This is a genomic window from Actinoplanes sp. NPDC023936 (genome assembly GCF_040639325.1).
GTDB lineage: Bacteria > Actinomycetota > Actinomycetes > Mycobacteriales > Micromonosporaceae > Actinoplanes.
Genome location: NZ_JBEZZR010000014.1, coordinates 121254 through 172902, shown reverse-complemented (window position 1 = coordinate 172902; position 51649 = coordinate 121254). Strand labels below are relative to the sequence as shown.

The following is a 51649-nucleotide window of genomic DNA, read 5'->3' as shown; positions in this document are numbered from 1 at the left end:
GTGGAGTTCGCTGGAGTGTGTGGACTTCGGGCGCGGTCCGCACCGCAGTTCCACACGCGGGGTGGAGTTCGCTGGAGTGTGTGGACTTCGGGCGCGGTCCGCACCGCAGTTCCACACGCGGGGTGGAGTTCGCTGGAGTGTGTGGACTTCGGGCGCGGTTCGCACCTCAAGTTCACACGCACGTTAGCGGCCGGCGAAGGTCGGCGTCTGTTTCTCTCGGAACGCGGCTACCGCGGTCTGGAAGTCCGCGCTGGTGAGCAGCGCCGACTGGCCGTCCAGTTCGCGCCGCATGCTGTCCTCGAGGCCGCCGAGCGTGGCCGCGTTGACCGCCCGCTTTGTCGCGGCCAGGGCGAGGGGCGCGGCGCGGGACAGGCGGGTGGCGAGATCGTCGACGTCCGCCACGAGCGCGGCCGGGTCGGCCACGCGATGGATCAGTCCCCACTCGGCCGCAGTTGTCGCGGGGAGCCGGTCGCCGAGCAGGGACAGGTACATGGCGCGGGCACGTCCGATGCCGGCCGGGACCAGCAGGGTCGCGCCGCCGTCCGGCATCAGGCCGACCTTGACGAAAGCCAGCTGGAAGAAGGCGTCCGACGAGGCCAGGACCAGGTCGCAGGCGAGCGCGATCGAGCAGCCCACCCCGGCGGCCGGGCCCTGCACGGCGGCGACCACCGGCTGCGGCACCGCGGTGATGCTGCGGATCACCCGGTTCGCGGCGTGGATCGTCCCGGCCGGTGACGAGATCTCGGTGACCGTGGTGAGGTCCGCGCCGGAGCTGAACGCGCGGCCCGCGCCGGCGAGGACGATCACCCGCACGTCCGGATCCTCGCCGGCCTCGGTGATCAGGTCGGCCAGGTCGCGCAGGACGGTCTCGGTGACCGCGTTCAACACGTGCGGCCGGTTGAGGGTGATCCGCAGAACCGGCCCGTCCCGGTGACAGCCGATCTCCGGCGTCGCGCCGGTCCCGGGGCCGCCGGGGCTCGGGTCCGCCGCGGTCACAGGGGCACCGCCGTCGCCCGGCGCAGGCGGTTGTCGATGAGCTCGACGGCCTCCGTGACGATGCGCTCGATCAGCTCGCCGCAGGTGGGCACGTCGTGGATCAGGCCCTGCACCATGCCGACGGTCCAGATGCCCGCGTCCAGGTCGCCGTCGTCGAAGACCTTGCGGCCCCGGGATCCGGCCACCAGTGACGCGATGTCCGGGAACGTGCCGCCGCCCTGGAGGATCTCCACGACCTCGCGGCTGACCGCGTTGCCGGCCACCCGGGCGGTGTTGCGCAGCTGCCGGAAGATCAGCTGGGTGCCGCGCTCGTCGCCGTCGACGATGGCCTGCTTGACCTTGTCGTGGATCGGGGACTCGGCGGTGCACATGAACCGGCTGCCCATGTTGATGCCGTCGGCGCCGAGCGCCAGCGCCGCGACCAGGCCGCGCGCGTCGGCGAAACCGCCGGAGGCGAGGACCGGGACGGTGAGCCGCTCGGTGGCCGCCGGAATCAGCACCAGGCCGGGAATGTCGTCCTCGCCGGGATGCCCCGCGCACTCGAAACCGTCGATGCTGACCGCGTCCACGCCGACCGCCTCGGCCTTAAGAGCGTGGCGGACACTCGTACACTTGTGAATGATCTTGATGTTGTGGGCCCGGAACATCTCCATGTGCGGCTCCGGGTTCGACCCGGCGGTCTCCACGATGGTGACTCCGGAGTCCACGATCACCCGGCGGTACTCGTCGTAGGGCGGCGGTGTGATCGCCGGCAGGATCGTGAGATTCACGCCGAACGGCTGGTCGGTGAGCCGCCGGGCACGCTCGATCTCGGCCGCGAGATCCGCCGGGGTGGGCTGGGTCAGCGCGGTGATCATGCCGAGGCCACCGGCCTCGGAGACCGCGGCGGCGAGCTCGGCGCGGCCCACCCACTGCATGCCGCCCTGCACGATGGGGTGGCGGATCCCGAACGTCTCGGTGAACCGGGTGCTCAGCGCCGCGCTCATCGCGGTGCCATCCGGATCGCGCCGTCCAGCCGGATCGTCTCGCCGTTCAGCATCGGGTTGCGCACGATGCTCGACACCAGGTCGGCGTACTCGTCGGGTCTGCCGAGCCGGGCCGGGTGCGGCACCTGCGCGCCGAGCGAGGCGCGGGCCTCCTCCGGCAGGCCGGCCAGCATCGGCGTCTCGAACAGGCCCGGCGCGATGGTGACCACGCGGATCAGCGACTGGGCCAGCTCCCGGGCGATCGGGACGGTCATGGCGGCGACGCCGCCCTTGGACGCGGAGTACGCGGCCTGGCCGATCTGCCCCTCGAACGCGGCGACGGAGGCGGTGTTGACGATGACGCCGCGCTCGCCGCCGACCGGCTCGGCGTGCGCGATGCGCTCGGTGGCCAGCCGGATCACGTTGAAGGTGCCGATCAGGTTCACCTCGACGGTCCGGCGGAACAGGTCCAGCGGGAACGGCCCGTTCTTGCCGACCACGCGGGACGCCGTGCCGATGCCCGCGCAGTTCACCACCACCCGCAGCTGTCCCAGCCCGGCCGCCACGTCGAGCGCGGCGGACACCGACTCCTCGCTCGTCACGTCGGCGGGGCTGAACCGGACCGCGTCACCGAGGTGCTCGGCGACGTCCTTGCCGTCGGAGGAGGGCAGGTCGACGATCACCACCTTCGCGCCCTCGGCGGCGAGGGCCCGCACGGTGGCGAGGCCGAGGCCGGAGGCGCCGCCGGTGACGAGCGCGACGTCGTGTTCGGTCAGTCTCACTTCAGATCCCCTTCGCAGTCCAGCCGGACCGCCGGCAGCGGGGTCCGCGCCTGCCGAGTCTTCACCGTGAGACCAGAAACAGTCAAGGCTGTCTGTTAAAGCGGCCACCTGGCGGCACTGTGGCCGCTCAGGGCGGTCGGTCCTGACCGTTGCCCGCTAGACGATGCGGCCGTTCAGCGCCTCGGTGAGCCGCTTCACCGCGTCGTCCGGCAGCTTGCCGTCGTCGTTCAGCGTCTGCGTCACGATGTCCTGGAAGGTGCTGCTGAACAGCGCGTAGTGCGTGGTCTCCGGCCGGGCCCTCGCGTTCTCCACGGCCTGCTTCAGCGTCGAGGCGTACGGCTGGAATTTCAGCACCGCCGGGTCGTTGTAGGCGGCCGTGCGGGTGGCCGCCAGCCCTCCGTCGCGGAACAGCCGGCGCTCGCTCTCCTCGCTGGTGAGGAACTGGATCAGCTTCTGCGCCGCCCGGGGGTTGTCGGTGCTGCTCGCCACCGCCAGGTTCTGCCCGCCCAGCACACTCGGGCCGGGCAGCGACCGGACGTCGAAGTCGGTCAGCGGCTTGTCGCCGGAGCGCAGCTGCCCGTACGCCACCGGCCAGTTCCGCATCAGCGGGACCTTGCCCTCGCGGAACGCCTCCCGGCTGGTGTCCTCCCGGAACGTCATCGACTTCTCGTGCACGGCCGGCGGCAGGTCGTCGACCCGGTGCATCGCCTCGGACAGCTTCCGCAGGCCGGCCCGCGCCTCCTTGCTGTCGATCACGACCAGGTCCTTCTCCCGGTCGTACACCTCGCCGCCCTCCGCCCAGATCGCCTCCAGGGCGCTGACGGTGAGCCCCTCGTACGCGTCGAGCGGGGTGACGAAACCGGCCTCCATGTCCGGCATGGCGTTCCGCAGCGCCCGCACGTCGTTCAGCCCCGGCGGCAGCGCTTCCGGCAGCGCGCTGCCCGGCACACCCTTGCGGTAGTAGAGGAGGCCGGCGTCGGTGTTGAACGGCAGCGCCCACAGCTTGCCCTCGAACCTGCAGGTCGCCAGCGGCGGACCGAGGAAGCCACTGGTGTCGATCGTGTCGTCCAGCGGCAGGATGTAACCGGCCGAGGCGAACGCGGCGGTCCAGGTGGTGTCCAGGTTGTAGATGTCGGCGTCCGAGACGTCCGACTGCGCGGTCGCCCGCATCTCGCTGTGCTGGGCGTCCGCGCTCCGCGGCAGGCTCACCAGCCGGGCCGGTGTGTCCCGGTTCTGCGCGTTCCACTCCTCGATCAGCTTCTGCCGCTGGCCGCCGGTGCTCTCGTCCGCCCCCGAGTAGATCACCAGCTCGGCGCGCCCCGGCTGCTGTTGCTGCCGCGGCTCGTCCGGTTCCCTGAACACGTTGCGGGCGGCCACCGCGGTGACCATCACCAGCATCCCCAGCAGGAATCCGACGAACCAGGTGAACGGCCCGGACAGCAACTTTGTCACTTTCCACTCCACAACGTCTCGAAGAGCCGTGTCATCGTCTCCGGCAGCTCCTGCGCGCCGGCCGGAAGACAGGCGCCGCGGCCGGCGCGGGCCAGCTGGTACAGCGGATCCGGACCGGTCGTGCCGCCGCCGTCCTCGCAGCTGGCCTCGCCGGTCGCGATCACGTACAGCCGGACGTCCGCGCCGGCCGCCCGCTTGACCTCGGCGATCGTCCGCTCCAGGCTGAGGTTGCCGCTGGTGTTCTCACCGTCGGTCAGCACCACCATCGCCCGGATCCGATCGCCGCCGCCCGGCTCGGCGAGCTCGCGCATCCCGGCCGCGACAGTGGTGTAGAGCGGCGTCGCGCCGGCCGGCTTCACGGTGCGCAGCGTGTCGACCACCGTGGTGCGGTGCTGCGGGGTGCCCGGTCCCACGCTCACCAGCTCGGGGGAGCGGCGGCCCTTGGCGATCGGGAACGACCAGAGGCCGAACTCGTCCCGCGTGCCGATCTGCCCGAGCGCCTCACCCACGCCCCGCGCCGCGACCTGGAAACGGGTCGTCTTCCCCGGGCCGGCGGGATCCGCCATCGAACCCGAGGTGTCCACGGCCAGCAGGACTCGCCCGGGACGCTTGGCACGCTCGTACAGGGAAAGGGTCTTCTTGGGGTCGCGGGGGAGGCAGGCGTTCAGGGCGAGATCGGCGCACGCGGAATGCGGCTCGCCGAGGCCGGCCTCACGCAGGTACGGATCGGCGTCCTCACCCAGCAGCCAGCCGCGGAACCGCTCGACCTCCTCGCGGTGCCGGGTGCTGGTCCAGGTGAACTGCACGAACGGAAGGTCGAGAGCGGGCGCGGAGGCGAGCACCACCGGTTCCGGCAGATTCAGCGGGGGAGTGCGCGCGGTCGTGCAGCCGGGCGTGCCCAGCGTCTTGCCCTTGATGTAACGCTTCCACGTCCGCAGGCTGGTCAGCGCCGTCTCGGGCAGCTTGCCCTCCCGCAGGTACGCACAGAGCAGGTCGGCCTCGCTGCCCGCCGAGGCCGCCGAGTCCACCACGATCTGCGCGCGGCGGCGGGCCACGTCCGGGCCCACCATCTCGCCCTCGGCGTCGCGCAGATAGACGTCCGCCGCGAGCAGGCCCGCCGTCGAGGACTGCGGATCCGCCGCGGCCAGCGTCGGCGCGAACCCGGGCCGGTCCAGGACGGCCGACACCATCTTGGGCAACGTGTTGTCGGTGGACTCCGGCACACCCGTCACGCTCGTGCCGGCGAGCACGATCGGCGACGACCCGATCGACGTGACACCGGCCAGCGGCGACGGCAGGGTGCCCTTGACCACGATGTCCTCGACCTGGCGCACGTCCAGCATGGAGTCGGGCAGCCAGATGTCCGGGCGCGGCCCGAGGTGTTCCAGCGGGCGCTCCTGCTTCGCGCCGGTCCACATCCGGGCGAGCGCGCCGCTCGCCGCGGACGTGCCGGCGGCGTAGACGTAGGGATAGACGACCGGGCAACCGCCGTTGTCGCGGGCGGTGGCCCGGGTGTACTCCTGCGCGAGCTCGCGGGTGGCCTGCGCGCCGTCCGGCGAGGCGAGGATCCGCAACTCCAGCGCCTGCGGGCAGATGTCGGGCCGGGTGGCCTCGAAGACGACACCGCTCACCGTGACGATGGCGAGCACCGTGCCGCCGATCAGGATGAGCTTGACCCGGCGCGACAGCTTCTGCGGCAGCGAGAAACCCGCCTCGACCGCTTTGGAGAGGCCCGCGACAATGGCGAACGTCCAGAGCGTGACCCCCGCCAGCACGGTGGCGGAGACCGCGAGCACATAGATGTTGTTCGCCCGCTCCAGGGCGACAAGCGCAACGCCCACAATCATCACGGCGAGCAGACCGCCCACGATGCTGTGCAGACGGTGAGCCTTTTCGGACTCGCCTGTTTCGTCAGGCACTCGGAATGCGCCTCCACCGAGAATGCGGATGTTTCCGGGGCCACAGTGCCTCGGCCGCAGGGTTCATTCTAGGGAGCCGCGCAAGTTGATCTATTTGTCGCGGTGGGAATCGTTTTCACATTAGATGGTCGTCAATGCGCTATCGGGGCGGGGCACACGGAGGGACGGGGCACACGGAGGCGGCGTTGGCAGCGGCGAGGGCGCACGGAAGCGCGCGTCAGCGACGGTGGAGGCGCACGGAGCGCGTTCCGGTGGGCGATGAGGGCGCACGGAAGCGGTGCGGGCGCTTTCATCGCTGCCCTGGCACCGGTGCAGGAACACGATGACGTTGGGTGTGCCCTCATCGCTGCTGAACCAGCGGCGTTGCCAGCCGCCCGACCCGCGCCAGCGGCAGGCGTTGCCAGCCGCCCGACCCGCGCCAGCGGCAGGCGTTGCCAGCCGCCCGACCGGCGCCAGCGGCAACCGTGCCCCGCACGCCGCGTGCCCGCATCCGGGGTCAAACTCACGCTTTGCGGAAATGTGCGGACGTCCCGAACTCCACAGAACTCCGCACACCCGGTACCACTCCCCGCAACCGGTCATCGAGCGTGACATCCCGGCGCCTCGACCGGCGTGACCGGCCCCGGCACCCCTTGTGGCGATGGCGTTACCGGCTGCGGCGATGATGGTGCGATGACGCTCGGACCACGTGGGATTTGAGCAAGTGACAACGTGATCGAGATCGGCGGCCACCGGCCGCAGACCGCACCTACCTCCTGGATCGCCCCCGGCGCGGTCCTCGCCGGCCGCGTCGATCTGGGTCCGGACGCCAGCGTCTGGTACCAGGCGGTGCTCCGCGCCGACCTGGACACCATCACGATCGGCGCGGGCACGAACCTGCAGGACGGCGTGGTCGTGCACGCCGATCCGGGCTTCCCGGTCCGGGTCGGCGCGCACGTGAGCGTCGGCCACCGCGCGGTCCTGCACGGCTGCACCGTGGCGGACGAGGTGCTGATCGGCATGGGCGCGATCGTCATGAACGGCGCGCACATCGGCTCCGGCTCGATCGTCGGCGCGGGCGCGGTGATCCCGGAGGGCACGGTCGTGCCCGCCGGTTCGCTGGTGCTCGGCATGCCGGGCCGGGTGCGCCGGGAGACGACCGACGACGAGCGCAAGTCGATCGTGGGGAATGCGACGGCCTACATCGAGCTGGCGAGACAGCACCGTTGACGTACCCCGGTATCTTGATCGTCTCGTCCATCGAGGGAGAGCCATGTCATCGAGCATGTCGCGCCGTTCCGCGCTGGGTCTCGGCGCGGCGGCCGCGGTCGCCGGGGTGAGCAGCCCCGCCCAGGCCGCAGGCCCCACCGGAACGAGGTCGATCAGGAGGGTCTATCAGCGAGAGAAGACCAGGGCGGGCGGCGTCTGGCGCACCCACATCGCCGCCGTGGACGCCACCGGCGCGCTGAAGCCGATCGTCGAGGACGACGCCGACCACGTCACCCACGGCTACAGCGTGCAGAAACTCGCCGTCGCCACCGCCGTGATGGACAAGATCGACCGTGGTGCGCTGACCCTGGGCACCAAGCTCGACCTGCCGGCCGGCATCATCCTCGGCGGCTCGGGCATCTACCACCTGCACCGCGTCTGGGGTGACGAGATCACGGTCGGGAACTTCCTGACCGCGATGCTCCTGGTCTCTGACAACACCGCCGTACGCATGTGTGGTCGTGTCGTCCCGGCGCTGGAGATCAACGAGATCCTGGCCGCCAAGGGGTTCGTGCACACGAGGGTGGAGCCGGTGGCGAACCCGAACCGCTTCTTCCTCGGCACGACGACCCCGCGCGAGACGCACGACCTGCTGTGGCGGCTGGCCACCAAGACGCTGCTGAAACCGGAGTCCTGCGACTTCCTGCTGAGCGTCACCCGCTGGCTGAACGGGTACCACGACGGTGTCCGCCGGGTGATGTCGTCGAAGGAGCGGGAGCGGGTCGCCACCAAGTACGGCGCCGACTTCAACGATCTCGGCGAGTCCCGCCACGAGGCCGGCATCATGTTCAGCGCGGACGGCGTGCCGCTGCTGACCTACGCGATGTTCGCCGAGGGTCTCGGCGACCCGGAGAACTACGGCGCGACCCACCCCGCGGTGGAGGCGCATTCCAAGATCGGTCGCACGATGATGGACAGCCTGCCCGACACCAGGACCGCCAAGAGCACCGCGCCCCGCTCCCTGCCCCACCCGTTCCACCCGGTGGACGGCGGCTGACAATAGGCGCATGCGCGCCGTGGTCATCGACACTGCCAAAACCCTTCCCCGGGTACGGGTGACGCCCGACCCGGTCGCCCCGGACGGCGGCGTCGTGGTGCGCGTCGCGTCGACCGGGATGTGCCGCAGCGACTGGCACGGCTGGGCGGGTCACGACGACGACATCGTGTTCCCGCACGTGCCGGGGCACGAGCTGGCCGGCGTGGTCGTCGAGACCGGCGCGGGCGTCCGGCGCTGGACGGCCGGCGACCGGGTGACAGTGCCGTTCGTCTGCGGCTGCGGCCGCTGCCAGTGGTGCCGCTCCGGGCAGGCGCAGGTCTGCCCGGATCAGCAGCAGCCCGGCTTCACGCACTGGGGTTCGTTCGCGGAGTTCGTCGCCCTGCACGCCGCCGACACCAACCTGATCGCGATTCCCGAGCGGGTGGGCTTCGCCGCGGCGGCGGGCCTCGGCTGCCGGTTCGCCACCGCGTACCGGGCTCTGGTGGGTCGTGCGCGGCTCGCCGAGGGGGAGTGGGTGACAGTGATCGGCGCCGGGGGCGTCGGCCTGAGCGCCGTGATGATCGCGCGAGCGCTGGGGGGCCGGGTGATCGCCGTGGACCGCCACCCGGAGGCGCTGGCCGCCGCCTCCGCACTGGGTGCCTCGCATGTCTTGATAAACGACGGAGAATCGGATGTATCGCAGGAGGTCGCCGAGCTGACCGACGGAGGCAGCCACATCTCCATCGACGCCGTCGGCAGCGAGCAGACCTGCGCCGACGCCATCCTGAGCCTGCGCCGCCGGGGCCGCCACGTGCAGGTCGGGCTGCTCCCCCCGATCGGCGGCCACCCCCGGGTACCGATGTCCCGGGTGATCGGCTGGGAGCTGGACGTCCTGGGCAGCCACGGCATGGCCGCCGCCGACTACCCGGCCATGCTGGAGCTGATCGAGCGGGGCGTCCTTACGCCCGAACGCCTGATCGAGCGCACGGTCGGCCTCGAGGAGGCGGCCGCCCTGCTTCCCGGCTTCGACCGCGCCACCCTAGCCGGAATGACCATGATCGACCCGACACGCTGAGGGAGATCAGGAGATCAGCGTCAGCGCCGCGTCCACGATCGCCGACGTGTCGATGCCGTGCAGCCGATACGCGTCAGCAAGGCTCGACGACTGACCGAACTCGGTCACACCCAGGCACCGGATCCGATCACCCCGGGCCGCCGCCAGGAACGCCAGCGTATGCGGATGCCCGTCCTGAACCGTCACCAGCGGCGTCGCCCGGCCCGCCGGCAGCAGCTCCGCGAGGATGTCCCCGCCCACCCCGGCATCCCGGCTGCCCCGCTGCTGCAACGACCGGAACACCAGGTCAGGACTGGTCAGGCAGATGACACCGGCGTCGACGCCGTGCCCCGCGAGGGCGTCCGCCGCCGCGATCACCTCCGGCATGATCGCCCCGACGCCGACGAGCGTCACCTGGTCCGAGCCGGAACCCGAGATCCGGTACCCACCGGCGACCGCCTGCCGCCGGCGGCGCTCCCGCAGCGCCGGATCGCCGGGCACCCGTGCCAGCGCCGGATCGAGGGGCCGGGTGGAGAGCCGGAAGTACGCGGACGTGCCCCCGTCCACGCCGACCCGGCTCATCGCGTGCAGGAAGCACCACTCCAGATCCTGCGCGAATGCCGGCTCCCACGCCACGCATCCGGGCTGCTCGAGGCCGATCGACGGGGTGGTGATCGACTGATGGGCGCCGCCCTCCGGCGCGAGGGTCACCCCGGACGGCGTGCCGACCAGGATCGACTGCCCGCCGGCGTAGATCCCGTACGACCACGGTTCGAGCGCCCGGGAGACGAACGGGTCGTAGAGCGTGGCGATCGGGATGAGCCGCTCACCCCAGCGTGACCAGGTCGCCCCGAGCTCGCCGAGCAGCGAGACCAGGTTGACTTCGGCGATGCCGAGCTCGATGTGCTGGCCGGTGCTGTTCTCCTGCCAGCGCAGCACCCGTTCGGCGTCGTCGGCGAACCAGTCCCGCCGGTCCTCGGCCGACCACACACCCGTCTTGTTGATCCAGCCGCCGAGGTTGGTGGAGGACGCGACGTCGGGGGAGCAGGTGACGACCCGGGCGGCGGCCTCGGGCGCGTCCCGCGGCAGGTCGGCCAGGAGACGGCCGAGCGCGGCCTGGGTGCTGATCGGCTTGCGGTAGGGGTGACCGAGCTGGGCCGGCACCGCCACCGGCGCGGTCGGCGTCACGGGTTCGCGGCGCAGCGCCTCCCGCCGCCGCGCGCACAGCTGCCCGGCCGGGCCGGCCGGGTCGAAGGGCTGCCACGGCGCCGCGCGATCCATTCCGGACGCCGCGGCGAGGGCGTCCATCTGCGCGGCGGTGAGCAGCGCGGAGTGGTTGTTGGGGTGTCCCTCGGTCGGCAGGCCCCGGCCCTTGACGGTGTAGGCGAACACCACCGTCGGCCGGTCCGTGTCGACCCCGCGGAACGTGTCGACGAGCAGCTCCAGGTCGTGGCCGCCGAGGTCGCGCACGGCGGCGGCCAGCTCGGCCGGGTCGATGTCGTCCAGCAGCGGCTTGAGGTGCGGCGCGTCGGCGAGGATGCGCTCGACGGTCTGCGCCGGGCCGGCCCGCAGGATCCGCTGGTACTCCTCGTTCGGCATCGCCTCGAGCCGGGCGCGCAGCTCCGCGCCGCCGGGCCGTTCGAACAGCCGGGAGATCATCCGTCCCCACTTGAGGACGACCACCTGCCAGCCGGCGGCCGCGAACATGCCCTGCAGCTTGGCGATCTGGATGTCCGGGACGACCCGGTCCAGGGACTGCCGGTTGAGGTCGACGACCCAGAGGAGTTCGCCCATCCTGGCGACGGCCGGGTCCATCACCGCTTCCCAGATGGCGCCCTCGTCGAGTTCGGCGTCACCGAGAAGGCTGACGAATCGCCCGCCGCCGCGCGTACCGGGGAAGCGGGAGGCCAGGTAGCGGTGGGCCATCGCGGCCCAGAGCGCGGCCGTCGCGCCGATGCCGACCGAGCCGGTGGAGAAGTCGACGGTGTCCGGATCCTTCAGCCGTGACGGGTAGGACTGCAGCCCGCCCCTGTCGCGCAGCCGGGGCAGATAGGACTCGTCCAGGTCACCGAGCAGGTAGTTGATCGCGTGCAGCACGGGCGAGGCGTGCGGCTTCACCGACACCCGATCATCGGCGGTGAGCTCGGCGAACCAGAGCGCCACCATGATGTCGACCATCGAGGCGCTCGATGCCTGATGGCCGCCGACCTTCACCCCGGAGTCGTTGGGCCGCCCGGCGTTGGCGGCGTCCACGATCGACGCCGACAGCCACAGCACCCGCCGGGCGATCTCACGCAGGACACCGATGTCAATGCGATCACTCACCGGCAGAGCGTAACGGCAAACCCCCTTTCGGGTACGGGTGACCGCCGCGCGCTCGAGAGTCCGGCTGGTAACGTCATCCGATCGTCACCAAGTGCCGCAAAATATGGCAAACAATTCAAAGGAGTGCAGCAGTGCGGATCCTGCCCGAGATCTCCCGCACCTTCGGTGAATACCTGCTGGTCCCGAACCTCACCGACGAAACCTGCACCCCGGACAACGTCGACCTCTCCGCGCCCCTGGTCCGTCACCCGGTCGGTCAGGAATCGCCGATACGGATCGCCACCCCGCTGACCAGCGCGATCATGGGCGCCGTGTCGTCACCGCAGCTGGCGATCGCCCTGGCGCAGGTCGGCGGCCTGTCGTTCATCCACCAGAACCAGCCGATCGCCGAGCAGGCCGGCATGGTCTCCGCGGTCAAGAAACACAAGGCCGGCTTCCGGCACAACGACGTCAACATCAAACCGTCGGCGACCCTCGGCGAGGCCGACGAGCTGCTGCGATCCACCGGGCGCGACGCCGCGGTGGTCACCGACGACGGCAGCCCGAGCGGCGCGTTCCTCGGGCTGATCACCACCCAGGACTTCAACTTCCACCGCCACCACGTCGGCGACAGCGTGGAGAGCCGGATGCGGCGCGGCGCCGAACTGGTGACCGGCACGGCAGGGATGTCGCTGTCCACCGCCAACTCGCTGCTGTGGGACTCGCGCCAGGACGTGCTGCCGCTCGTCGGCGACGACGGCCGGGTCACCGCGCTGGTCCAGCGCCGCGACTACGAGCTGCACAAACAGTTCAGCAACGAGAGCGTCGACGCCGACAAACAGTTCCGGGTCGGCGCCGGTGTCAACACCCACGACTATCGTGAGCGGATTCCGGCCCTCGTCGAAGCCGGCGCGGACGTGCTCTGCCTGGACTCCTCGGACGGTTATTCGGCGTGGCAGAAGAACGTGCTGGAATTCGTCCGCACCGAGTACGGCGACGCGGTCCGGATCGGCGCCGGAAACGTCGTCGACGCCCGCGGATTCGAGTATCTCGCGGACGCCGGCGCCGATTTCGTGAAGGTCGGTATCGGCGGTGGATCGATCTGCATCACCCGCGACCAGAAAGGCATCGGCCGGGGCCAGGCGTCCGCGCTCGCCGAGATCGTCACGGCCCGCGACGCCTACGCCCAGCGGACCGGGCAGTACGTCCCGCTCTGCTCCGACGGCGGCGTCCTGCACGACTCGCACATGGCGATCGCCTTCGCGTTCGGCGCCGACTTCCTGATGCTGGGCCGCTACTTCGCCCGGTTCACCGAGAGCCCGGCGCCTCTGGTCAAGGTCCGGGGCCAGGCGCTGAAGGAGTACTGGGGCGAGGGCAGCGCGCGGGCCCGCAACGCGGCCCGGTACGGCCAGGGCACCGAGCTGCACTTCGAGGAGGGCGTCGACGGTTACGTCCCGTTCGCCGGCAGCCTGTACGACAACGTCAAGGTCACCCTCGCCAAGCTCCGCTCCACGATGATCAGCTGCGGCTCGACCACGCTGCGCCGCTTCCACGAGACGGCAACCCTGGTCCAGGTATCCCAGCAGACGTTCGTGCAGAACTCCGAGGACATCGAACGCAACGAACGTCCCACCGTGGGCTGATACTCACGTACCTCCGTGAGTCCTTCAACACAAAGTTACAGAAGGGCCTTATACAAATCGCCGGCCCGGGCGGATAGTGAAGTGGTTCGAGATCGACTGCGCTCGGTTCCCGCCCGAGCGCGGCGCGTTCCACCCCCGGGGAGGTCTGATGCCTACCACCACCCACACCGACAGCACCGCCGTCCGGCTGAAAAGCCTGCTCGAGACGCTGCTGCAGACCCCCATGCCGGTGCGCCTGCGCGCCTGGGACGGCTCCGAGGCCGGTCCCGCCGACGCCCCCGTCGTGGTCATCAAACACCGCCGTGCGCTGCGCCGACTGGTCTGGCAGCCCAACCAGCTCGGCCTGGCGCGCGCGTACGTCTCCGGCGAGATCGACGTCGAGGGCGACCTGTACGACGTGCTCTCCCGCCTTGCCGCGCTGCTCTGGACCACGTCCGACAGCAAGGGTGGCGGCAAGCACGTCCCGCTACGCTCAGTGATGGCCGAGGCGTTGCGGCTCGGTGTCATCGGCAGCCAGCCGAAGCCGCCGCCGGAGGAGATGGCGGTCTCCGGCGCCCGGCACAGCAAGAGCCGCGACCGGCAGGCGATCAGCCACCACTACGACGTCGGCAACGACTTCTACCGGCTGGTGCTCGGCGAGAGCATGGTCTACTCCTGCGCTTACTGGACGTCGGACGAGCCGGGCTACGGGCTGGCCGACGCGCAGCGCGACAAGCTCGACCTGATCTGCCGGAAGCTGGGCCTGCGCCCGGGCATGCGGCTGCTCGACGTCGGCTGCGGCTGGGGCAGCCTGGCGATCCACGCGGCCCGGGAGTACGGCGTGCAGGTCCTCGGCATCACGCTCTCCACCGAGCAGGCCGAGTTCGCCCGCAAGCAGGTCGCCGCGGCCGGGCTCAGCCACCAGGTGGAGATCCGGATCCAGGACTACCGGGACCTCGACGACGGACCGTTCGACGCGATCTCCAGCGTCGGCATGGCCGAGCACGTCGGCACCGGCCCGTACCGGGAGTACGCGGGCATCCTCTTCCGCCACCTGAAGCGCGGCGGCCGCCTGCTCAACCACCAGATCTCCGCCCTGCACCCGGCGCCCGCGTCGCCGGACCAGCAGCGCAGCTTCATCGACGCCTACGTCTTCCCGGACGGGGAGCTGGCGTCGATCGGCACCACCGTCGGCCTCCTCGAGGACGCCGGGTTCGAGGTCCGCGACGTGCACGCGTTGCGCGAGCACTACGGCCGTACCCTGCGCGCCTGGGTGGCGAACCTGGAGTCGGACTGGGCCACCGCCGTCCAGCTGACCACTCCCGGCCGGGCCCGGGTGTGGCGGCTCTACATGGCCGCGTCCGCCCTCGCGTTCGAGCAGGCCAACATCGGCGTCAACCAGGTGCTGGCGGTGAAGGCGCACCGGGACGGCGGCAGCGACATGCAGCCCACCCGTCGCGACTACCTGGCCTGACGTGACTTCTTGACGTGACGTGATCACCCGACCTGACGTGACGACTTAACGGGAGGACTTGACTACCTGACTTGACGCGACGACTGACCCTGCTGGTTGATTGAGGAACGCGTCTACCTACGGTTAGGTCTTCGTTGAGGTCCGATTTCCGCTACATCGAGGGCTCGGGGTGCCACCTCGCGATAGCCGGGTAGGCCGAGCTTGATCACATGCCTGAGCGACGGCCCGGCGGAGTCAGCCGTAGACCAGGGCGGTTACCCGGGCTTGATCACATGTGTGGGCTACGGCCGGGTGGCGCGAGCCGTAGGCCAGAGCGGCTATCCGGGCTTGATCACATGCGTGAGCTACGGCCGGGACGGCGGGTTCCAAGATCGTACGGGCACCGCCGCCTGATCCGGATCACCATGGTGATCGTCGCGATCGGGTCGGTCATCACCGCCACCGCCGGCAGCACGCGCTGCTCTGGTTCCCGGCGGCCTGCATCCTGCTTCATGGCCACCCCGTCCGAGCTGGGATTCGGTTTCGGGTACGGCCCGCTCGGCCTGGGGCTGATGGGCCTGCCCGCCAGCATCGGCGCGCTGGCCGACTCGATGGTCTCCGACCGCCTGGTCGGGGCGTGGGGCGCCCGTCCCGTGGTGATCGGCGGCATCGCCGCCCGATCCCCGGCATGAAGCTGGCCGACGAGACCGGATACCAGATCGTCTGGGCCGCGTGCGGCGTCGTGGCCCTGGCCGGCGTCGCGGTCGCCCTGAGCCTGCGCGCCAAGCCCCGCGCCACCGCCGAGCCGGAGCTGGCCCTGGCCGTGAGCTGACCCGCGCCGGCCCCGGCGGCGACCACCGCCGGGGCCGGTCACGCCGCACGGGGAAGTGACCCAGATCAACGGCCGCGCATGCGCGCGACGCAGTAGCGTGACGACGTGCCGTTGAAATCCGATCTGACCAGCGCAGACCTTACTGAGATCCGGGAGTCCGCCCTCGGCGCCGCCGACCCGCTCGGCGTCGCCGCCGAGCTGGCGAGCGCCGCGGAGGCCGGCCGGCTCGCCGACCCGGACGACGCGGGCGTCGCGTTCACGCTCGCCGCCGAGATCGCCGAGAGCCGGACCAAGCTCGACGCCGCCCTGCGATATGTGGAGCGGGCCCTCGACGCGTTCGGCAAACGGGAGGACAGCCAGGTCGCGACCGCCCGTGCGGTGCGCGCCCGGCTGCTGTTCCGGGCCGGCCGCGGCGACGAGGCGATGGCCGAGCTGGAGCCGCTGCGCCCGGCCCTCACCCAGTACCCGGACGCCGCGGCGTACGTCAGTGCCGCCCTCGCGGTCGGCGGCCGTGGCCGGGAGGCCGAGCAGTGGCTGACCGAGGCGGTGAAAGAAGCCCTGGCCGAGCGCGGCGGCGCGGCGGAACCGGCGAGCGCCGAGGACGCCGGGACGCTGTTCTTCCTGCTGCAGCAGCGGCACCGGGTCCGCCACATGCTCGGTCTGCAGCACGACGCGCACGACAACCTCGCCGAGCGGCTGGAGACGAGACTCGCCAACGCGTCCGCCCGCGCGTCCGCCGAACCCGCGAGTGACCTGGTGTTCTGGCCGCAGGCCGCGTTCGACGAGGTGCGTGCGCTGACCGAGGCCTACGGCGCGACCTGGGACGAGCACCGGGCCGGGCTGGAGCGCGAGCTGGTGCGGCTGGCCGGGACCGGCCGGGCCGACCTGGCGGTGCTGCCCGGCTCGGTCGCCGGGCTGACCGCCAACGCTGCCGGCGGCGACCCGGTCAGCGCCGAGAACCGGGTGGGGTACGCGCGTCAGCTCTCCACCGGAAGCGCGCGGATCAGCTGGCCGCCGGAGCGGAACGCGCCGTGCTGGTGCGGCTCCGGCCAGAAGTACAAGAAGTGCTGCCTGCCCCGTTCCCGGAGCTGAGCCCCCGAGGAGCCGCCGGTGTGACGGCCCCCCGGGTTACGATGTCGTTCAGCTAGATCAGAATTGCCCGGGAGGGTGTTCCAGCACCCTCTCGGGTTCATTCACAGAAGACCCGGACCTTGTTGTCCGGCTGGTCCACCTCGACGGTCACCTCGTCGAGATGCTCGATCAGCTCCTCCAGCTGCTCCGGCTTGAGCTGCGTCAGGTCGAACGGGATGCCCGACTTGCTGAGCTCCGTGTTGGCCTGGCTCAGCGCCTGCGGCGGGATCAGCGCGGCCAGCCGCACCCCGGCCCGCAGCAGCTGCAGCGGCACCCGGACGTTCACCCGGCCCGGCTCGCCGCCGTCGTTGGTGTCCACCTGCACGCGCAGGTATTTCGCGGCGCCTTTCGGCCGGGCCTCGGCGCTCGCGGCCACCGGCGGCTGGGTGCGCTCCAGCGCCGCGATCAGCTGCTCCGCCTCCGCTGCGGTGATCTTGCCCTCGGCCAGCATGTCGAGGATGTCCCTGCGTTGCTCGGTCACTGTGATCTCCCTTTTTCGGTTATCGGATGCTGACGAGCACGGCCGAGCGTCCCTCGTGGACGTCGACCCGGGTGCCGGGCAGCGCGCAGACGAGCCGCCAGCCGGCGACGAACGCGCGCACCACGTCGACGCGGAACACCACACAGGCGATCAGTGCCGCCAGCGCGGCCACGATCAGCAGCGGCGACAGCGCCAGCGCGACCGGGAGAACCGGGACCCAGGCGCGGATCGGCGCGCGCCCCGGCCGCTCCACCCGGACGGTCACCAGCTGCGGTATCACGCGTCACCGTCCAGCTCGGCCAGCGCCTGCTGGGTGGTGATCTCACCGCGCCGCAACCGGGCGATCACGTCCGCCCGGGACGGCGCCGGATCCGTCTCGACGAAGTCGAGCGTCTGAGCGATCCGGTTCAGCCGTGACTTGATCGTCGGATAGCTCACCCCGAAGATCCGCTCCATCTCCTTGATCGAGCCGTGGCACCGCACGAACGCCGTGACGAAGACCTGCTCCTCCACGCTGAGCTGGGCCAGCTGCGGCAGCTCGAACTCGCCCTCGATCGCGACGCCGCTGCCCTCCAGGCGGACCCGCTCCACGACGAACGGCCGGCCTCGGGTGAGGTCGGTGAGTGCCTGCCAATCCATCGCCCGCTCTGTCATGGATTAATTTCTACCTTAAAAAACTCAAGACTCCAAGGCGTACCGCATTAACTTCTTTAACTTGGCCTGGCCGTTCGGGATTCTGCGGGCGAGCCGGCGGGGCTTCGTCCTTGGATACCCATACCCCCTTGGGGTATGTTGGAGGCATGACGACTTCTCTCCGTACCCCCGCGTCCTGGCGTGCCGCGGCCCAGGCCACCCTGCACTGCCTGACCGGCTGCGCCATCGGTGAGGTCCTCGGCATGGTGATCGGCACCGCGCTCGGCTGGCATGCCGGACCCACCGTGGTCCTGGCCGTGGCCCTGGCCTTCGTGTTCGGCTACGCGCTGACCATGCGGCCGCTGCTGGCACACGGCCTTCCGCTGCGCACCGCCCTCAAGGTCGCCCTCGCCGCCGACACCGTGTCGATCGCCGTCATGGAGATCCTGGACAACGCGGTGATGCTCGTCGTTCCCGGCGCGATGGAGGCCGGGCTGGCGAGCGGCCTCTTCTGGGGCTCGCTGGCGTTCGCCCTGGCGGTCGCGTTCGTGCTGACCGTGCCGATCAACCGCTGGCTGATCTCGCGCGGCAAGGGTCACGCGGTCGTGCACCATTACCACCACGCGTAGCCCGGCAGGCGGGTCAGCGGCGAGGTGCCGCGTCCACCCGTGGCAGGACGACCGTGAAGGTGCTCCCACGGCCGACCCGGGACTCGACGGTGAGCGCGCCCCCCATACGTTCCGCCAGCAACCGCGCGTATGGCAGACCGAGACCGGTGCCGGTGGCAGTCGACCCGGGCAGCCGTTCGTACGGTTGGAAGATTCGCTCGATCTCGTCGGGGGCGATTCCGGGTCCGGTGTCGGCGACGTCCACGGCGACGTTCCCCGGCTGCACGTGCATGCGAACCTCGATGACGCCGTTCTCACGGTTGTACTTGATGGCGTTGGACAGCAGGTTGGTCAGGACTCGGTGCACATGAACCGGGTCGGCGCGTACCCGCGGCGCAGCGTCGGCAGGGGTGTCCACGGTGATGGTGAGGTTTCGGCGTTCGACGAGTGGGCGGACTGCCGAGACCGCGGAGTCGACCGCTTCTGCCGGGTCCATCACGGTGATGCGGTCGGGTAGATGGCCCGACTCGGCGCGGCTGTGATCGAGTAATTCGTTGACGAGGCCAAGCATTCGTTCGCCGCCCTTGGTGATGTGGTCCAGCAGCTCACCCTGTTCGGGATCGAGGCGCTCGGTGCGCATGAGCTCGGCGGAAGCCAGGACCGCCTGCAAAGGGGTGCAGAGTTCGTGGACGACATGGGCGACATGGAGCCGCATCATGCGGCGTTCGTCGGTAGCCTGCTGCCGCCTGGCCGTCAACCGGTTGATCCGGTCGAGCAGTTCTCGCTGAGGGGCCGGCACGGTGACGACCTCGTCGGCCGCGATCAGGACGCTCTCCGGCAGGCTGGGGCGGTCGGCGGCCCGGGTGAGCAGCATGATCGGGGGGCCGGACCAGGAGCCGGTGTCATCCGGCGCGGGGGCCGGAACGGTCTGGCCGGCGGCGGTGCGTGCCTGCAGCAGCGACCGAGGATCCGCCAGCAACAGATCGACGGGGCAGTCAGCCACCTCGGCGGTGTCCATCACCTCGACGTCGAAGTTGTTGTGAGTCAGGACCCGCTCGATGAGCTGCCGGTTACCTCCGGGGAGCATGAGCAGCCCGATGCGGCTCACCACGTTCCTCCTCCCCGTCGACGGGTTGCGATCCGGCCGGAGAATGGAGCCGGCGGCCGGTCATGGCGGTGCTCGAGCCTCAGATCACCGCGGCGGCGTATCCAGCAGGGTCGGTGTGCCGTGAAGGATTCCGCGCATGTTCGTCAGAGCGGTGCCCACCTTCACGCCGTACCGGGTGATCTCGAATTCGCGCATGGTCTTCTCGAAGTCACTCATCCGCTTCTTCAGCACACCGAGAACCTTGCGCAGTTCGCCGTGAATCTCGATGTAACGCAGATAGATGATATTGTCGGCCAGATAACTGATCGCGTTGTCGGTGGCGCGGAAATCCCCGGTGATGTTGGTGGTCTCGTTGATGAGGATCGTCGTGACACCCATGTTCCGCAGGTACTTGGCGACCGCGTGCAGGTACGTCTCGGGCTGCTCCTCATGCATGCACATCCCGAATCCCGAAATGCTGTCGAGCATGACGATACGGGCATCGGCCTGTTCCACCTGTTCGCGCACCATGCAGCCGAATTGGTCGGCGGTGTAGCGCAACGGCTCGATCTGCACCATGGACAGACTGCCGGTGGCCACCATGTTCGCAACGGGAATGTTGACTCCCTGTGCCCGATACGCGAGCACCTCGGCGTTCTCCTCGAACGTGTACACCACCGAGCGCTCACCGCGTCCGGCCGCCTCCTTCATGAACTGCAGACCCAACGTGGTCTTTCCCACGCCGCTGGGCCCCGACATGATCGTGACAGTGCCACGCTCGATACCGCCGCCCATCAACTCGTCGATCTCCGGGACGCCGGAGGAAAGGGTCTCGGCGACGAAGGGCTTGCCGTGTTCCTGGGGTGTCAGACGCGGATAGACGTGCATTCCATCAGCCTCGATACTCAGACTGTGACTGCCCGGCGCGAACGCCGAGCCGCGCAACTTCGACACCATGACGGTACGTAACCCGCCGTTGTTGCCCATGTGGATGACGCCGTCCGACATGAATTGCATGTCCGCGTCCTGGTCGGCGTGCTGGCTCTCCGAGGCGAACAGAACCGTCGAACCCTGCGCGACGAGAAACCGCAGCAGCGAGAACGCCTGCCGGCGGAAGTGCACCTCGTCGAGCGACAGGTAGCGCAGCTGGGTCATCGCATCGATGAACACCCGCGTGGGGCGGGTCCGCTTGACGGCTTCCATGATCGCTTGCGTCGTCGGTTCGCGTTCCACCTCAGCGGGATGGAAGATGTCGTACGTCTGCCCCTCGGTGAACAACGTCGCTGACGGGGTCAGATCGAGGAAGGTGACCCCCGCCAGATCGAGGCCGATCGACGCGGCGTTGGCGCGCACCTCCGCCTCCGGTTCACCCTGGTTGATGAACAACGTCGGTTCGCCCGCTGTGACGCCCCGGGTGAGGAAGTGCAAGCCCACCGTGGTCTTGCCGCTGCCCGGTCCGCCGCGCACCAGGTATGCCCGCTGTGCGAGCAAGCCGCCGCGGAGGATCTCGTCCAGTCCCTCGATGCCGGTAAGTAACCGGTCCACCACGAGTCACTCCTCACGGCAGGCGTTGATGCCTCCACGATGGCACAGGGCCGGACCGCTCTGGGCTGGTTTGCCCTAGTACGGCTAGGCTTGGCGCCATTCTCCAGGGAGCGGGGAGAATCAAGATCCGCTTGTGAACGTAATTCGGGTTGCGTTCGTCAATAACAGTGTGCGGATGTTCTGGAAGTTGTTGCCGATGGTCCTTGCGGCGCCGGTCGGCGCGGTCGTTGCGGCCGCCCCTGCCGAGGCGATCGCCAACGGGACGAGTGTGCCCGACGGGCGGTATCCCTTCGCGGTCAAACTGATCGACAACGGCATCCCGACCGCGGACGGCGGCCGCCGGGACAGCTCGTGCTCGGGCGGGCTGATCTCGCCGCACTGGGTGCTCACGGCCGGGCACTGCTTCAAGGACGCGAACGGCCGCCGGGTGTCCCGGCCGGTCGCCGAGGAGACCCTCGCCACTGTCGGGCGCACCGATCAGAGCGGCGACGACGGGCACCAGACCGAGGTCGTGGAGGTCCGCCAGCACGGCGAGGCGGACGTCGCGCTGGCCCGCCTGGATCGCGCGATCACGGACATCACCCCGCTGCGGCTGAGCCGCGAACGCCCGGCGGCGGGCCAGAAAGCCCGCTTGGTCGGGTACGGGCTGACGACCGCGACAGCCAAGCGGACTCCTGATCGTTTACGGACCGGCCAGTTCCGGGTGACAGGCGTGGAGCAGACCGAGATGGGTCTGTCCGGAGTGTCACCGAAACGCAGCACCAGCCCGTGCGAGCGCGACTCCGGCGGGCCGTACTTCACCGAGTCGAAGGACGGCGCGGCAGTGGTGGTCGGCGTGGTGAGCCGTGGCCCGGCCTGCCCGCACACCGGCCCGGACATCGCGACCCGGGTGGACGCGATCGCGCCCTGGATCCTCTCGATCATCAAGTCCGACCTGGCCGCGGCGAGCCCGTCGCCGAAGCCGTCCAAGACCACCAAGAAGTCGACCAAGCCCGGCACACCGTCTCGGACCGTAGCGGCCGCCCCGCCGTCCACCGACCCGGCCGCGCTGACCCTGCCACCGGCGGCCCTGCTGTCGGTCCCGATCGTCCTGGCCATCCTGATCGGCCTGCTCACGGCCGCCCGGGGCAGACGCCGGTACCGCGGCCGCCGGCGGAACCCAGCGCGCTGAGCCGGGAGTGAGGCGGCGGCTACCGAGCAAAACGCTCAAGCCGGGCGCCGGCGTGCCGAACGTAACCGTCATGCCGAAGTTCCAGCGAATGACGTACCCGCCGGTCCAGCCGGACGCCCGGCTCGTGCACACCATCGTCCCGACCGGGCGCATCACCCGCCGGCCCACCGAGGCGCCCCGGGACGAAGCCGCCACCGAGGATCAGGCGTAGTCCGTAGTCCGTAGCCCCGGTCCGGTCCGCGGGCCGGTGGTGGCCATGCTCACGTGTTCGCCCCGGTCCGACCGGGTACTCGCGCCGTCATGGCCGACCAAACCTTGATCCGGATCCGGGCGGCCGCCGAGGCCTACACCGAGGCGGTGCGGCAGACGCAGCGCTACTTCGACCGGATCGACGACACCACCGACCCCAGCGTGCTGATCGAATACGCGGAGCTGGTCCGCAACGAGGAAGCAGCCCTCGCCGACCGGCTCGACGCGCTCACCGCGGCCGGCCTGCGGGCGGAGAGCTTCGACGCGGGCTCCGAAATCTGACCTCCAAAACACGGCCATCGATGGCAGGATTACCCTGTTCTGGGCGTTTCCCTTGCGCCCATTCCCGGGTACGGCCGACCGGCGCCCGTCGCGCCGAAGGAGGATCAGTGGAACCCGCACAGTGGCCGCGCCCATCCCGACTCCGACGGCGCGGCCGATCGCGGTGCGGGGTCGCCCGCCGCCCGATCTGGGCCCCGCCGGACCGCCGTCCACGGCGTCGCCCGACGTAGCGAATCCCTGGGCAGATTGCCCAGCCGGGACCGCCCTACCAGCGGGTATCTGTGCATTCTGCTCGGCGGAAACTGGACGTGTTGCGCAGGCCACAGCTCTCTGAGCAGCCTGTCAGCATCACCGGTTTCCCGCCGAAGGGAGCACGATGTCCGTCAACGACACGCTGACCAACGAAGAGCGGCTCGCGGAGCTCGACCTCGACACCCTCAAGCAGCTGGTGGGTCTCGTCGAGTACGACTCCGCCGCCGATCCGTTCCCCGTCACCGGCTGGGACGCGATCGTCTGGGCGGTCGGCAACGCCACCCAGACCGCGCACTTCTTCCAGTCCGCGTTCGGGATGGAGCTGGTGGCCTACTCCGGTCCGGAGACCGGCAACCGCGACCACATGTCGTACGTGCTGAAGAGCGGCGCGATCCGGTTCGTCATCAACGGCGGAGTGGCGCCGGACAGCCCGATCATCGCCCACCACGCCCGGCACGGTGACGGCATCATCGACATCGCCCTGGCGGTGCCGGACGTCGACAAGTGCATCGAGCACGCCCGCGCGCAGGGCGCCACCGTCCTCGAGGAGCCGCACGACGTCTCCGACGAGTTCGGCACCGTGCGGATGGCCGCGATCGCGACCTACGGCGAGACACGGCACACTCTCGTCAACCGCACCCACTACACGGGTCCCTACCTGCCGGGATACGTGACGCGCACCTCGACCCGGCCGAAGAAGAAGCGCATCTTCCAGGCGCTGGACCACGTGGTCGGCAACGTCGAGCTCGGCGCCATGGACGAGTGGGTGGACTTCTACAACCGGGTGCTCGGCTTCACCAACATGGCCGAGTTCATCGGCGACGACATCGCCACCGACTACTCGGCGCTGATGTCCAAGGTCGTCGCGTCCGGCAACCACCGGGTGAAGTTCCCGCTCAACGAGCCCGCGGTCGGCAAGAAGAAGTCGCAGATCGACGAGTACCTGGAGTTCTACGGCGGTCCGGGCGCGCAACACCTGGCGCTCGCCACCAACGACATCCTGCGGGCCGTCGACGCGCTGACCGAGGAGGGCGTGGAGTTCCTCGCCACCCCGGACTCCTACTACTCCGACCCGGAGCTGCGGGCCCGGATCGGCCAGGTGCGGGTGCCGATCGACGAGCTGCAGAAGCGCGGCATCCTGGTGGACCGGGACGAGGACGGGTACCTGCTGCAGATCTTCACGAAGCCGATCGGCGACCGGCCCACGGTCTTCTTCGAGCTGATCGAGCGGCACGGCTCGCTCGGCTTCGGCAAGGGCAACTTCAAGGCGCTGTTCGAGGCCATCGAGCGCGAGCAGGCCAAACGCGGGAACTTCTAGTCATGGCCTACTACCAGCGAGCCGGCCATGTCCCACCGAAGCGGCACACCCAGCACCGCGATCCCGGCGGCCACCTCTACTACGAGGAGCTGATGGGGGAGGAGGGCTTCTCCTCGGACTCCTCGCTGCTCTACCACCGGCACGTCCCGTCGGCCGTTGTCGGCGCCCGGATCTGGCAGCTGCCCGACCAGTCCACCCAGTCCAACCAGCCGCTGCTGCCGCGCCACCTCAAGCTGCACGAGCTCTTCGGCGGCGAGGAGTGGAAGTCGTGCGACGCGGTCCGCGACCGGCGCCTGGTGCTCGGCAACGCCGACGTGCGGATCAACTACGTGGTGGCCGGCACCGCGTCGCCGCTGTACCGCAACGCCACCGGCGACGAGTGCGTCTACGTCGAGGCCGGGACCGGGACCGTGGAGACCGTCTTCGGTGACCTCGACGTGGGTCCCGGCGACTACGTGATCGTGCCGCGGGCGACCACCCACCGCTGGGTGCCGTCCGGGCACGAGCCGCTGCGCCTCTACCCGATCGAGGCGAACAGCCACATCGCCCCGCCGAAGCGCTACCTCTCCCGGTACGGCCAGTTCCTTGAGCACGCGCCGTACTGCGAGCGCGACCTGCGCCTGCCGTCAGGTGTGCGGCAGGTGGAGGAGGCCCAGGTCGAGGTCTACATCAAGCACCGCGGCGACGGCCCGGCCGGGCTGGCCGGCAGCGTGCACGTGCTGCCGCACCACCCGTTCGACGTGGTCGGCTGGGACGGGTGCCTCTATCCGTACGCGTTCAACATCGCCGACTACGAGCCGATCACCGGCCGGATCCACCAGCCGCCGCCGGTGCACCAGGTCTTCGAGGGCGCCAACTTCGTGATCTGCAACTTCGTGCCGCGCAAGGTCGACTACCACCCGCTCGCGGTGCCGGTGCCCTACTACCACTCCAACGTCGACAGCGACGAGGTGATGTTCTACGTCGGCGGCGACTACGAGGCCCGCAAGGGCTCCGGCATCGACGTCGGGTCGATCACCCTGCACCCGGGCGGCTACCCGCACGGGCCGCAGCCGGCCGCGATCGAGGCCAGCCTCGGCGCGGAACGATTCGACGAGACGGCCGTCATGGTGGACACGTTCCGGCCGCTCGGTCTCGGCGAGGCCGGCCGGATCAGCGACGACGGCGTCTACGCCTGGACCTGGGCGCGCACGCCGTGAACCCGATCTTCCTGCGGCTCTTCGACGACGCGGCGATCTTCCCGCCGGGTGATCTGCCGATCCCGGACGCGGTCAAGGCGTACCGGGAGCGGCAACTGTCGCCCCTGGAGCCGCTGCTCGGGCCGTTCGTCTGCTCGCTGGCCCGCCTCGACGAGCTGATCGCGGCGGCGGCGGCCGGCGGACGGCCCCTGCCGGTGTCACTCGTCCTGCCCGGGCCGGATCTGGCCGCCGTCCCGGCGGCGTCGACGGCGATCGACGTCGTGGCGATCGAGGCGCCGGGATTGATCGGTCGGGGCGGGACGCGTAGCGCGTACCGCGAAGTTGCCTGGGCGGAGATCACCGCGACGCGCGTCGCGGCCTTGCGCGACGCGGGCCTGCGATTGAAGATCAGGACCGGTGGGGTACGGGCCGAAGCGTTCCCGACCGAAAAGGATCTGGCTGAGGCGCTCTGCCGGGCGACCGAGGGCGGTGTGCCGTTCAAGCTCACCGCGGGACTGCACGACCCGATCCGCCACCGTGACCCGCTGACCGGTTTCGAGCATCACGGGTTCCTCAACGTGCTGGTCGCGACCGCGCACGCCGTGCAGGGTGGCGGTGCCGGCGAGATCGCGGCCGCGCTCGCCGACCAGGACGGCCACCGGGTCGCCGCGGCGATCACCACCATCGATGACGGGCTGGCGCGCGAGGTGCGGCGGCAGTTCGTCAGTTTCGGCACCTGCAGCATCAGCGAGCCTGTCGACGGCCTGCTGCAGCTCGGACTTCTCCCGGAGGGAATCCTGTGAGCCCGCTCGGCAGCCCGGCCACTCTGCCCTACGGCGTGTTCAGCACGGCGGCCGACGCGCATCCCCGGTCCGGCGTCGCGATCGGCGACCAGATCATCGATCTCCCGGCGGCCGTCCGGCGGCTCGCCCCGCAGCTGGCGGGCGCGGTCGCCGGGCCGTCCCTGGACGCCCTGCTGGCCGCCGGCCCGCGGGTCTGGGCCGACCTGCGAGCACAGCTGACCACCTGGGTCACCGACGAGATCTATCGCGATCTGCTCCAGCCGCATCTCGTGCCGGCCCGCGACGCGACGCTGCACCTGCCGTTCACGGTGGCCGACTACGTCGACTTCTACGCCTCCGAGCAGCACGCCACCAACCTCGGGCGGATCCTGCGCCCCGGCCAGGAGCCGCTCACCGCGAACTGGAAACACCTCCCGATCGGCTATCACGGCCGTGCCGGAACCGTCGTCGTGTCCGGAACCGACATCGTGCGGCCGAGCGGCCAGCGGACCAGTCCGGCCGGCCCGGTCTTCGGCGCTTCGCAACGGCTGGACATCGAGGCCGAACTGGGCTTCGTCGTCGGCGTCGGGTCCGCGCTCGGCAAGCCGGTCGAGCTCGGCGCGTTCGAGGAGCACGTCTTCGGGGTCTGCCTGGTCAACGACTGGTCGGCGCGGGACATCCAGGCCTTCGAGTACGTTCCGCTCGGCCCGTTCCTGGGCAAGAGCTTCGCCACCTCGATCAGCCCGTGGATCGTCCCGCTGTCCGCTCTCGACCATGCCCGCGTGGCGCCGCCGGAGCGAACCGTGCCGCTGCAGCCCTACCTCGACGACGAGAAGACGCCGGCGTGGGGCCTGGACGTGCGGCTCACGGTGACCCTGAACGGTCACGTGATCTCCGAGCCGCGCGCCGCCGACATGTACTGGACTGGCGCACAGATGCTCGCGCACCTGACCGTCAACGGCGCCTCCCTGCGCACCGGCGACCTCTACGCGTCCGGAACGATCAGCGGCGGCTCACCGGGTTCGCTGATCGAACTGTCCTGGAACGGTCAGCAGCCCCTGACGCTGCCGGACGGCTCGACCCGGGCGTTCCTGGCGGACGGCGACGAGGTGGTGATCAGCGCTGTCGCGCCGGGCCCGGGCGGCTCCACGATCAGCCTCGGCGAGGTCCGTGGCCGCATCGTCTAGGGTGTGACACGGCACGAACTTTGATGCGAGGTGCCCCGGCCCCCTGAAGGCCGGGGAGAATCTGGGAAGCCGGTGGAATTCCGGCACGGGCCCGCCGCGGTGACCGGGGAGCCGCCGCCCACGCGCGCGAGCGCAGCCACTGGCCGCTTCGGCTGGGAAGGCGGGCGGTGAGGTGACGATCCGGGAGTCCGAAGACCGGCCTCGCCGACTGTCGCCCGGGCCGTCCGTCCGGGCCGAACCGCAGCGGGAGCCTGCCCATGTCCAGTCAGCTGTACGACGTCATCCACCGCCGCCGGGACGTCCGCGGCCAGTTCACCGGCGCCCCGATCCCGCCGGCCGTCCTCGATCGCGTACTGGCGGCCGCCCACGCCGCGCCCAGCGTCGGCCTCTCCCAGCCCTGGGACTTCATCCTGGTCAGCGACGAGACGACCCGCGCCGCCTTCCACGATCACGTCCAGCAGGAGCGCGCGACGTTCGCGTCCACCCTCGACCCGGGTGCCGCCGCGACATTTTCCAAGATCAAAATTGAGGGGGTACGGGAGTCCACCCTCTCCGTGGTCGTCACCTACGACCCGGACCGGGGCAGCCCGGCGGTCCTCGGCCGGCACGCCATCGCCGACGCCGGGCTGTATTCGGTCTGCCTGGCGATCCAGAACCTCTGGCTGGCCGCCACCGCCGAGAACCTGGGCGTCGGCTGGGTCTCCTTCTACCGCGAGCCGTTCGTCCAGGACCTGCTCGGCATCCCGGCGACCATCCGCCCGGTCGCCTGGCTCTGCCTGGGCCCGGTCACCCACCTGGAACACACCCCCGACCTGGAACGCCACGGCTGGCGCCACCGAACCCCGTGGCAGTCAGCGGTCCACGAGAACAGGTGGTCCCCGCCCGTGGGCTGACCTCCGCTACCGCCCGCTCCGCCCGCCCCCGCCCGTGGGCTGACCTCCGCCCCCGTCCGCTCCGCCCGCCCCCGCCCCGCCCCGCCCGCTCTGCCAGCCGGTCCGGCTGGTCGTCAGTGCTGACCCCGCTGTGGTCCGCCGGGGTTCGCGACCGGGAACCGGCCGCCCGGCGGTGTGCCGCTTGCGTTGCGTGTCACGGTGGGTGGCCGGCGACGGTGAACCGCTGCGGGTTCGCGGGATTCTGTGGGGCGCGGGGCGTCTGCGGGTTTCCGGAAAGCGCGGCGTTTACCACGGATGCCGGCACGCAGGGTGACAAGGGTCCGCGCGGAGCGGCCCGGGTCTTCGGCTCGCCCAAGCGGCGACGCCGCGCTTCGACAACAGGGCCGGGGCCCGGGAGCACTGACGGCCAGCTGGACCAGCCGGTCCAGCTGGTCATCGTTGCTGTCCTCGGGGGATCGTGGGATGGGGCGGTCCGGCTGGCGCTCGATGCTGTCCACACGGTCCGCGAGAACGCTGACAGCCAGCCGAGCAAGACGAGCTGGCCACCAGTGCTGACCCGCCGCCCCAAGAACCTGCCTGAGCTACGGCTGACCGCCCCGAGCCGTAGCTGTGAGCTCCCGGCCCGACAAACCTGCCTGAACTACGGCTCACCGACCCGGGCCGTAGCCAACGCACGTTCCCGGCCCGAGAAACATGCCCGGGCTACGGCTCACCGGCCGATGCGGTCGCGCGTCACGGTCGGTCGCCGCCGACCGTGGAGCGCTGGGGGTTTTCGTCACCCTGTGGGGCCTGGGGCGTCCGCGGGTTTCCGCGCAGCGCGACGTTGACCGCGGATGTCGGCACGCTGGGTGACAACGGTTCGTGCTGACGGGCGGTCTGGCCCTGATTTTCGGCTGGCCCCGCAACGGTGATGCGTGCCTCGGGACCATTGCCGCGGCCGAGCGCCCTGACGACCAGCTGGTCCAGCTGGTCGTCAGTGCTGTCCTCGGCTGGTGGATCGTGGAAGCGCGCGGTCCGGCTGGCGCTCGGTGCTGTCCCGCCGGGCCGGCGAGAACACCGACGGCCAGCCGGGCCACACGAGCTGGTCACCAGTGCTGCCGGATGCCTGTTCCGAGAGCACTGCGCGCCAGCCCGCCTCACCGATCCACGATTGGACCCCGACACGCCGACGACCGCGAGACGCCAACCCCGACCGCGACCCCTCAGACCAGCCCCGCGTCGTGGGCGAGCAGCGCGATCTGCGTCCTGTTGTCCAGCCCCAGCTTCGTGAGCACGTGCGACACATGCGTCTTCACGGTCGCCAGCGTCATGTCCAGCTCCGCGCCGATCTCCGCGTTGCTCCGGCCCTGCCCGATCGCCACCACCACGTCCCGCTCCCGGGGGCTGAGCCCGGCCAGCACCCCGGTGGCCCGCGCATAGGCCCCGGCCTGCACGGCCACCCGGTCCATCAGCCGCCGGGTGATCCGCGGGGACAGGATCGGCTCGCCGGCCGCCACCTGGCGGATGGCCTCGGCGATCCGGGCGGGCGGCGTGTCCTTCAGCAGGAAGCCACTGGCCCCGGCGCGCAGCGCGTGCAGGATGTTCTCGTCGGTGTCGAACGTGGTCAGCACGATGACCTCGGGCGGCCGGGGCCGGGCCCGCAGCCGCCGGGTCGCGGTGATGCCGTCGACGCGGGGCATCCGGAGGTCCATCAGGACCACGTCGGGGTGGTGGGCGTCGGTGGCGGCGGGCACCTTGTCGCCGTCGTCGGCCTCACCGACGACGGCGAGGCCGGGCGCGCCGTCGAGCATCATGGTCAGCCCGGCGCGCACGAGGGCGTCGTCGTCCACCACGAGCACGCGCACCGGCGGAGTCATGGCGGCCATCGTAACGACGCGCGCTGCCGGCCCCCGCCCGCGAGCGCACCCGCCGGCGGAGTCATGGCGGCCACGGCAGCGACGCGTGCAACCGGAACTCGCCTCCGGTCGCCTGATGGTCGAGCCGGCCGCCGGCGAGGCTGACTCGTTCGGTGAGGCCGACCAGCCCGGCCCCTCCGGAGAACCCCGGCGGGGCGGCGGTCGTCAGCGGATTGACCAGCGAGATCTCCAGCCCGGCTCCGGGGCCGCCGCGCATCGCCACGGAGACCGGCTGGCCGGCCGCGTGTTTGCGGGCGTTGGTGAGTCCTTCCTGGATCACCCGGTACGCGGTCCGGGCCACCGCCGGCGGCGCCTCCTCGGCGCCCTCCACCGAGCAGCTCAGCCGCACCGCGGTGCCGGCGTCACGGGACTCCTCGACGAGGCGGGGCACGTCGGCGAGCACCGGCTGCGGGCGGCCCGGGTCGGCGTCGGCAACCTCGTCCTCGCGGAGCAGGGAGATCACTTCGCGGAGTTCCTCCAGGGCCTGGTGCACGCCGTCGCGGACCACTCCGGCGGCGCGGGACAGCTGTTCGGGCGGGGAGTCCGGCCGGTACTCCATCGCGCCGGCGAACGTGGCCAGCAGCGACAGCCGGTGGGCGAGCACGTCGTGCATCTCGTGGGCGATCCTGCGGCGTTCCAGCATCCGGGCTTCGGCGACGCGGCGGCCCTGTTCGGCCTCGGCGCGGCGGGCCCGGTCGTGCAGGGAGCTGATCAGCGCCTCGCGGGCCTGGGCCCAGGCTCCCCAGCCGAGCAGAGCACCGTACCCAATGGTGATCAATATCAGCCACCAGCCGTAGGACATGCCACCGGCGGATCGCCATGCCCCCTGGATCGCGTGCGCGGCGACGCCGGCGGCGGCCACGCCGATCGCGACCGGGAAGCGCCGCCGCCGGGCCACCTGCAACGCGCCCATCGTGGCCGGCGGGGTGACCGCGGGGGAGAGCGCGGCCAGGGCGGTGAGCAGCGCGGTCGCCGTCACCGGCCGGCGGAGCAGCAGTGGGGTGAGCAGCCAGCCGAGGCCGCCGGCCACCAGGTCGAGGGTGAGCAGCGGCCCGGCCGGCCGATCGCTCCACCAGGACACGATCGACACCGCGATCAGGCCGCCGGACGCGATCATGGTCCAGGCGACGGCGATGACGATTCTGCGACGATCGGTCACGCAGCGAGGCTAACCATCGACCACCGCCGGCCGACACCATCCAAAGTCGTAGGCCACCCCGTCCGCGGCCCGATGTGCGCGCCCGCCGATTCATCGATGCTTCCCGGCATGACGACGCATCAGACACACACCCCTTCCCCGGTACGACGGAACGGCCGCCCCGTCACGATCGGGGCGGGGGCCGCCGGCGCCCTGCTGCTGTGGGCCGTGAACGACCCGTGGGGCGGCCATGACCTGGTCGTCGACCAGGGCGCGATCGGCCCGGTGGCGGTCGTGGTGACCGCCCTGCTCGCCGGAGTCGCCGCCTGGGCTCTGCTCGTGATCCTGGAGCGCCGCAGCCGCCGCCCGGCCCGGACCTTCCGGGTCATCGCCTCGATCGTGCTGCTGCTGTCGCTGGCCGGCCCGCTCGGCGCCGGCGGCGACCTGACCACCACGCTGGCGCTGATCGGCATGCATCTCACGGTCGGCCTGGCCCTGATCCTCGGCCTGCCGGGCCGGCGACAGTGCCGGTAACCGTGTTCTTCGATCTTCGGTTAAGGTCCAGGACGTGACGAAGGCTCTGGTTCTCGGCGGCGGTGGCGTGACCGGCATCGCCTGGCATCTCGGCGTCCTCTGCGGCCTGCAGCGCGCCGGTTCCCCGCTCGGCGGCGCCGACACGATCGTCGGCACCTCGGCGGGTTCGGTGGTCGGCACGCTGCTGGCGGCGGGCGTCGACCTGGAGGAGGCGGTGGCCGGGCAGCGGCGTGTGGTGGCGCCCCGCCCGAGCGGTGGCGGCGGCCGCAACACCGGGCAGTTCCTCGCCGCGCTGGCGGTCCTCGCCGACCCGTCGGTGCCGGCGCAGCAGGCGAGGGCGCAGGTCGGCGCGATGGCCCTGACCGCGCCCACCACGGACGAGGCCACGTATCTGTCCCGGATGGAGCCGCTGATCCCGGTGCGCGACTGGCCGGACCGTGATCTGCGGCTGGTGGTCGTCGACGCGGCCGACGGCCGGGACCTGGTGCTGGATCGGGCCTCCGGCGCCACCCTGCTGCAGGCGGTGTCGGCGAGCTGCGCGGTGCCCGGCCTGATGCCGCCGGTCACGATCGGCGACGCCCGCTACATGGACGGGGGAGTGCGGCTGGGCGCCGGAGCGGACCTGGCCGCCGGCGCCGACCACCTCGTGGTGATCGCCCCGATGGCCGCGCTGAGCCGGGACCGGATCATTGCCGAGATGGCGTCCACCGGCGCCGGCAAGACCCTGCTGATCGAGCCGGACGAGGCCGCGCGGGAAGCGTTCGGGCCGAACTTCATGGACCCGTCGCGCCGGGCCGCCGCGGCCGAGGCCGGGCTGCGCCAGGGCGCGACGCTGGCCGAGGCGGTCCGGGCGGTCTGGCCCGCTTGAGAGAACGGCGTGAACACGTTGCCCTCGTGCGGCGCCACCGTCTCGGCGGACAGTCCGCGGCGCCGCATGAGGGGTCCCACCAGCAGGTCGTACAGCGGCGGGGTGGCGACGAACCCGAACTGGATGATCCGGTTCGCCAGCCCGACGGTCACCACGCCGCGAGGCCGCCGGGCGCAGCGGACGATCGCCGCCGCCACCTTCTCCGGCGAGTCCACCGGCGGCGGGGGCTGCCCGTACCGTCCCGCGAAGTTGGCCGCGGTCCGATAGATGGGCGTGTCCACCGAGCCGGGCGCGACCAGGCAGACGTGGATGCCGGGGGCGTCCCGGGTCTCCAGGCGTAACGCCCGCACCAGCGCTCGCAGGCCCCACTTGCTGGTGACATAGGAGCTGGTGTACGGGGTGACGACCGTCCCCAGCAACGACCCGCCGTAGATCAGCACCCCGCGTCCCTGAGCCCGGAACCGCTTCAGCGCGACGCGCGCCACGTTCGCCGCGCCGATCAGATCCGTCTCGACGACCTGGTTGAACACGTCGGCGGGCACGTCCTCGAACCGTCCGTACGCCATCACCGCGGCCGTGTGCACCCACACGTCGACCCGGCCGAACGCGTCCGCGACCGGGTCCAGGGCCGGCGGGTCGGTCACGTCGGCGACCACGACGCGTACCTCGGCGCCGAGGTCCCGGCAGACCTCGGCGACCGGTTCCAGCGACGACGCGGACCGGGCGGCCAGGACCAGTCGCGCGCCCGCGCGGGCGAACGCGATCGCGGCGGCCCGCCCGACGCCGCTGGATGCTCCGGTGATGACCACGACCACGCACCGTGCTGTACCCCGCGGTCCCCGGGGTAAGCGTGAATCGGGATCAGGCCTGCGCCGCGGCCTCCCGGCGGATCTGGTCGAACTGGGCGCCCATCGCCTCGGCCAGCGCGTTCGCTCCGGAGAGCGGCCGGACCATGACCATCACCTCGTCGATCAGCCCGTCCTCGTCGAGGTGCAGGAAGTCGCAGCCGGTCACCTGCTTGCCGCCGACCGTGGCTTCGAAGACCAGCGCGTGGTCGCGCTCGCCGGCGATCTCCCGGACGTACCGGAAGTCCTCGAAGACCCGCAGCGCGGCGCGCAGGATCGCCGCGGTGATCGCCTTGCCCGGATAGGGCGGGAACGCGACGGGGCTGACGAACACGACGTCGTCGGCGAGCAGGGACTCGAGCGCGGCGGCGTCACGGGCCTCCACCGCGGTACGGAACGGATGCATAGCAGCCACCTCCGGATAGTCAATTCGTTGACTATCCAACAGGGTGACGACTCACGCTGTCCATAGCCGCCCCGTCACGGGCGCCCAGCCGGTACGGATAACCTCGGCACGCGACCGGGACGCCGAGAGGAACGAACGGGTTTGGGGACTGCTGACGACCTGCGGCTGCTGCGCGCCTACGAGCCGGTGGCCAAGTTCACCGAGGGGGAGTACTTCTACCCGATCTCGGTCGAGCGGTTCGTGCGGCAGGCCGGCCTGTGGCGCGCCGAGCCGGGCGCGAACCCGGTGCAGATCCTGGAACCGGGCGGGCTGACCCTCGACACCCTCGCCGAGGCGGGCGGCGCCCAGCACGGTCTGGGCTATTCGATTTCGGGCATCGGCAGCGAACGACTCACCCACATCCCGCTCCGCGAACGCCCGCCGCACCTGGCCCGGGCCAGCCGGCTCGCCTCGGTCGGGCTCACCGCCCGGCTCGTCGACACGGTCAACCGTTTCTCGCTGCTGTTCCGCGGCAGCGTCCCGGGCGGCAGCGCGGCGCACTCGTTCCTGCTGCAACGCGACCACCTGGAGCCGATGCGGCCGATGTACTACGGCCGGGTGCTGCGCGACGACCCGTGGATCGTTCTGCAGTACTGGTACTTCTACTCGTTCAACAACTGGCGCTCGGCGTTCGGCGGGGTCAACGAGCACGAGGGGGACTGGGAGCAGGTCACCGTCTTCCTCGATGCGACAGGCTCACTCGAAGGCGCCGCGGAGCCGCGGCCCGCGTGGGTGGTCTTCTCGGCGCATGACGAGACCGGCGACGACCTGCGGCGACGCTGGGACGACCCGGACCTGAGCCTGGTCGGCGGCACCCACCCGGTGGTGTTCGTCGGCGCCGGGTCGCACTCCGGCGCGTACCTGCCCGGCGACTACCTGATCACGGTACGGCCGCCGCGGCTGCGTGGTCTGGTCACCGCGCTGCGCTGGTCGGCGCGGCTGCTCGCGCCCTGGTCACCGGAGGACCAGCGGACCGTCGGCATCCCGTACGTCGACTACGCCCGCGGCGACGGGCGGGCGATCGGTCCCGGACAGCGCGAGGCCTGGCATCCCGTGGTGATCAGCGACGACACCCCGTGGGTGCGGGACTTCCGGGGTCTGTGGGGACGCGACACCCGCGACCGGCTCGGCGGCGAACGCGGGCCGGCCGGTCCGCGGTACACCCGGGACGGCACCGTGCGGGCCTGCTGGGCCGATCCGGTCAGCTGGGCGGGACTCGCCAAGGTGGTGCCCGATCCGGCCGAGGAACGGCGGTACGCGGAGATCCGTACCCAGAAGGACCGTGACCGGCTCGCCGAGCTGGACCAGGAGATCGCCGCCCTGCGCCACGAGCTCGCGGTGGCGGGGGCGGGCCTGCCGGCCGCCGATCCGGAGGTACGCGCCCTGGCTGCCCGGGAGCAGCGGCTGCTCGGGCTGCGGATGGAACACACCCGTCTCGCCGACGAGCTGCACCGGGCCACCGTCACACCCGGACCGGTCCCCGACGACCCGCACGCCCACCTGCAGCACCGGAGGCTGCCGATGGAGCAGGCGACGGGCTTCCTCGGCCGGTCCCGGTCCTGGTGGGCGGTGCTGAGCACGCCGCTGATCCTGTGGGCGATCGGTGCGGTCGCCTCACCCCTGGCGGCGATCCAGGGGCAGGAGACAGCGCTCGTGCTGCTGCTCCTGCTTCTCGGCGTGGAGGGCCTGGTACGCGGCAAGTTCTTCGCCGTCATGCTGCGCCTCCTGGTCGCGGCCGCCGTGGTCTTCCTGATCTCGGTGCTCGTGGTGGACGGCCGCTATGTGATCACTTTCGGCTTCTTCGCGGCGGCCCTGCTGGTGTTGCTCGTGAACATCAGGGAGGCCTGGCGGCGCTGACCGGCTGCCGGTCGGCGATTCGCCGGGAGAGCTGTGACGGTGGGGTTCCGCCTTCTCGAACCGCAAGGACCGAAGGCTGCTCGTAACTTCCGGGCGGCCTTTCGGTTGTTCGCAGGCGGGCGAGGATGGTTGACGACATAGACTCGTAACTATATGTTGCGGACGTCCTCGCGAAACGAATCCGAAACTTTCGGAGGCGTACCCATGCGAAACCGTCCCCTAGTCCTCCTTACCGCCCTCGCGCTGGCCGTGACCGCCGCCCCCGCTGTCGCGTCAGCGAGCGCCCCCGCTGTCGTGTCAGCGAGCGTCCCCGCTGTCGTGTCAGCGAGCGTCCCCGCTGTTGCGTCATCGCAAGCGGGCGCCCTCACGGTCGCGTCAGCGCAAGCGGGCGCCTCGACTGTCGCAGCGCCGCGGGCGGCCGCCGTCGCCCGAGCCGGCGGCGGTTACATCTCCACCAAGCCCGGTCCGGGCCGCTTCCCGCTCGTCGCCGGCGGCCGGGCCGCGCCCATCGTCGTGGACAGCGGCGACTTCCCGGGCGTGGTCCGGGTGGCCGGCGACCTCCGCACCGACCTCCGCTCGGCAACCGGCGTCAGCGCCGACCTGCGCGCCGTTGCGCTGGGCGCTGACGCTGCGGGCTCACCTGCGTCCGGTGCTGCGGGCTCGCCTGCGTCCGGCGCCCGTGGCGAGCTGGGCTCGGCTGGGTCCGGGGTCCGGCCCGATGCCGGCGCCTCCCTTGCCGGTGGGCGCGATCCGATCATTCTCGGCACGCTCGGACGCAGCGCGCTGATCGACCGTCTCGCGGCCGCTGGGAAGATCGACACGCGGGGGATCGCGGGCAAGTGGGAGACCTCGCTGCAGCAGGTCGTCGAGAACCCGCTGCCCGGTGTCCGGCGCGCCTTCGTGATCGCCGGCAGCGACCAGCGCGGCACGATCTTCGGCGCCTACGACGTGTCGAAACGCCTCGGCGTCTCGCCGTGGCACTTCTGGGACGACGTCCCGGTGCCGCATGCCGACGCCCTCTACGCGCTGCCCGGCCGGCACACCCAGGGCACCCCGAAGGTCAAGTACCGCGGGTTCTTCATCAACGACGAGAACCCGGCGACCGGGACCTGGGCGCCGAACTATTTCGGCCCCGGAAAGGCGCCCGGCTATTCCGGTGGACTGAACGCCGCCTATTACGCGAAGGTCTTCGAAACCATGCTGCGGCTCAAGGCGAACTACCTGTGGCCGGCGGTGTGGGGACGCGCGTTCGCCGAGGACGACCCGGCCAACCACGAGACCGCCAGCCGTTACGGCGTGGTCATGGGCACCTCGCACGAAGCGCCGATGATGCGCGGCATCGAGGAGTGGAACCGGCACGCGAAGCCGGCCGTCCGCGACGCCGGCGGCGCGATCGTGACACCCGGCAGCGACCCGTACGGCGGCACCGGGGAATGGAGTTTCCGCCGCAACCGGGACGCGATCGTCGCCTATTGGCGCGACGGCGCGCGGCGGATGAAGGAGCAGGGATTCGAGGGTGTCATCACGCTGGGAATGCGCGGCAACGGTGACGTGAGCCTGCCCGACGGTGACGGCATCGACCTGATGAGCAGCATCATCGACACGCAGCGCGCCATCCTCGCCGAATTCGGGCTCCAGGAGGCGCCGCAGGTGCAGACCCTCTACAAGGAGGTGCAGCGGTACTGGGACAAGGGGTATCAGCCGCCGGAGGACGTGACCGTCGTCTTCTGCGACGACAACTGGGGAAACATGCGGAAGCTCCCGCACGCCGGTCTGCCTCCGCGCAGCGGAGGGTACGGGCTGTATTACCACTTCGACTACGTCGGCGACGGGCGCAATTACAAGTGGGTGGACACCACCAATCTGGTCAACGCCTGGGAGCAGCTGCATCTGTCGTACTCGAAAGGGGTTGATCGTCTTTGGGTCGTCAACGTCGGTGATCTGAAGAACGAGGAGCTGCCCACCCAGTTCTTCCTGGATTACGCGTGGAACCCGGACGCCCTGCCGCTGTCGGAGCTCGGGGCGTGGGAGCGGAAGTACGCGGCCGAGAACTTCGGGCCGGAGCTGGCGCCGCGCATCGCCGGGGTGCTTTCCGAGTACGGCCGTCTGCAGTCCCGCCGCAAGCCGGAACTGCTGAACCGCCGGATCACCGGGGACGCCACGAACGTCGTCTACAACGATCAGGAGAACCCGTACACGCCGGAGGAAATGGACGCCGTCGTCGCCGAATGGCAGGCTCTCGCCGCGGAGGCCACGCGCATCAAACGCCGGATTCCGGCCGCCGCGCAGGACGCCTATTTCCAGCTCGTCGACTATCAGGTGCAGGCCGGCGCCAATCTGTACGAGCTGCGGCGTGCCCAGTTCACGAACATCCGATACGCCGCGCAGGGTCGCGCCGCCACCAACGATCTCGCGGCCGAGGCGGAGGCCCGTTTCGCCGAGGACCAGGCACTCAGCGAGCACTACAACACCCGGCTCGCCGGCGGTAAGTGGGCCGGATGGCAGACTCAGCCGAAGATCGGGTACGGGAACGCGGCGCGGTACAACAACGCGTCCTGGCAGCAGCCGCAGACCGACGACCACGTCGCGCTGCCGGACGAGATCTACCCGCACCTGAAACGGATCGAGGTCCCCGCGGCGGCGTCGATGGGTGTCGAGTCGCTGCTGCCCGAGCTGAGCCCGTGGCAGCCCGGGGCACGGCGGTACATCGAGATCTACAACAAGGGCACGACCGCATTCGATTACCGGATCACCACGGGACAGCCGTGGCTGCGCGTCACCCCGGCTGCCGGCCGGGTGGACGAGCAGGTCCGGGTGGCCGTGACCGTCGACTGGCGGAAGGCTCCGAGCGGGCTGACGACCGTACCCATCACGATCGCCGGGCCGGGAGGCACGCAGGTCGTGCAGGCCGCCGTGCGCAACCCGGCAATCCGGCCGGCGGGCTTCGCCGAGGCCGGCGGATACGTGGCGATCAACGCCGACCATTACGACCGGCGTGTCGGTGACTGGCAGTTGCTGCCGGACATCGGCAAGGTCGGCAACGGGATGGCCGCCGTCACCGGAAATGGCCGCCTGGAGTACCGGATGACGCTGACCACGACCGGACCGGTGAAGATCTCCGCGCACCTGTCCCCGCGCAACAACGTGCTGCCCGGAACCGGCCTGAAGTACGCGATCTCCGTCGATGACCAGCCGCCGCAGACGGTCGACGTCATCGCCGCGACGGGCGCCGACGACACCACCATGAACCGGCAGTGGGCCCGCAACACCAGCGACAACGTCAACGTGACCACCACGACGCACGTGATCGACCGGCCGGGGACGCACACGCTGACCTTCCACGCCGTCGACCCGACCGTGATCCTGCAACGGCTCGTGGTCGACACCGGCGGCGTGCGCTACAGCTACCTCGGCCCGACCGAGAGCCGGAGGTTCTGACCCATGCGTCGGCGCACACTGCTCGCCTCGTTCGGCTTCGCCGCCTCCGGACTGTTCCTCACCAGGGGCAGAGATCAACTCTCTCGCTGGACGCACACCTGGACGGCGATGCCGCAGCTCACCGAGCCGCACAACATGCCGCCCGCGCCCTTCGAACGTCTCGCCGACACCACGCTGCGGCAGACCGTGCGGGTCACCGCCGGTGGACGCCGGCTGCGGGTGCGGTACTCCAACGCGTTCGGCACCGCCGATCTGCCGATCACCGCGGCGGGCGTCGCGCTGCCCGTCGGCAACCAGGCCGGCACGTCTGCGATCCGGCCTGGCAGCGGCCGGCCGCTCACCTTCGGCGGAAGCCCGTCGGTGGTGGTGCCGGTCGGCGCGCAGATCGTCTCCGACCCGGTCGACCTGCCCGTTCTCGCCGCCGCCAACCTCACCCTCACCACGTATCTGCGCGACGGCATCAGCACCGCCGAGCTGACCTCGCATCCCGGCTCGCGCACCACGTCGTGGCTGGTCAAGGGCGACCAGCACACCGCCAACGACCTCACCGGCGCCACCGGGTCCGACCACTGGTACCTGATCAGCGGGGTCGAGATCCTTGCCGGAGCGTCCGGCCTCGTGCTGCTCGGCGACTCGCTGACCGACGGCCGGGGCTCCACCACCAACGGCAACAACCGATGGCCGGACCAGCTCTTCGACCGGCTGCGCGATCCGGAACTGGCCGTGCTCAACCAGGCTGCCGGCGGCAACCGGGTGCTGCGGGACGGGCTCGGGCCCAACGCGCTCGCCCGGCTCGACCGGGACGTCCTCGCGACCAGCGGCGCGCGGTGGTTGCTGGTCTTCGAGGGCGTCAACGACATCGGCGTCGCCCCGGCCACCGTGACTGATCAGCAGCGGATCGCCGTGGAGCTGATCGGGGCGTACCGGCAGATCGTGCTGCGCGCCCAGGCGGCAGGACTGCGTGTGTACGGCGCGACGCTCACCCCGTTCGGCGGCAACATCTACGACGACGCCGAAGGTTTGCGGGAGCGGTCCCGGCAGACGGTCAACGCGGCGATCCGGGGTGGACTGTTCGACGCGGTGGTGGACTTCGACGCGGCCGTGCGGGACCCGGCCGCGCCGTCCCGCCTTGCTGCTCCTTATGACACCGGAGATCACTTGCATCTCAACCCCTCGGGGTACGGGGCACTGGCTGCCGCAGTGCCTCGGCGGCTGTTTCGCTGAGCCCGGCTCTGCCTCGTTTCGCACGTGCTGGTCGCCGTCCCGACGGTGGCCAGCACGGTGCGGTGCGGTGCGGTGCTGGGCTGCGGTGCGCCCCGGTGCGGCGATCAGCGCACTGCGGTAATAGTTGCGCTGCGGTGACCGGTGTACTGGTGACCGGTGCCTTGCGGTGGTCGGCGCCCTGCGGTCGCCGGTGCACTGCGGTGGCCAGCGGTTGCCGCCGCGACTCCGGTGAGCGGGGCCCGCGTCACATCGGCTGCCTCAGTCCTGCGGGCGCAGCTTCAGTTCGGCTGCGACGGCACGCAGGGCGGGCACGATGTCGCCGCGTTGCGGCTGAACCTGCACGCAGACGTGATCAGCGCCGGCATCCCGATGCTCCCGGACCGCTGCGGTGATCACGGCCGCATCGCCATGGACGACGAGGCGATCGATGAGTGTGTCGCTGCCCTCTCCGGCGATGTCGTCGTCGGTGAAGCCGGCACGCCGCATCGTGGTCGTGTAGTTCGACAAGCCCAGGTAAAGCTGGAGGAACTTGCGGGCCGAGCGTCGCGCCGACTCGACGTCGGTGTCGAGGACTACGGTCTGCTCGGGAGCGACGAGCGCGTCCGGGCCGAGCACGGCGCGCGCTTCCCCGCTCTGCGACGGCACAGTGAGGTAGGGATGAGTGCCCGCGCTGCGCTCGCTCGCCATGGCGAGCATGCGAGGCCCCAGCGCGGACAGGACGCGCGACTGGACGGGCACCCCGCGTGCGTCGAGAACGTCGAGGTAGCGGGCCATCGCGTCGACGGGACGAACCCGCTCCGGGTTGGCCTCACGGTGCCCGGAACCGATGCCGAGCAACAAGCGCCCCGGATGCGCCGCCTGGATGCGGTGATAGGAGTCGGCCAGCTCGGCGGCGTCGGACGCCCAGATGTTCACGATGCCGGTGGCGACCTGAAGCGACGTGGTGGCGTCGAGCAATTCCTCTGCCTGACGAAGGTCGGACGTGGGAGAACCGCCGATCCACAGAGTGCCGAACCCGAGGTCCTCAACAGCCGTGGCGAGGTCTCGATGCAGGAAAGGGCCTGGACGCCAGACACCGACGCCGCCCAGTCGTTGACTCCAGCTCATCGGCTCATGCTCCCACGGATCTCACGGCCGTCGATGATTGTCGCGGCGCGCGGTCTGTGCTGTGCCGGTGGCAATTTCCGGGCCGGTGGCTCCGACCGGGGCCGGCTCCGGCTGGTCGTCGACTTCGATGGCATTGCGATCCCCTTTCCGTGCACACAGCATCGCGCGCCGGGGATGACAGGGGCGTAACAGCGGCCGTTCTGCTCCTGTTATGGCGGGCCTGGTTCACTTCGAACGAAACCGCAGGAGGGCGCGCTCACACGGCGCTCAGCACCGCGTCGAGCGGCCGGGGCAGAGCGTTCCCGGCGACCGCCGCTTCGACGAGCAGTCGGGCATATCGCAGATTGCGCCGTGAGCTGCTGCGCACGAAGCGGTGCACTTGAGCTCGCGTGTCCTGTCCACGCCACGCGGGCTGCTTCTGGAACGAGTGGAAGGAACGGAGGTCTCCCTGAGACATGAAAAGCGCTGTGACACCCGAGACGCCGACCGCGCGGATGAGTTCATCTTCGAGGTCGTCGATGCAGACGTGGAACCCGAGGCCCTCCATCTCGGCGCGCGTCCGGGGTAAGCCCACGCCGGCCGCCTCCAGGCCGCGTCGGAAGATGTCCTCCTCGCGCACGTCGCACAGGCCGGCGAGGCGAGTCCTTGCCGCCAAGGGGAGCACGCCGGGGGAGCCGGTGGGGCTACCTGGCCGCGGGGCCATCGGGCCGGGCGGGTGTGGGGCATCCGGGCCGGGCGGGTGCGGGGCATCCGGGCCGGGCGGGTGCGGGGCATCCGGACTGGACAGAGCGGTCAGGGCGGACAGGCCGGACAGAGCCCGGCTGATCGCGTGCGCCCCACCGATTGGCACGATGACGACCTGCTCCGCCTCGAGATCTCGTCCACGGAGAGCCGCAGCGGTCTCCAGCGCGATCTGGTCGGTGAGGCCCTCGACGAGGAGCACGGCGGCAGCGGATCCGGCCTTCGCCATCGCCCGCGCCGTCGCCCGGATCGATGCGGCGTTGCCGGCCGCCGGGCGGCCATCGACAGTGTCCATGACCATGCCGCCCATCATCAGCGGTCGGCGAGCGGGCAGGCAAACGATTTCTGGTGAACGGCACGGCGGTCGAGGAGGTGGGTTGACGTCCGGGTTGATGATGGAGGGATGGGTGCTGGAAGCTGGGTAATCCTTGATGTGGGCGCTTTCGCCGCCACGGCGCTGACGGTCGCCGCGTGGCTGTTCGGAATGCAGGGTGTGGAGTTCGCGAGTTGGTTCGCCGCTGTCTCGGGTGTGCTGGTCGTGCTCGGCACCTTCCTCTTCTCGCACAGCACCGTGCCTCCGGAGGATCCGCCGCAGGTCGGCCCGCCGCCGAGCGGACCGAAGTGGGGTGCGATCACGCCGGGCGACCCGGAGCGGCCGGTGTCCGCGCCGCCCGCCCCGGCACACTAGACATCCGCAAACAGACCGACCTAGCGGTCGGATTGTGACCGCAATGTGCGGCACGATGAATCCATGACAGCCACATGGAAGATCGAGCTGATCCCCGTCCCCGTGACCGACGTCGACCGGGCCAAAGCGTTCTACGAGAGGCTGGGCTTCAACGTCGACCACGACCACAAAGTCAACGACAATCTCCGATTCGTCCAGCTCACACCGCCCGGTTCGGCCTGCTCCATCGTGATCGGTGACGGGATCACCGAGAAGGCGCCGGGCACCCAGGAGATCCAAGTAGTGGTGCCCGACGCCGAGGCCGCCCGCACCCAGCTGCTGGACGCCGGCATCAAGACCGGTGATGTGGACGTTCAGCCGTGGGGCACGTTCGTCTACTTCCAGGACCCGGACGGCAACAGCTGGTCCCTGCAAGCCATCGAGACCCGCCCCAACGGCTGACTCAGGCGTCCTTGACGAACACGATGCCGTCGACGTCGCCGAGATGCGACGGGTCGAGCGGGGCATACCCGAACCACGGGGACACCCGCGCGGCCCCAGGCGCCTCGGTCACTCGTCCGACGAATCGGCCGTCCGGAAGCGGGAGTGCGTAGAGCGAGCCTTCCACGGTGCCCGCAGGCGGCACACCCACGCCGTGTTCCCGGATCGTTCCCGCGGCACCGGCGAGGAACCCGTAATCCGTACCCAGGTGGACGCCGGCGATCGCGCCGGCGCTCCACCATTCCACCGGCTCGCCGCCCATCCGCATCGAGCTCTTGTGCCGCTGGAAGTGCGCGTTCTGGCCGTTCGCCAGCGTCGGGCCGTGGTCGGCGAGGGCGAGCAGGTTGGCGGCCATCATCGAGTCGCGTACACCGAGCATCCGCTCGATCCGGTTCGGTGAGGTGTCGGCCATCGCGTAGTGGTAGCGCAGCAGCCCGATGGCGGTCCGAGCGTACAGTCGCGCTCGTTCCAGATCGGCTCCCAGCTGCGGCGTCCATGCCTCGACCAGGCCCGCCATCTCGTCGGCGAGTACCCGCAGCCGGATGGCGTCGCCGGTCCGCCCGACGGACTGTGACGGGTCCATCATGGCGGCCGGGTTCGTCCACCGCTCGTCCTCGCCGAGCAGCTCGTCGAGCCTCTCCGCCGAGGCCGAGGCCGAGGCCGACGCGGACGACGCCCCCGACGACGCCGACGACGGAGAGGAGGACGACGGGAGGATTGAAGAGCAGGACGAGAGAAGACCCATCATCGCCGCCCGTGGGCTGGCCCCGGCGGTGATCTCCAGCGGCCCGTCGAAGCCCGCGAACCGGACCCGGGAGCCGGCGTCCCGGCCGGCGTTGTGCTCGCGCATCCACTGCACCAGCTCACGATTGCCCGCGAAGGCGCCCCACTCGTGGCTGAACCCGCGCTTCATCACATCGTCGAGCGAGCCGTCGCCCTCGGCGACGTACTCGTCCACGACCAGCCCCATCAGGCAGTCGCTCTCGATCGCGATGGTGCGGTACCCGTCCCGCTCGACGAGCGACCGGAACAGGTCGTTGCGCTGCCGGAGCAGAGGCTCCGAGCTGTGGGTGGGCTCGCCGATGGCGAGCAGCCGGGGCAGGCGCGCGAAAAGAACGTTGACGTCGGTCATACCCCTGAACCGTATCGTTGAACTCTCGGTTGAGACTTCGCTGATACCGTCGCCCCATGGCCGAACTGATCGATGCGACACCCGCGCTGGAAGCCGCCGCGCGGTTCGGTCCTTACTGCACATGGGAAACCCAGCACCGCACATGGGAAACCCAGCACCGCACATGGGAAACCCAGCACCGCGCACGGGAAACACGGCGCTGCACCTCCGAAACACAGCACCGCACGCCGGAAACCCAGCGCCCGATCGACGGAACCTGGCCGCTGACCGACCTGCAGGACCCCGGCGTCCTCGCCGATCGCGTCGACAGCGCCAGCCACCTGCTCGCCGCGATGGCCGGCCTCACCCCCGATGAGCTGCCGAAACGAGCGGTGGCGTCGACAGTCTTCCTGGGACTGGCGGCCCGCCTGGTCTCCCCGCCGCTGGCCGCCGCGGTGACCAGCGGCGCGGTCCCGATCCCGGATCCGGCCCGGATGCGCTGGCGACCCGTGGCGAGTGGGCCGATCCCGATCTTCTGCGACGGTCTGCCGGCCACCACCGATGACCTTGTCACAGCCCTCAACACGGTGATCGAGATCCTGGTCGAGCCGGTGCTGGACGTCTTCCGTACCCAATTTGTCTTGTCTCCCCGGGTCTTGTGGGGAAACGTGGCGTCCGCGTTGGGCGGCGCCGGCACCATGATGGCCGCGAACGGGGCGAATGCCACCGATCTGATCGCGGCGCTGCTGTCCCGGAAACCACTGATCGGGACGGCCGTCCTGCACCGCCCCGATCGTCACCACCGGAGAAAGCTGATCCGCAACAACTGCTGCCTCTACTACCGGATTCCCGGCGGCGGCACCTGCGGCGACTGCGTCCTGAACGTCAAACAGCGGCAGCGGCAGCCGGTTCCGGGGCGGTGACTCGCGGCGTCACCAGGGCGGCGAACGCCAGGCCGAGCACTGTCCACAGCACCGCCTGCACGCCGAGCGACGTGATCCGGAACTCCCAGAGCAGCGTCGCCGGGAACGACTCCGGCACCTCCTGGATGCCGGGCAGCAGCAGGTACGCCACGGACACCACCACGACGAACGCGAGCGTGGCGGCCACCGCACGGCGCCACTCCACGGTCTGCGTGCGGGCGGCGATCACCGCGGCCCAGACGGCGACCAGACCCAGCACCAGCACCGCCAGGTAACTCCAGGTCCGCTGGTTGATGGTGGCCGGGTCACCGACGGCGGGCGGGTTCGGCGGGTACTTCACCCACGGCACCAGCACGGCCCCGACCAGCGCGGATCCGGCCAGCACGAGCGCCACACGGCTGTCGGCGGCGATCCGGAACCGGCGGCGCAGCAGCGTGTAGGCGGTGGCGAGCAGCCCACCCATCGCGATGCCGTAGAGGGTGGTGGCGAGAACCAGGCCGGCTTTCTGCCCGTTGCGGCTGACCAGCGGTTCCTCAGCCGAAGCCGAAGCCGAAGCCGAAGCCGAAGCCGAAGTCGCGGCGGCGTCCGGAGAGGAGGCGGCCGCGGCGGCGTCCTCGATGGCGATCGCGGCATCGACGTGCGGCTCACCGAACGCGAAGGCGAAACCACCGGCCAGCAGCCCGGCGATCAGCCCGGCGAGCAGGCCCCGCAGGAGCAACGACACAAAACGGGGCTGAGCTGACATGAAAGATCGAACCTCCAACGGGATGACGCGTCCCGATCGTGGGGCTGCGGCGGGCGAGTTCCCTGACTCCCGGCCCATCGCTGGACCGGTCACAGTGGCGCGACCGCGCCGGACTCCCACCGGCTTCCCTCGCGTCGCCGCAGTTGGCACCCTCAACCTAGTGGTGCCCCGACCAGCGGCACAACTTCCCGTCACGCCCTCGGCAGGCGCACCCGCACGATCGTCCCGGCCGGCTCGTTGCCGTCCAGGCGGATGGTCCCGCCGTGCAGGTGCACGATCGTCCGGGCCAGGCTGAGCCCCAGCCCGCTGCCCGGAATCCCCTGGTGCCGCACGTTGCTGCCGCGGAAGAACCTGTCGAACACCCGCGCCCGTTCGTCGGCGGGCGTGCCGATCCCGCTGTCGGCGATGCTCAGCTCGGCGGTCTCCGCGCCGGCGGTCAGCGTGACGACGACGTGGCCGCCCGGCGGGCTGTACGTCGCCGCGTTCGACAGCAGGTCGGTGACCACCTGGCGCAGCCGCTCCGCGTCGCCGCGCACCGGGACAGCCGGCGGCACCCACAGGTCGATGTCGAGGGCCGTGTTCGCCCGGGCGGCCTCCACCGCGCCGGTGACCAGCGCGGCCAGGTCCAGTTCGGTGACACGCAGGCCGAGGTGCCCGGAATCCAGGCCGGCCAGGTCCAGCAACGTGTCGATGATCCGTTGCAGCTCGGCGCTGTTCCGGCTGATCGACTGGATCATCTGCTGTTGTTCGTCGTCCAGCCCGCCGGCCTCCTCGGCCAGCACACCGGCGTTCGTGGTGATCGAGGTGAGCGGGGTGCGCATCTCGTGGCCGACCAGGTCGATGAAGTCGTTCTGCGCCCGGCTGAGCTGCCGGGCCAGCTGCTCGGCGCGCCGCAGCGCCACGTAGACGCCGATCTGGGCCGCGACACCGTCGAGCAGCACGGTCAGCAGGTCCTCCTGGACCTCCGGGGTGCCGGCGTAACAGGTCAGCACGCCGAGCAGGGTGCCGCCGTCGCGGACCGGGACGGCCAGGACCGTACGGATGCCGCGCCGCAGGCAGATCTCGATGCGCGACCGTTCCGCGGGCTTCGGCACGTAGGCGGCGGTGTCCGCGATGTCCGGCACCCACAGCGGCTGCCCGGTCTCCCACACCCGGCCGGTGATCCCGTGCCCGTACGCCGGCACGTGCCCGAACAACCCGTCGTCGCTGTTCGCCCCGGTGGCGTCGTAGTGCCCGACCGAGCGCAGGTCACCCTCCGCCTCGTCGATCAGGAACAGCTCCGCGCAGGGCCAGCCCAGCGTCGTGACCACGGGTTCCAGGATCTCCGGCGCCACCTCCTCGGCCGACTCCGCGGTCCGCAGCACCGCCTCGACCCGGCGGTGGCAGTCCCGGAACTTCTCGGCCCGGCGCAGCGCGGTGACCTCGTGCGCCACCGACAACGCCCCGAGCCGCCGGCCTCCGGCGCCCAGGATCGGGTTCGCGGTGGCGGCGAAGGTGCGGATCCGGTGACCCGGTCGCACGGTGAGCACGTCGGAGGTGCCGACGTGCTCACCGCCGAGGGCCCGCATCAGCGGGGTCTGCTCCCAGCGCAGCGGCGTCAGGTCCGGTCGGCGCAGCATCCCGCCGACGACGCCGGCGAGGTGCTCCGGCAGCGGCGCGTGCGGCGACAGGCCGACCACCTCGCGCAGCGCCCGGTTCATCACCACGACCCGCCCGCGCTCGTCGGCGACGACCACCCCGACGGAGAGGGTGTCGAGCAGGACCGTGAGCAGGGCAGCGGCGTCGAGCTGGGCCGGGGCCACCGGCCGCACCAGCGACGCGATCTCGGTGAGAGTGTCCACCTGATCGTCGGTCCACTGACGTGGCACCACGTCGAAAACGGTCAGCGACCCCACCGGCCGGCCCTCGGCGTCGCGCACCGGCACGCCCGCGAACGCCCGTACCCCGTACTCGGTCACCAGCGGGTGCCCGCGCAGCTCGGGCGCGGAGCCGGTGATCATGTCTCCGGCGTGGACCGGCTGGTCGGCGCTGACGATGTACTTGCACACCGAGTACGACAGTGAGGCCTGCCCGGTGCCGGCGAGCGACAAGGGCATATCGTGCACGCCCGCGAAATGCTCCTCCTCCGCGCTGACGAGCGTCACCGCCGCCATCGGCGTGTTCAGCAGCCGGGCCGCGAGCCGGGCGACCCCGTCGGTCGGCATCGGCGAGACGGGCAGCAGTAATCGCGCCTGTTCCACCGCGGCCAGCCGCACCGGGTCGCGGAGCACCGCGTCGTTCTCCGTCACCATCGTCACTGTCCTGTTCGTCGGGCCTACCTATGCCCTTGGGCAACGACCGACCCCGCCGCGGACAACGTGGAAAAGCCACAAGTCGGATCTCCGACCGGAGATCCATCGCCGCGCCGCATACATTACCGATCAGTAGCGCGGATCCGGAGAAGTGCGTAAGTTCCCCCGGATGAGCAAGGGTGTCGTTCTGATCACCGGCGCGAGCGCCGGCCTGGGTGCGGAGATGGCGCGGCAGTTCGCCGCGCTCGGCTACGACCTCGCGCTGTGCGCGCGGCGCACGGAACCCCTGGAACGGTTGCGCGAGGCGATTCCCGAGCGCCACGTTTCGGTACGGGCATTGGACGTCACCGATGACGACGCCGTTTTCCGGGTCTTCGGCGAATTCGCCGCCGAGTTCGGCCGCATCGACCGGATCGTCGTGAACGCCGGGCTCGGCAAGGGCGCGCCGCTCGGCACCGGACGGTGGGACGCCAACCGGGAGACCGCGATGGTCAACTTCGTCGGGGCGCTCGCGCAGACCGAGGCCGCCCTGCGGATCTTCCGGGAGCAGGGGCGGGGTCACCTGGTGCTGATCTCGTCGATGTCCGCGCTGCGCGGCATGCGCAAGTCGATGACGACCTACGCCGCCACGAAGGCCGGTGTCGCAGCGATCGCCGAGGGGGTGCGGTCCGAGCGGATCCCCGGCGTCGACGTCTCGGTGATCTTCCCGGGGTACATCAGGTCCGAGATGAACGCCCGCGTCCAGCAGCGGACCCGGTTCATGGTCGACACCCCGGCCGGCGTGCGGTCCATGGTCGAGGCGATCGAGAAACGGCGTGCCAAGGCCTATGTGCCGGCGTGGCCCTGGGTGCCGATCGGCGCGGCCATGCGGGTGCTTCCGCTCTCCGTCGTACGAAAGATGGTGTGATCGTCCGTGGCTCGTCTTCTCATGATCCGGCACGGTCAGGCGTCGTTCGGCGCTGACGACTACGACGCGCTCTCCGACGCGGGGCACGAGCAGGCGCGGGTGCTCGGCCGGTCGCTGGCCGCCCGGGGGATCCGGCCGGGCCTGGTGCTGCGCGGAACCCTGCGCCGGCATGCGGAAACCGTGGCAGGCTTGGACCTGCCGGCCGAGGTGGCGGTCGATCCGGGCTGGGACGAGTTCGACTTCCAGCACGTCGTCGAGGTGCACCGGCCGCTCTACCGGGACCGGGCCGCCATGATGGCCGAACTCGGTCAGCACGCCCGGCCGGACCGCGCGTTCCAGGAGGTCTTCGAGGCGGCCACCGGGCGCTGGTCGTCGGGCGGCAACGACCACGAGTACGCCGAGTCGTTCCCCGGCTTCCGCGACCGGGTCGCCGGTGTCCTCGATCGGGCCGGCGAACTGGTGCGCGAGCACCGGGACATCGTCGCGGTCAGCTCCGGCGGGCCGATCGCGATGGCCGTCGCGCTGCTCACCTGCGGCCCGAAGGCGGACCTGGCGCAGCTCGCGGCGGTGTGGACCGCGCTGAACCGGGTGGCGGTCAACACCGGCGTCACGAAACTGATCGCCGGGCGGCGAGGGCTGTCGATGTCGACCTACAACGAGCACACTCACCTCGAAGCGGACGCGGGGTTGCTGACGTACCGCTGATCTTGTTTCTGTGTCCCGCCGATCCCGTTCTGTGTCCCGCCGATCTTGGAGATTGTCATGGCTCGTCGCCTGATCAGCCCTCGCCGGTGGACGCCGCCCCGGTTCGCCGATCCGGGACCGACCGCGCCGCTGCGCATCGGCCGCCGGCTCCCGACCGGCGGACACGGTCCCGAGGACGTCCGCTTCGACGACGCCGGGCGGATCCTGACCGGCCTCGCCGGCGGCAACGTCGTGCGCCTCGATCCGGTGACCGGCGAGAACACGGTGCTGGCGTCGACCGGCGGGCGCCCGCTCGGGCTGTGGCCGCTCGCCGGCGGGGGAGCGCTGGTCTGCGATCATGATCGGGGACTGCTGTCGATGAGCCGGGGCGGGGAGATCTCCGCCCTGGTCAGCCCCGGATACCGGTTCGCCAGCAACGTCGTGGCCGGCAGCGACGGGACGATCTGGTTCACCACGTCGACCAGCCGCTGGACCCTCGAGGAGCACACCGGCGACATCCTCGAGCACAGCTGCACCGGCCGCCTGGTCCGCCGCGCTCCGGACGGGACAGTCACCACGCTGCTGACCGACCTGAAATTCGCGAACGGGGTCGTCCTCGCCCCCGACGAGTCACACCTGCTGATCGCCGAGACCGCCGGCTACCGGATCCGCCGCCACTGGCTGACCGGCCCGGACGCCGGCCGCACCGACAAGCTCGTGGCGAACCTGCCCGGCTTCCCGGACAACATGTCACTCGGCAGCGACGGCCTGCTCTGGGTGGCGATCGCCGCGCCCCGGAATCCGCTCGTCGACCGCTTGCTGCCGCTGCCCGGTCTGCTGCGGGTCCTGGTCTGGAACCTGCCCGAGCGGGTACGACCGGCGGCCACCCCGATCGCCTGGGTGATGGCGTTCACGCTGGACGGCCGCCGGGTCCACGACTTGCGCAGCTCGGACGGCTCCTACGGCTTCGTGACGTCGGTGGTCGAACGCGACGGGACAGTGGTCGTCGGCAGCCTGACCGAAAACGACATAGCAATCCTGGACACCACTCACCTGAGAAGCTGACCTGCGCCGGCGGGCGGCCGGCGCGGTCCCCGGCCTCCGGCGGCGGTGCTCGCCGCGGGCGACGCGGGCCGCGAGCCGTAGCTCAGGCATGTCATCCGCCGGCGGTTCAACCTGCGTCAGCTACGGCTGGGGAGCGCCGGCCGTAGTGGGCGCAGGTAAAACGCGGCGTTGATCTGCGTGGACTACGGCTGGGGAGCGCCGGCCGTAGTGGGCGCAGGTAAAACGCGGCGTTGATCTGCGTGGACTACGGCTGGGGAGCGCCG

At 70.8% G+C, this 51649-nt stretch carries 47 protein-coding genes, 1 pseudogene and 2 riboswitches; of the genes and pseudogenes, 28 read left to right on the top strand and 20 right to left on the bottom strand.

Translation table 11 applies throughout. The annotated features are described in order from the left end of the window. Nucleotides 1-183: 183 nt before the first annotated feature. The 5 genes from AB0F72_RS20530 to AB0F72_RS20510 form a co-directional block, all read right to left on the bottom strand. The gene (locus AB0F72_RS20530; protein ID WP_360433450.1) at nt 184-996 is read right to left on the bottom strand and encodes an enoyl-CoA hydratase; all 813 of its coding nucleotides are present in this window, start codon (nt 994-996) and stop codon (nt 184-186) included. Continuing rightward, a complete protein-coding gene (locus AB0F72_RS20525) occupies nt 993-1982 on the bottom strand; it encodes a nitronate monooxygenase (RefSeq protein WP_360433447.1) in 990 nt (329 codons plus the stop codon). Before AB0F72_RS20525 ends, AB0F72_RS20530 begins: the two co-directional genes overlap by 4 nt. Continuing rightward, nucleotides 1979-2743 (bottom strand): 3-hydroxyacyl-CoA dehydrogenase, encoded by a 765-nt coding sequence (locus AB0F72_RS20520; protein WP_360433444.1) that lies wholly within the window; start codon nt 2741-2743, stop codon nt 1979-1981. Before AB0F72_RS20520 ends, AB0F72_RS20525 begins: the two co-directional genes overlap by 4 nt. A 156-nt stretch (nt 2744-2899) precedes the next feature. Continuing rightward, entirely contained in the window at nt 2900-4195 is a 1296-nt protein-coding gene (locus tag AB0F72_RS20515; protein WP_360433442.1) for an extracellular solute-binding protein, read from the bottom strand. Continuing rightward, nucleotides 4192-6042, bottom strand: coding sequence for a VWA domain-containing protein (locus AB0F72_RS20510; protein ID WP_360433439.1), 1851 nt, complete (start codon nt 6040-6042; stop codon nt 4192-4194). The genes AB0F72_RS20515 and AB0F72_RS20510 overlap by 4 nt, the downstream gene beginning before the upstream one ends. Nucleotides 6043-6825: 783 nt before the next feature. Here AB0F72_RS20510 and AB0F72_RS20505 point away from each other — a divergent pair. Genes AB0F72_RS20505 through AB0F72_RS20495 form a run of 3 tightly spaced genes read left to right on the top strand, consistent with a single transcriptional unit; the run spans nt 6826 to nt 9413 of the window. Then, on the top strand, nt 6826-7323 hold the full coding sequence (locus AB0F72_RS20505; RefSeq protein WP_360433436.1) for a gamma carbonic anhydrase family protein: 498 nt from the start codon (nt 6826-6828) through the stop codon (nt 7321-7323). Between the two features lie 43 nt (nt 7324-7366). Continuing rightward, nucleotides 7367-8359 carry a serine hydrolase gene (locus AB0F72_RS20500; RefSeq protein WP_360433433.1) on the top strand — a complete coding sequence of 331 codons (993 nt, stop codon included), beginning with the start codon at nt 7367-7369 and terminating at the stop codon, nt 8357-8359. 10 nt (nt 8360-8369) lie between these two features. Further along, nucleotides 8370-9413 carry a zinc-dependent alcohol dehydrogenase family protein gene (locus AB0F72_RS20495; protein ID WP_360433430.1) on the top strand — a complete coding sequence of 348 codons (1044 nt, stop codon included), beginning with the start codon at nt 8370-8372 and terminating at the stop codon, nt 9411-9413. A gap of 6 nt (nt 9414-9419) precedes the next feature. On the opposite strand, the gene AB0F72_RS20490 is transcribed toward AB0F72_RS20495, so the two are convergent. Beyond that, complete coding sequence (locus AB0F72_RS20490; protein WP_360433427.1) at nt 9420-11717, bottom strand: pyruvate dehydrogenase; 2298 nt, start codon at nt 11715-11717, stop codon at nt 9420-9422. A 131-nt stretch (nt 11718-11848) separates the two neighbouring features. Between AB0F72_RS20490 and AB0F72_RS20485 the strand changes: the two genes are divergently transcribed. The 5 genes from AB0F72_RS20485 to AB0F72_RS20465 all read left to right on the top strand — a co-directional run bounded on the left by AB0F72_RS20485 (nt 11849) and on the right by AB0F72_RS20465 (nt 16695). Then, nucleotides 11849-13339, top strand: coding sequence for an IMP dehydrogenase (locus AB0F72_RS20485; RefSeq protein ID WP_360433424.1), 1491 nt, complete (start codon nt 11849-11851; stop codon nt 13337-13339). 148 nt (nt 13340-13487) lie between these two features. Beyond that, a complete protein-coding gene (locus tag AB0F72_RS20480; RefSeq protein WP_360433421.1) occupies nt 13488-14792 on the top strand; it encodes a cyclopropane-fatty-acyl-phospholipid synthase family protein in 1305 nt (434 codons plus the stop codon). A gap of 335 nt (nt 14793-15127) precedes the next feature. Further along, nucleotides 15128-15463 carry a hypothetical protein gene (locus AB0F72_RS20475; protein ID WP_360433418.1) on the top strand — a complete coding sequence of 112 codons (336 nt, stop codon included), beginning with the start codon at nt 15128-15130 and terminating at the stop codon, nt 15461-15463. Then, nucleotides 15460-15603: a hypothetical protein gene (locus AB0F72_RS20470; protein ID WP_360433415.1), complete on the top strand. Its 144-nt coding sequence runs from the start codon at nt 15460-15462 to the stop codon at nt 15601-15603. The genes AB0F72_RS20475 and AB0F72_RS20470 overlap by 4 nt, the downstream gene beginning before the upstream one ends. 105 nt (nt 15604-15708) lie before the next feature. After that, nucleotides 15709-16695 (top strand): SEC-C domain-containing protein, encoded by a 987-nt coding sequence (locus AB0F72_RS20465; RefSeq protein WP_360433412.1) that lies wholly within the window; start codon nt 15709-15711, stop codon nt 16693-16695. A 97-nt stretch (nt 16696-16792) separates the two neighbouring features. Here the strand turns inward: AB0F72_RS20465 and AB0F72_RS20460 are convergent, their stop codons facing one another. The 3 genes from AB0F72_RS20460 to AB0F72_RS20450 are packed head-to-tail and all read right to left on the bottom strand — an operon-like array spanning nt 16793 to nt 17869. After that, nucleotides 16793-17215 carry a hypothetical protein gene (locus AB0F72_RS20460; protein WP_360433409.1) on the bottom strand — a complete coding sequence of 141 codons (423 nt, stop codon included), beginning with the start codon at nt 17213-17215 and terminating at the stop codon, nt 16793-16795. A gap of 19 nt (nt 17216-17234) precedes the next feature. Next, complete coding sequence (locus AB0F72_RS20455; protein WP_360433406.1) at nt 17235-17495, bottom strand: hypothetical protein; 261 nt, start codon at nt 17493-17495, stop codon at nt 17235-17237. Next, nucleotides 17492-17869 (bottom strand): DUF2089 domain-containing protein, encoded by a 378-nt coding sequence (locus AB0F72_RS20450; protein ID WP_360433403.1) that lies wholly within the window; start codon nt 17867-17869, stop codon nt 17492-17494. Before AB0F72_RS20450 ends, AB0F72_RS20455 begins: the two co-directional genes overlap by 4 nt. A gap of 146 nt (nt 17870-18015) precedes the next feature. Between AB0F72_RS20450 and AB0F72_RS20445 the strand changes: the two genes are divergently transcribed. Continuing rightward, nucleotides 18016-18477: a DUF4396 domain-containing protein gene (locus AB0F72_RS20445; RefSeq protein WP_360433401.1), complete on the top strand. Its 462-nt coding sequence runs from the start codon at nt 18016-18018 to the stop codon at nt 18475-18477. 13 nt (nt 18478-18490) lie between these two features. Here AB0F72_RS20445 and AB0F72_RS20440 read toward each other — a convergent pair whose 3' ends face one another. Both AB0F72_RS20440 and AB0F72_RS20435 read right to left on the bottom strand, forming a co-directional pair. Next, complete coding sequence (locus AB0F72_RS20440) at nt 18491-19474, bottom strand: HAMP domain-containing sensor histidine kinase (RefSeq protein WP_360433398.1); 984 nt, start codon at nt 19472-19474, stop codon at nt 18491-18493. Nucleotides 19475-19648: 174 nt separating this feature from the next. Continuing rightward, complete coding sequence (locus tag AB0F72_RS20435) at nt 19649-21091, bottom strand: ATPase domain-containing protein (protein WP_360433395.1); 1443 nt, start codon at nt 21089-21091, stop codon at nt 19649-19651. Nucleotides 21092-21263: 172 nt separating this feature from the next. On the opposite strand from AB0F72_RS20435, the gene AB0F72_RS20430 reads away from it, so the two are divergent. The 8 genes from AB0F72_RS20430 to bluB all read left to right on the top strand — a co-directional run bounded on the left by AB0F72_RS20430 (nt 21264) and on the right by bluB (nt 28400). After that, nucleotides 21264-22259 carry a trypsin-like serine protease gene (locus AB0F72_RS20430; RefSeq protein WP_360433392.1) on the top strand — a complete coding sequence of 332 codons (996 nt, stop codon included), beginning with the start codon at nt 21264-21266 and terminating at the stop codon, nt 22257-22259. 70 nt (nt 22260-22329) lie between these two features. Beyond that, a complete protein-coding gene (locus AB0F72_RS20425; protein ID WP_360433389.1) occupies nt 22330-22470 on the top strand; it encodes a hypothetical protein in 141 nt (46 codons plus the stop codon). Nucleotides 22471-22559: 89 nt separating this feature from the next. Next, complete coding sequence (locus tag AB0F72_RS20420; protein ID WP_360433386.1) at nt 22560-22790, top strand: hypothetical protein; 231 nt, start codon at nt 22560-22562, stop codon at nt 22788-22790. 376 nt (nt 22791-23166) lie between these two features. Beyond that, on the top strand, nt 23167-24360 hold the full coding sequence (hppD, locus tag AB0F72_RS20415; RefSeq protein ID WP_360433382.1) for a 4-hydroxyphenylpyruvate dioxygenase: 1194 nt from the start codon (nt 23167-23169) through the stop codon (nt 24358-24360). 2 nt (nt 24361-24362) lie between these two features. Beyond that, nucleotides 24363-25559 (top strand): cupin domain-containing protein, encoded by a 1197-nt coding sequence (locus AB0F72_RS20410; RefSeq protein ID WP_360433379.1) that lies wholly within the window; start codon nt 24363-24365, stop codon nt 25557-25559. Further along, nucleotides 25556-26341, top strand: a complete 786-nt coding sequence (locus AB0F72_RS20405; RefSeq protein WP_360433376.1) for a hypothetical protein — start codon at nt 25556-25558, stop codon at nt 26339-26341. The genes AB0F72_RS20410 and AB0F72_RS20405 overlap by 4 nt, the downstream gene beginning before the upstream one ends. Then, nucleotides 26338-27507, top strand: coding sequence for a fumarylacetoacetase (fahA, locus tag AB0F72_RS20400; protein WP_360433373.1), 1170 nt, complete (start codon nt 26338-26340; stop codon nt 27505-27507). Before AB0F72_RS20405 ends, fahA begins: the two co-directional genes overlap by 4 nt. Nucleotides 27508-27518: 11 nt before the next feature. Further along, nucleotides 27519-27726, top strand: a riboswitch (cobalamin riboswitch). A 38-nt stretch (nt 27727-27764) separates the two neighbouring features. Continuing rightward, complete coding sequence (gene bluB / locus AB0F72_RS20395; RefSeq protein WP_360433370.1) at nt 27765-28400, top strand: 5,6-dimethylbenzimidazole synthase; 636 nt, start codon at nt 27765-27767, stop codon at nt 28398-28400. Nucleotides 28401-29602: 1202 nt separating this feature from the next. On the opposite strand, the gene AB0F72_RS20390 is transcribed toward bluB, so the two are convergent. Together AB0F72_RS20390 and AB0F72_RS20385 are read right to left on the bottom strand one after the other, a co-directional pair. Then, nucleotides 29603-30265, bottom strand: a complete 663-nt coding sequence (locus AB0F72_RS20390) for a response regulator transcription factor (RefSeq protein WP_360433367.1) — start codon at nt 30263-30265, stop codon at nt 29603-29605. A 52-nt stretch (nt 30266-30317) separates the two neighbouring features. Further along, entirely contained in the window at nt 30318-31454 is a 1137-nt protein-coding gene (locus AB0F72_RS20385; protein WP_360433364.1) for a histidine kinase, read from the bottom strand. A gap of 108 nt (nt 31455-31562) precedes the next feature. Here AB0F72_RS20385 and AB0F72_RS20380 point away from each other — a divergent pair, with 108 nt between their 5' ends. Both AB0F72_RS20380 and AB0F72_RS20375 read left to right on the top strand, forming a co-directional pair. Continuing rightward, a complete protein-coding gene (locus AB0F72_RS20380; RefSeq protein WP_360433361.1) occupies nt 31563-31967 on the top strand; it encodes a DUF6069 family protein in 405 nt (134 codons plus the stop codon). A gap of 34 nt (nt 31968-32001) precedes the next feature. Next, entirely contained in the window at nt 32002-32835 is an 834-nt protein-coding gene (locus tag AB0F72_RS20375) for a patatin-like phospholipase family protein (protein WP_360433358.1), read from the top strand. A gap of 254 nt (nt 32836-33089) precedes the next feature. Here AB0F72_RS20375 and AB0F72_RS20370 read toward each other — a convergent pair. Both AB0F72_RS20370 and AB0F72_RS20365 read right to left on the bottom strand, forming a co-directional pair. Next, a pseudogene (locus tag AB0F72_RS20370) lies at nt 33090-33644 on the bottom strand (SDR family NAD(P)-dependent oxidoreductase); the annotation flags it as partial. 52 nt (nt 33645-33696) lie between these two features. Then, complete coding sequence (locus AB0F72_RS20365) at nt 33697-34086, bottom strand: nuclear transport factor 2 family protein (RefSeq protein WP_360433355.1); 390 nt, start codon at nt 34084-34086, stop codon at nt 33697-33699. Between the two features lie 141 nt (nt 34087-34227). Here AB0F72_RS20365 and AB0F72_RS20360 point away from each other — a divergent pair, with 141 nt between their 5' ends. From AB0F72_RS20360 to AB0F72_RS20350, 3 genes are all read left to right on the top strand, one after another. Beyond that, nucleotides 34228-35982, top strand: a complete 1755-nt coding sequence (locus AB0F72_RS20360) for a hypothetical protein (RefSeq protein ID WP_360433352.1) — start codon at nt 34228-34230, stop codon at nt 35980-35982. 204 nt (nt 35983-36186) lie between these two features. Next, nucleotides 36187-39420 carry a glycosyl hydrolase 115 family protein gene (locus tag AB0F72_RS20355; RefSeq protein WP_360433349.1) on the top strand — a complete coding sequence of 1078 codons (3234 nt, stop codon included), beginning with the start codon at nt 36187-36189 and terminating at the stop codon, nt 39418-39420. 3 nt (nt 39421-39423) lie between these two features. Next, entirely contained in the window at nt 39424-40644 is a 1221-nt protein-coding gene (locus tag AB0F72_RS20350; protein WP_360433346.1) for an SGNH/GDSL hydrolase family protein, read from the top strand. Nucleotides 40645-40902: 258 nt separating this feature from the next. Here the strand turns inward: AB0F72_RS20350 and AB0F72_RS20345 are convergent, their stop codons facing one another. Continuing rightward, nucleotides 40903-41751, bottom strand: coding sequence for an LLM class F420-dependent oxidoreductase (locus AB0F72_RS20345; RefSeq protein WP_360433343.1), 849 nt, complete (start codon nt 41749-41751; stop codon nt 40903-40905). Nucleotides 41752-42007: 256 nt separating this feature from the next. Then, nucleotides 42008-42787 (bottom strand): TOPRIM nucleotidyl transferase/hydrolase domain-containing protein, encoded by a 780-nt coding sequence (locus AB0F72_RS20340; protein WP_360433340.1) that lies wholly within the window; start codon nt 42785-42787, stop codon nt 42008-42010. Nucleotides 42788-42895: 108 nt separating this feature from the next. On the opposite strand from AB0F72_RS20340, the gene AB0F72_RS20335 reads away from it, so the two are divergent. Together AB0F72_RS20335 and AB0F72_RS20330 are read left to right on the top strand one after the other, a co-directional pair. Beyond that, nucleotides 42896-43180 (top strand): hypothetical protein, encoded by a 285-nt coding sequence (locus AB0F72_RS20335; protein WP_360433337.1) that lies wholly within the window; start codon nt 42896-42898, stop codon nt 43178-43180. 63 nt (nt 43181-43243) lie between these two features. Next, on the top strand, nt 43244-43621 hold the full coding sequence (locus AB0F72_RS20330) for a VOC family protein (protein WP_360433335.1): 378 nt from the start codon (nt 43244-43246) through the stop codon (nt 43619-43621). Nucleotide 43622: 1 nt separating this feature from the next. On the opposite strand, the gene AB0F72_RS20325 is transcribed toward AB0F72_RS20330, so the two are convergent. Continuing rightward, nucleotides 43623-44792, bottom strand: a complete 1170-nt coding sequence (locus tag AB0F72_RS20325) for an erythromycin esterase family protein (protein WP_360433332.1) — start codon at nt 44790-44792, stop codon at nt 43623-43625. A gap of 56 nt (nt 44793-44848) precedes the next feature. Here AB0F72_RS20325 and AB0F72_RS20320 point away from each other — a divergent pair, with 56 nt between their 5' ends. Continuing rightward, nucleotides 44849-45694: a (2Fe-2S)-binding protein gene (locus tag AB0F72_RS20320; RefSeq protein WP_360433329.1), complete on the top strand. Its 846-nt coding sequence runs from the start codon at nt 44849-44851 to the stop codon at nt 45692-45694. On the opposite strand, the gene AB0F72_RS20315 is transcribed toward AB0F72_RS20320, so the two are convergent. Together AB0F72_RS20315 and AB0F72_RS20310 are read right to left on the bottom strand one after the other, a co-directional pair. Beyond that, complete coding sequence (locus tag AB0F72_RS20315; protein ID WP_360433326.1) at nt 45657-46418, bottom strand: CbtA family protein; 762 nt, start codon at nt 46416-46418, stop codon at nt 45657-45659. The two genes, AB0F72_RS20320 and AB0F72_RS20315, sit on opposite strands and share 38 nt — an antisense overlap. A 55-nt stretch (nt 46419-46473) precedes the next feature. Beyond that, a riboswitch (cobalamin riboswitch) is annotated at nt 46474-46608 on the bottom strand. A 22-nt stretch (nt 46609-46630) separates the two neighbouring features. Beyond that, entirely contained in the window at nt 46631-48730 is a 2100-nt protein-coding gene (locus AB0F72_RS20310) for a GAF domain-containing protein (protein WP_360433323.1), read from the bottom strand. Between the two features lie 169 nt (nt 48731-48899). Here AB0F72_RS20310 and AB0F72_RS20305 point away from each other — a divergent pair, with 169 nt between their 5' ends. Genes AB0F72_RS20305 through AB0F72_RS20295 form a run of 3 tightly spaced genes read left to right on the top strand, consistent with a single transcriptional unit; the run spans nt 48900 to nt 51386 of the window. Next, complete coding sequence (locus AB0F72_RS20305) at nt 48900-49637, top strand: SDR family oxidoreductase (protein WP_360433320.1); 738 nt, start codon at nt 48900-48902, stop codon at nt 49635-49637. Between the two features lie 6 nt (nt 49638-49643). Beyond that, entirely contained in the window at nt 49644-50342 is a 699-nt protein-coding gene (locus tag AB0F72_RS20300) for a histidine phosphatase family protein (protein WP_360433317.1), read from the top strand. A 57-nt stretch (nt 50343-50399) separates the two neighbouring features. Next, the gene (locus tag AB0F72_RS20295; RefSeq protein ID WP_360433314.1) at nt 50400-51386 is read left to right on the top strand and encodes an SMP-30/gluconolactonase/LRE family protein; all 987 of its coding nucleotides are present in this window, start codon (nt 50400-50402) and stop codon (nt 51384-51386) included. Nucleotides 51387-51649: the final 263 nt, after the last annotated feature.

Bases quoted from the DNA above. Each gene is read 5' to 3' on its own strand.
- AB0F72_RS20480 (WP_360433421.1), top strand. From the start codon at position 13,488: ATGCCTACCACCACCCACACCGACAGCACCGCCGTCCGGCTGAAAAGC.
- AB0F72_RS20525 (WP_360433447.1), bottom strand. From the start codon at position 1,982: ATGAGCGCGGCGCTGAGCACCCGGTTCACCGAGACGTTCGGGATCCGC.
- bluB (WP_360433370.1), top strand. From the start codon at position 27,765: ATGTCCAGTCAGCTGTACGACGTCATCCACCGCCGCCGGGACGTCCGC.
- AB0F72_RS20340 (WP_360433340.1), bottom strand. From the start codon at position 42,787: ATGGACACTGTCGATGGCCGCCCGGCGGCCGGCAACGCCGCATCGATC.
- AB0F72_RS20475 (WP_360433418.1), top strand. From the start codon at position 15,128: ATGCGTGAGCTACGGCCGGGACGGCGGGTTCCAAGATCGTACGGGCAC.
- AB0F72_RS20310 (WP_360433323.1), bottom strand. From the start codon at position 48,730: ATGGTGACGGAGAACGACGCGGTGCTCCGCGACCCGGTGCGGCTGGCC.
- AB0F72_RS20330 (WP_360433335.1), top strand. From the start codon at position 43,244: ATGACAGCCACATGGAAGATCGAGCTGATCCCCGTCCCCGTGACCGAC.
- AB0F72_RS20420 (WP_360433386.1), top strand. From the start codon at position 22,560: ATGGCCGACCAAACCTTGATCCGGATCCGGGCGGCCGCCGAGGCCTAC.
- AB0F72_RS20355 (WP_360433349.1), top strand. From the start codon at position 36,187: ATGCGAAACCGTCCCCTAGTCCTCCTTACCGCCCTCGCGCTGGCCGTG.
- AB0F72_RS20380 (WP_360433361.1), top strand. From the start codon at position 31,563: ATGACGACGCATCAGACACACACCCCTTCCCCGGTACGACGGAACGGC.
- AB0F72_RS20495 (WP_360433430.1), top strand. From the start codon at position 8,370: ATGCGCGCCGTGGTCATCGACACTGCCAAAACCCTTCCCCGGGTACGG.
- AB0F72_RS20440 (WP_360433398.1), bottom strand. From the start codon at position 19,474: ATGGACACCGCCGAGGTGGCTGACTGCCCCGTCGATCTGTTGCTGGCG.
- AB0F72_RS20390 (WP_360433367.1), bottom strand. From the start codon at position 30,265: ATGGCCGCCATGACTCCGCCGGTGCGCGTGCTCGTGGTGGACGACGAC.
- AB0F72_RS20450 (WP_360433403.1), bottom strand. From the start codon at position 17,869: ATGACAGAGCGGGCGATGGATTGGCAGGCACTCACCGACCTCACCCGA.
- AB0F72_RS20295 (WP_360433314.1), top strand. From the start codon at position 50,400: ATGGCTCGTCGCCTGATCAGCCCTCGCCGGTGGACGCCGCCCCGGTTC.
- AB0F72_RS20430 (WP_360433392.1), top strand. From the start codon at position 21,264: ATGTTCTGGAAGTTGTTGCCGATGGTCCTTGCGGCGCCGGTCGGCGCG.
- AB0F72_RS20350 (WP_360433346.1), top strand. From the start codon at position 39,424: ATGCGTCGGCGCACACTGCTCGCCTCGTTCGGCTTCGCCGCCTCCGGA.
- AB0F72_RS20335 (WP_360433337.1), top strand. From the start codon at position 42,896: ATGGGTGCTGGAAGCTGGGTAATCCTTGATGTGGGCGCTTTCGCCGCC.
- AB0F72_RS20425 (WP_360433389.1), top strand. From the start codon at position 22,330: ATGCCGAAGTTCCAGCGAATGACGTACCCGCCGGTCCAGCCGGACGCC.
- AB0F72_RS20345 (WP_360433343.1), bottom strand. From the start codon at position 41,751: ATGAGCTGGAGTCAACGACTGGGCGGCGTCGGTGTCTGGCGTCCAGGC.
- AB0F72_RS20510 (WP_360433439.1), bottom strand. From the start codon at position 6,042: ATGATTGTGGGCGTTGCGCTTGTCGCCCTGGAGCGGGCGAACAACATC.
- AB0F72_RS20500 (WP_360433433.1), top strand. From the start codon at position 7,367: ATGTCATCGAGCATGTCGCGCCGTTCCGCGCTGGGTCTCGGCGCGGCG.
- AB0F72_RS20410 (WP_360433379.1), top strand. From the start codon at position 24,363: ATGGCCTACTACCAGCGAGCCGGCCATGTCCCACCGAAGCGGCACACC.
- AB0F72_RS20320 (WP_360433329.1), top strand. From the start codon at position 44,849: ATGGCCGAACTGATCGATGCGACACCCGCGCTGGAAGCCGCCGCGCGG.
- AB0F72_RS20305 (WP_360433320.1), top strand. From the start codon at position 48,900: ATGAGCAAGGGTGTCGTTCTGATCACCGGCGCGAGCGCCGGCCTGGGT.
- AB0F72_RS20365 (WP_360433355.1), bottom strand. From the start codon at position 34,086: ATGCATCCGTTCCGTACCGCGGTGGAGGCCCGTGACGCCGCCGCGCTC.
- hppD (WP_360433382.1), top strand. From the start codon at position 23,167: ATGTCCGTCAACGACACGCTGACCAACGAAGAGCGGCTCGCGGAGCTC.
- AB0F72_RS20325 (WP_360433332.1), bottom strand. From the start codon at position 44,792: ATGACCGACGTCAACGTTCTTTTCGCGCGCCTGCCCCGGCTGCTCGCC.
- AB0F72_RS20470 (WP_360433415.1), top strand. From the start codon at position 15,460: ATGAAGCTGGCCGACGAGACCGGATACCAGATCGTCTGGGCCGCGTGC.
- AB0F72_RS20445 (WP_360433401.1), top strand. From the start codon at position 18,016: ATGACGACTTCTCTCCGTACCCCCGCGTCCTGGCGTGCCGCGGCCCAG.